The 55,503-nt window shown below is 33.2% G+C and carries 67 protein-coding genes and 2 tRNA genes (2 of these 69 cut by a window edge); 40 read left to right on the plus strand and 29 right to left on the minus strand.

Annotation, left to right across the window (positions count from 1 at the left end; genetic code table 11):
• On the plus strand, positions 1 to 16 hold the 3' portion of the coding sequence (locus NADRNF5_RS11205; RefSeq protein WP_182126214.1) for a hypothetical protein. 140 nt of this gene lie to the left of the window's left edge; 16 of the gene's 156 nt are visible here — the last part of the coding sequence; the start codon falls outside the window, past its left edge; it ends in the stop codon at positions 14 to 16.
• On the opposite strand, the gene NADRNF5_RS00650 is transcribed toward NADRNF5_RS11205, so the two are convergent.
• Entirely contained in the window at positions 3 to 899 is an 897-nt protein-coding gene (locus tag NADRNF5_RS00650) for a hypothetical protein (RefSeq protein ID WP_048114652.1), read from the minus strand. The genes NADRNF5_RS11205 and NADRNF5_RS00650 overlap by 14 nt on opposite strands.
• A complete protein-coding gene (locus tag NADRNF5_RS00655) occupies positions 900 to 1,376 on the minus strand; it encodes a peptidylprolyl isomerase (RefSeq protein WP_048114655.1) in 477 nt (158 codons plus the stop codon).
• Between the two features lie 245 nt (positions 1,377 to 1,621).
• Here NADRNF5_RS00655 and NADRNF5_RS00660 point away from each other — a divergent pair, with 245 nt between their 5' ends.
• Both NADRNF5_RS00660 and NADRNF5_RS00665 read left to right on the plus strand, forming a co-directional pair.
• Complete coding sequence (locus NADRNF5_RS00660) at positions 1,622 to 1,852, plus strand: hypothetical protein (RefSeq protein WP_048114657.1); 231 nt, start codon at positions 1,622 to 1,624, stop codon at positions 1,850 to 1,852.
• Between the two features lie 85 nt (positions 1,853 to 1,937).
• Positions 1,938 to 2,405, plus strand: a complete 468-nt coding sequence (locus tag NADRNF5_RS00665) for a hypothetical protein (RefSeq protein WP_048114659.1) — start codon at positions 1,938 to 1,940, stop codon at positions 2,403 to 2,405.
• 520 nt (positions 2,406 to 2,925) lie between these two features.
• Here the strand turns inward: NADRNF5_RS00665 and NADRNF5_RS00670 are convergent.
• The 3 genes from NADRNF5_RS00670 to bluB all read right to left on the minus strand — a co-directional run bounded on the left by NADRNF5_RS00670 (position 2,926) and on the right by bluB (position 4,336).
• On the minus strand, positions 2,926 to 3,456 hold the full coding sequence (locus NADRNF5_RS00670) for an NADPH-dependent FMN reductase (protein ID WP_048114663.1): 531 nt from the start codon (positions 3,454 to 3,456) through the stop codon (positions 2,926 to 2,928).
• Positions 3,457 to 3,508: 52 nt separating this feature from the next.
• Positions 3,509 to 3,601: transfer RNA gene (locus tag NADRNF5_RS10990), tRNA-Arg, on the minus strand.
• A gap of 24 nt (positions 3,602 to 3,625) precedes the next feature.
• A complete protein-coding gene (bluB, locus tag NADRNF5_RS00675) occupies positions 3,626 to 4,336 on the minus strand; it encodes a 5,6-dimethylbenzimidazole synthase (protein ID WP_048114670.1) in 711 nt (236 codons plus the stop codon).
• Positions 4,337 to 4,403: 67 nt separating this feature from the next.
• Here bluB and NADRNF5_RS00680 point away from each other — a divergent pair.
• A tRNA-Val gene (locus NADRNF5_RS00680) sits at positions 4,404 to 4,477 on the plus strand.
• A gap of 3 nt (positions 4,478 to 4,480) precedes the next feature.
• Here NADRNF5_RS00680 and NADRNF5_RS00685 read toward each other — a convergent pair.
• Positions 4,481 to 4,975, minus strand: a complete 495-nt coding sequence (locus NADRNF5_RS00685; protein WP_237089290.1) for a hypothetical protein — start codon at positions 4,973 to 4,975, stop codon at positions 4,481 to 4,483.
• An 81-nt stretch (positions 4,976 to 5,056) separates the two neighbouring features.
• Here NADRNF5_RS00685 and NADRNF5_RS00690 point away from each other — a divergent pair, with 81 nt between their 5' ends.
• Positions 5,057 to 5,554, plus strand: a complete 498-nt coding sequence (locus NADRNF5_RS00690; RefSeq protein ID WP_048114674.1) for a CopD family protein — start codon at positions 5,057 to 5,059, stop codon at positions 5,552 to 5,554.
• On the opposite strand, the gene rtcA is transcribed toward NADRNF5_RS00690, so the two are convergent.
• Complete coding sequence (rtcA, locus tag NADRNF5_RS00695; RefSeq protein WP_048114676.1) at positions 5,519 to 6,559, minus strand: RNA 3'-terminal phosphate cyclase; 1,041 nt, start codon at positions 6,557 to 6,559, stop codon at positions 5,519 to 5,521. The genes NADRNF5_RS00690 and rtcA overlap by 36 nt on opposite strands.
• A gap of 63 nt (positions 6,560 to 6,622) precedes the next feature.
• Between rtcA and NADRNF5_RS00700 the strand changes: the two genes are divergently transcribed.
• Genes NADRNF5_RS00700 through NADRNF5_RS00710 form a run of 3 tightly spaced genes read left to right on the plus strand, consistent with a single transcriptional unit; the run spans position 6,623 to position 9,109 of the window.
• On the plus strand, positions 6,623 to 7,117 hold the full coding sequence (locus NADRNF5_RS00700) for a nicotinamide-nucleotide adenylyltransferase (RefSeq protein WP_048114678.1): 495 nt from the start codon (positions 6,623 to 6,625) through the stop codon (positions 7,115 to 7,117).
• A gap of 41 nt (positions 7,118 to 7,158) precedes the next feature.
• Complete coding sequence (locus NADRNF5_RS00705; RefSeq protein WP_048114680.1) at positions 7,159 to 8,316, plus strand: pyridoxal-phosphate-dependent aminotransferase family protein; 1,158 nt, start codon at positions 7,159 to 7,161, stop codon at positions 8,314 to 8,316.
• Positions 8,317 to 8,347: 31 nt separating this feature from the next.
• The gene (locus NADRNF5_RS00710) at positions 8,348 to 9,109 is read left to right on the plus strand and encodes a peptidylprolyl isomerase (protein WP_048114682.1); all 762 of its coding nucleotides are present in this window, start codon (positions 8,348 to 8,350) and stop codon (positions 9,107 to 9,109) included.
• Here the strand turns inward: NADRNF5_RS00710 and NADRNF5_RS00715 are convergent.
• Positions 9,106 to 10,170, minus strand: coding sequence for a sn-glycerol-1-phosphate dehydrogenase (locus NADRNF5_RS00715; protein ID WP_048114689.1), 1,065 nt, complete (start codon positions 10,168 to 10,170; stop codon positions 9,106 to 9,108). The two genes, NADRNF5_RS00710 and NADRNF5_RS00715, sit on opposite strands and share 4 nt — an antisense overlap.
• A 76-nt stretch (positions 10,171 to 10,246) precedes the next feature.
• Here NADRNF5_RS00715 and psmB point away from each other — a divergent pair, with 76 nt between their 5' ends.
• A complete protein-coding gene (gene psmB / locus NADRNF5_RS00720; protein WP_048114691.1) occupies positions 10,247 to 10,879 on the plus strand; it encodes an archaeal proteasome endopeptidase complex subunit beta in 633 nt (210 codons plus the stop codon).
• 7 nt (positions 10,880 to 10,886) lie between these two features.
• Positions 10,887 to 12,827, plus strand: coding sequence for a beta-CASP ribonuclease aCPSF1 (locus tag NADRNF5_RS00725; protein WP_048114694.1), 1,941 nt, complete (start codon positions 10,887 to 10,889; stop codon positions 12,825 to 12,827).
• Here NADRNF5_RS00725 and sepF read toward each other — a convergent pair.
• Positions 12,819 to 13,097: a cell division protein SepF gene (gene sepF / locus NADRNF5_RS00730; protein ID WP_048114696.1), complete on the minus strand. Its 279-nt coding sequence runs from the start codon at positions 13,095 to 13,097 to the stop codon at positions 12,819 to 12,821. The genes NADRNF5_RS00725 and sepF overlap by 9 nt on opposite strands.
• Positions 13,098 to 13,169: 72 nt before the next feature.
• On the minus strand, positions 13,170 to 14,183 hold the full coding sequence (locus NADRNF5_RS00735) for a DUF814 domain-containing protein (RefSeq protein WP_048118628.1): 1,014 nt from the start codon (positions 14,181 to 14,183) through the stop codon (positions 13,170 to 13,172).
• Positions 14,184 to 14,256: 73 nt separating this feature from the next.
• Here NADRNF5_RS00735 and NADRNF5_RS00740 point away from each other — a divergent pair, with 73 nt between their 5' ends.
• Positions 14,257 to 15,321: a M24 family metallopeptidase gene (locus NADRNF5_RS00740; RefSeq protein ID WP_048114698.1), complete on the plus strand. Its 1,065-nt coding sequence runs from the start codon at positions 14,257 to 14,259 to the stop codon at positions 15,319 to 15,321.
• Positions 15,322 to 15,323: 2 nt separating this feature from the next.
• Here NADRNF5_RS00740 and NADRNF5_RS00745 read toward each other — a convergent pair whose 3' ends face one another.
• Genes NADRNF5_RS00745 through NADRNF5_RS00770 form a run of 7 tightly spaced genes read right to left on the minus strand, consistent with a single transcriptional unit; the run spans position 15,324 to position 20,579 of the window.
• The gene (locus NADRNF5_RS00745; protein ID WP_048114700.1) at positions 15,324 to 15,806 is read right to left on the minus strand and encodes a hypothetical protein; all 483 of its coding nucleotides are present in this window, start codon (positions 15,804 to 15,806) and stop codon (positions 15,324 to 15,326) included.
• A 10-nt stretch (positions 15,807 to 15,816) separates the two neighbouring features.
• Positions 15,817 to 16,662: a methyltransferase domain-containing protein gene (locus tag NADRNF5_RS00750; protein WP_237089291.1), complete on the minus strand. Its 846-nt coding sequence runs from the start codon at positions 16,660 to 16,662 to the stop codon at positions 15,817 to 15,819.
• 6 nt (positions 16,663 to 16,668) lie between these two features.
• Positions 16,669 to 16,836, minus strand: a complete 168-nt coding sequence (locus tag NADRNF5_RS11210) for a hypothetical protein (protein WP_192828334.1) — start codon at positions 16,834 to 16,836, stop codon at positions 16,669 to 16,671.
• Positions 16,833 to 18,071, minus strand: a complete 1,239-nt coding sequence (gene coaBC, locus NADRNF5_RS00755; protein ID WP_192828365.1) for a bifunctional phosphopantothenoylcysteine decarboxylase/phosphopantothenate--cysteine ligase CoaBC — start codon at positions 18,069 to 18,071, stop codon at positions 16,833 to 16,835. The genes NADRNF5_RS11210 and coaBC overlap by 4 nt, the downstream gene beginning before the upstream one ends.
• The gene (panB, locus tag NADRNF5_RS00760) at positions 18,061 to 18,900 is read right to left on the minus strand and encodes a 3-methyl-2-oxobutanoate hydroxymethyltransferase (RefSeq protein WP_048114704.1); all 840 of its coding nucleotides are present in this window, start codon (positions 18,898 to 18,900) and stop codon (positions 18,061 to 18,063) included. The genes coaBC and panB overlap by 11 nt, the downstream gene beginning before the upstream one ends.
• Entirely contained in the window at positions 18,893 to 19,657 is a 765-nt protein-coding gene (locus tag NADRNF5_RS00765) for a 4-phosphopantoate--beta-alanine ligase (protein ID WP_048114706.1), read from the minus strand. The genes panB and NADRNF5_RS00765 overlap by 8 nt, the downstream gene beginning before the upstream one ends.
• A 10-nt stretch (positions 19,658 to 19,667) precedes the next feature.
• Entirely contained in the window at positions 19,668 to 20,579 is a 912-nt protein-coding gene (locus NADRNF5_RS00770) for a pantoate kinase (protein WP_048114708.1), read from the minus strand.
• Between the two features lie 65 nt (positions 20,580 to 20,644).
• Here NADRNF5_RS00770 and NADRNF5_RS00775 point away from each other — a divergent pair, with 65 nt between their 5' ends.
• Positions 20,645 to 21,625 carry an AbrB/MazE/SpoVT family DNA-binding domain-containing protein gene (locus NADRNF5_RS00775; RefSeq protein ID WP_048114710.1) on the plus strand — a complete coding sequence of 327 codons (981 nt, stop codon included), beginning with the start codon at positions 20,645 to 20,647 and terminating at the stop codon, positions 21,623 to 21,625.
• Here NADRNF5_RS00775 and NADRNF5_RS00780 read toward each other — a convergent pair whose 3' ends face one another.
• Together NADRNF5_RS00780 and NADRNF5_RS00785 are read right to left on the minus strand one after the other, a co-directional pair.
• Complete coding sequence (locus NADRNF5_RS00780; RefSeq protein WP_048114712.1) at positions 21,626 to 22,141, minus strand: NUDIX hydrolase; 516 nt, start codon at positions 22,139 to 22,141, stop codon at positions 21,626 to 21,628.
• Between the two features lie 25 nt (positions 22,142 to 22,166).
• On the minus strand, positions 22,167 to 23,069 hold the full coding sequence (locus NADRNF5_RS00785; protein ID WP_048114714.1) for an AsnC family transcriptional regulator: 903 nt from the start codon (positions 23,067 to 23,069) through the stop codon (positions 22,167 to 22,169).
• Between the two features lie 146 nt (positions 23,070 to 23,215).
• On the opposite strand from NADRNF5_RS00785, the gene NADRNF5_RS00790 reads away from it, so the two are divergent.
• The 7 genes from NADRNF5_RS00790 (at position 23,216) to NADRNF5_RS00820 (ending at position 29,295) form a co-directional block, all read left to right on the plus strand.
• Entirely contained in the window at positions 23,216 to 24,373 is a 1,158-nt protein-coding gene (locus NADRNF5_RS00790; protein WP_048114716.1) for an FtsX-like permease family protein, read from the plus strand.
• A gap of 106 nt (positions 24,374 to 24,479) precedes the next feature.
• Positions 24,480 to 25,070 carry an ABC transporter ATP-binding protein gene (locus NADRNF5_RS00795; RefSeq protein WP_237089372.1) on the plus strand — a complete coding sequence of 197 codons (591 nt, stop codon included), beginning with the start codon at positions 24,480 to 24,482 and terminating at the stop codon, positions 25,068 to 25,070.
• A complete protein-coding gene (locus NADRNF5_RS00800) occupies positions 25,070 to 26,371 on the plus strand; it encodes a COG1361 S-layer family protein (protein ID WP_048114725.1) in 1,302 nt (433 codons plus the stop codon). The genes NADRNF5_RS00795 and NADRNF5_RS00800 overlap by 1 nt, the downstream gene beginning before the upstream one ends.
• 44 nt (positions 26,372 to 26,415) lie before the next feature.
• On the plus strand, positions 26,416 to 26,736 hold the full coding sequence (locus NADRNF5_RS00805) for a hypothetical protein (protein ID WP_048114727.1): 321 nt from the start codon (positions 26,416 to 26,418) through the stop codon (positions 26,734 to 26,736).
• Between the two features lie 188 nt (positions 26,737 to 26,924).
• Complete coding sequence (locus NADRNF5_RS00810; protein ID WP_048114730.1) at positions 26,925 to 27,113, plus strand: hypothetical protein; 189 nt, start codon at positions 26,925 to 26,927, stop codon at positions 27,111 to 27,113.
• Between the two features lie 244 nt (positions 27,114 to 27,357).
• Complete coding sequence (locus NADRNF5_RS00815; RefSeq protein WP_048114732.1) at positions 27,358 to 27,738, plus strand: hypothetical protein; 381 nt, start codon at positions 27,358 to 27,360, stop codon at positions 27,736 to 27,738.
• A gap of 3 nt (positions 27,739 to 27,741) precedes the next feature.
• Complete coding sequence (locus tag NADRNF5_RS00820) at positions 27,742 to 29,295, plus strand: ABC1 kinase family protein (RefSeq protein ID WP_048114734.1); 1,554 nt, start codon at positions 27,742 to 27,744, stop codon at positions 29,293 to 29,295.
• On the opposite strand, the gene hsp14 is transcribed toward NADRNF5_RS00820, so the two are convergent.
• The gene (gene hsp14 / locus NADRNF5_RS00825; RefSeq protein WP_048118634.1) at positions 29,296 to 29,688 is read right to left on the minus strand and encodes an archaeal heat shock protein Hsp14; all 393 of its coding nucleotides are present in this window, start codon (positions 29,686 to 29,688) and stop codon (positions 29,296 to 29,298) included.
• 371 nt (positions 29,689 to 30,059) lie between these two features.
• Between hsp14 and NADRNF5_RS11215 the strand changes: the two genes are divergently transcribed.
• Positions 30,060 to 30,206 (plus strand): hypothetical protein, encoded by a 147-nt coding sequence (locus tag NADRNF5_RS11215; RefSeq protein ID WP_192828335.1) that lies wholly within the window; start codon positions 30,060 to 30,062, stop codon positions 30,204 to 30,206.
• A 77-nt stretch (positions 30,207 to 30,283) separates the two neighbouring features.
• On the opposite strand, the gene NADRNF5_RS00830 is transcribed toward NADRNF5_RS11215, so the two are convergent.
• The gene (locus NADRNF5_RS00830) at positions 30,284 to 30,469 is read right to left on the minus strand and encodes a hypothetical protein (protein ID WP_048114736.1); all 186 of its coding nucleotides are present in this window, start codon (positions 30,467 to 30,469) and stop codon (positions 30,284 to 30,286) included.
• 88 nt (positions 30,470 to 30,557) lie between these two features.
• Complete coding sequence (locus NADRNF5_RS00835; RefSeq protein WP_048114738.1) at positions 30,558 to 30,899, minus strand: winged helix-turn-helix domain-containing protein; 342 nt, start codon at positions 30,897 to 30,899, stop codon at positions 30,558 to 30,560.
• 432 nt (positions 30,900 to 31,331) lie between these two features.
• Between NADRNF5_RS00835 and NADRNF5_RS00840 the strand changes: the two genes are divergently transcribed.
• The 4 genes from NADRNF5_RS00840 to pyrH all read left to right on the plus strand — a co-directional run bounded on the left by NADRNF5_RS00840 (position 31,332) and on the right by pyrH (position 34,289).
• Positions 31,332 to 31,634, plus strand: a complete 303-nt coding sequence (locus tag NADRNF5_RS00840; RefSeq protein WP_048114739.1) for a hypothetical protein — start codon at positions 31,332 to 31,334, stop codon at positions 31,632 to 31,634.
• Positions 31,635 to 31,795: 161 nt separating this feature from the next.
• Entirely contained in the window at positions 31,796 to 32,377 is a 582-nt protein-coding gene (tmk, locus tag NADRNF5_RS00845; RefSeq protein WP_048114740.1) for a dTMP kinase, read from the plus strand.
• Positions 32,374 to 33,609, plus strand: a complete 1,236-nt coding sequence (locus NADRNF5_RS00850; protein WP_048114742.1) for an HD domain-containing protein — start codon at positions 32,374 to 32,376, stop codon at positions 33,607 to 33,609. The genes tmk and NADRNF5_RS00850 overlap by 4 nt, the downstream gene beginning before the upstream one ends.
• Positions 33,606 to 34,289 (plus strand): UMP kinase, encoded by a 684-nt coding sequence (pyrH, locus tag NADRNF5_RS00855; protein WP_048114744.1) that lies wholly within the window; start codon positions 33,606 to 33,608, stop codon positions 34,287 to 34,289. The genes NADRNF5_RS00850 and pyrH overlap by 4 nt, the downstream gene beginning before the upstream one ends.
• Here the strand turns inward: pyrH and NADRNF5_RS00860 are convergent, their stop codons facing one another.
• Entirely contained in the window at positions 34,290 to 34,646 is a 357-nt protein-coding gene (locus NADRNF5_RS00860; RefSeq protein WP_048114747.1) for a hypothetical protein, read from the minus strand.
• Positions 34,647 to 34,717: 71 nt separating this feature from the next.
• Between NADRNF5_RS00860 and NADRNF5_RS00865 the strand changes: the two genes are divergently transcribed.
• Positions 34,718 to 35,272, plus strand: a complete 555-nt coding sequence (locus NADRNF5_RS00865) for a hypothetical protein (RefSeq protein ID WP_048114749.1) — start codon at positions 34,718 to 34,720, stop codon at positions 35,270 to 35,272.
• A 252-nt stretch (positions 35,273 to 35,524) separates the two neighbouring features.
• Here NADRNF5_RS00865 and NADRNF5_RS00870 read toward each other — a convergent pair whose 3' ends face one another.
• The 4 genes from NADRNF5_RS00870 to NADRNF5_RS00885 all read right to left on the minus strand — a co-directional run bounded on the left by NADRNF5_RS00870 (position 35,525) and on the right by NADRNF5_RS00885 (position 38,220).
• Positions 35,525 to 36,172, minus strand: a complete 648-nt coding sequence (locus NADRNF5_RS00870; protein ID WP_048114751.1) for a hypothetical protein — start codon at positions 36,170 to 36,172, stop codon at positions 35,525 to 35,527.
• A gap of 33 nt (positions 36,173 to 36,205) precedes the next feature.
• Positions 36,206 to 36,442 (minus strand): hypothetical protein, encoded by a 237-nt coding sequence (locus NADRNF5_RS00875; protein ID WP_048114752.1) that lies wholly within the window; start codon positions 36,440 to 36,442, stop codon positions 36,206 to 36,208.
• Between the two features lie 10 nt (positions 36,443 to 36,452).
• On the minus strand, positions 36,453 to 37,490 hold the full coding sequence (locus NADRNF5_RS00880) for a V0D/AC39 family V-type ATPase subunit (protein WP_048114755.1): 1,038 nt from the start codon (positions 37,488 to 37,490) through the stop codon (positions 36,453 to 36,455).
• Positions 37,491 to 37,551: 61 nt separating this feature from the next.
• Positions 37,552 to 38,220, minus strand: a complete 669-nt coding sequence (locus NADRNF5_RS00885) for a hypothetical protein (RefSeq protein ID WP_048114757.1) — start codon at positions 38,218 to 38,220, stop codon at positions 37,552 to 37,554.
• 127 nt (positions 38,221 to 38,347) lie between these two features.
• Between NADRNF5_RS00885 and NADRNF5_RS00890 the strand changes: the two genes are divergently transcribed.
• The 3 genes from NADRNF5_RS00890 (at position 38,348) to NADRNF5_RS00900 (ending at position 41,638) form a co-directional block, all read left to right on the plus strand.
• A complete protein-coding gene (locus tag NADRNF5_RS00890) occupies positions 38,348 to 39,907 on the plus strand; it encodes an ammonium transporter (protein WP_048114759.1) in 1,560 nt (519 codons plus the stop codon).
• A 73-nt stretch (positions 39,908 to 39,980) separates the two neighbouring features.
• Positions 39,981 to 40,757 (plus strand): sulfurtransferase, encoded by a 777-nt coding sequence (locus NADRNF5_RS00895; protein WP_048114760.1) that lies wholly within the window; start codon positions 39,981 to 39,983, stop codon positions 40,755 to 40,757.
• An 86-nt stretch (positions 40,758 to 40,843) separates the two neighbouring features.
• Positions 40,844 to 41,638 carry a hypothetical protein gene (locus NADRNF5_RS00900; protein ID WP_048114762.1) on the plus strand — a complete coding sequence of 265 codons (795 nt, stop codon included), beginning with the start codon at positions 40,844 to 40,846 and terminating at the stop codon, positions 41,636 to 41,638.
• A gap of 13 nt (positions 41,639 to 41,651) precedes the next feature.
• Here NADRNF5_RS00900 and NADRNF5_RS00905 read toward each other — a convergent pair whose 3' ends face one another.
• Entirely contained in the window at positions 41,652 to 43,751 is a 2,100-nt protein-coding gene (locus NADRNF5_RS00905) for a V-type ATP synthase subunit I (RefSeq protein ID WP_048114764.1), read from the minus strand.
• Positions 43,752 to 43,820: 69 nt separating this feature from the next.
• On the opposite strand from NADRNF5_RS00905, the gene NADRNF5_RS00910 reads away from it, so the two are divergent.
• From NADRNF5_RS00910 to NADRNF5_RS00930, 6 genes are all read left to right on the plus strand, one after another.
• On the plus strand, positions 43,821 to 44,438 hold the full coding sequence (locus tag NADRNF5_RS00910; RefSeq protein WP_048114766.1) for a V-type ATP synthase subunit E: 618 nt from the start codon (positions 43,821 to 43,823) through the stop codon (positions 44,436 to 44,438).
• Complete coding sequence (locus NADRNF5_RS00915) at positions 44,439 to 46,217, plus strand: V-type ATP synthase subunit A (RefSeq protein ID WP_048114768.1); 1,779 nt, start codon at positions 44,439 to 44,441, stop codon at positions 46,215 to 46,217.
• The gene (locus NADRNF5_RS00920; RefSeq protein ID WP_048114770.1) at positions 46,214 to 47,599 is read left to right on the plus strand and encodes a V-type ATP synthase subunit B; all 1,386 of its coding nucleotides are present in this window, start codon (positions 46,214 to 46,216) and stop codon (positions 47,597 to 47,599) included. Before NADRNF5_RS00915 ends, NADRNF5_RS00920 begins: the two co-directional genes overlap by 4 nt.
• Positions 47,600 to 47,603: 4 nt before the next feature.
• Positions 47,604 to 48,236, plus strand: a complete 633-nt coding sequence (locus NADRNF5_RS00925) for a V-type ATP synthase subunit D (RefSeq protein ID WP_048114772.1) — start codon at positions 47,604 to 47,606, stop codon at positions 48,234 to 48,236.
• A complete protein-coding gene (locus tag NADRNF5_RS11735) occupies positions 48,236 to 48,367 on the plus strand; it encodes a hypothetical protein (protein ID WP_257719702.1) in 132 nt (43 codons plus the stop codon). The genes NADRNF5_RS00925 and NADRNF5_RS11735 overlap by 1 nt, the downstream gene beginning before the upstream one ends.
• 67 nt (positions 48,368 to 48,434) lie before the next feature.
• Positions 48,435 to 48,725, plus strand: a complete 291-nt coding sequence (locus tag NADRNF5_RS00930) for an ATP synthase subunit C (RefSeq protein ID WP_048114774.1) — start codon at positions 48,435 to 48,437, stop codon at positions 48,723 to 48,725.
• Between the two features lie 37 nt (positions 48,726 to 48,762).
• On the opposite strand, the gene pyrI is transcribed toward NADRNF5_RS00930, so the two are convergent.
• Positions 48,763 to 49,224 carry an aspartate carbamoyltransferase regulatory subunit gene (gene pyrI / locus NADRNF5_RS00935; protein ID WP_048114776.1) on the minus strand — a complete coding sequence of 154 codons (462 nt, stop codon included), beginning with the start codon at positions 49,222 to 49,224 and terminating at the stop codon, positions 48,763 to 48,765.
• Between the two features lie 41 nt (positions 49,225 to 49,265).
• Between pyrI and pyrB the strand changes: the two genes are divergently transcribed.
• The 6 genes from pyrB to NADRNF5_RS00965 form a co-directional block, all read left to right on the plus strand.
• The gene (gene pyrB / locus NADRNF5_RS00940; RefSeq protein ID WP_048114778.1) at positions 49,266 to 50,195 is read left to right on the plus strand and encodes an aspartate carbamoyltransferase; all 930 of its coding nucleotides are present in this window, start codon (positions 49,266 to 49,268) and stop codon (positions 50,193 to 50,195) included.
• Between the two features lie 51 nt (positions 50,196 to 50,246).
• Positions 50,247 to 50,957 (plus strand): LON peptidase substrate-binding domain-containing protein, encoded by a 711-nt coding sequence (locus NADRNF5_RS00945; RefSeq protein ID WP_048114780.1) that lies wholly within the window; start codon positions 50,247 to 50,249, stop codon positions 50,955 to 50,957.
• 19 nt (positions 50,958 to 50,976) lie between these two features.
• Positions 50,977 to 52,341 carry a PEFG-CTERM sorting domain-containing protein gene (locus tag NADRNF5_RS00950; protein WP_048114782.1) on the plus strand — a complete coding sequence of 455 codons (1,365 nt, stop codon included), beginning with the start codon at positions 50,977 to 50,979 and terminating at the stop codon, positions 52,339 to 52,341.
• A gap of 90 nt (positions 52,342 to 52,431) precedes the next feature.
• A complete protein-coding gene (locus tag NADRNF5_RS00955; RefSeq protein WP_048114784.1) occupies positions 52,432 to 53,739 on the plus strand; it encodes a Cdc6/Cdc18 family protein in 1,308 nt (435 codons plus the stop codon).
• Between the two features lie 103 nt (positions 53,740 to 53,842).
• Positions 53,843 to 54,463 (plus strand): cation efflux transmembrane domain-containing protein, encoded by a 621-nt coding sequence (locus tag NADRNF5_RS00960; protein ID WP_048114790.1) that lies wholly within the window; start codon positions 53,843 to 53,845, stop codon positions 54,461 to 54,463.
• Between the two features lie 86 nt (positions 54,464 to 54,549).
• Positions 54,550 to 55,503, plus strand: the 5' portion of a protein-coding gene (locus NADRNF5_RS00965) for a hypothetical protein (RefSeq protein WP_048114792.1). 360 nt of this gene lie beyond the right edge of the window; only the first 954 of its 1,314 coding nucleotides appear in the window; the start codon lies at positions 54,550 to 54,552; its stop codon lies off the right edge, out of view.

Genomic DNA, 55,503 nt, shown 5'->3' on the forward strand with positions numbered 1-55,503 from the left:
TTCTAGTGGAGATTAACTTTTCTAATTAAAGGAGCAATTACAATTACTAAAAACCCAATTGCCAATGGCGCTAAAATTGAAAATTCCGGCACTACAGTAGTACCAATGATTGTAACTTCTCCGGTTGTTTCAGGTCTTATGTTAAGCCATACATGAGTTCCATTGTTGATGTATTCATGAAAGTAAATTTTTTCATCATCAAGAAATACAGCGTATGGTCCCCATAACAATTCTAAAGGAATTATTGTTGTAACAAATCTATTTTTTTCAGATACATCAAATGTAATACTTTTTGTTGGTTGATCAAATGTAAAATCGTTTATTTTTGTATAAGTTCTAATTTCGACTAGAAATTCTTTATCTTCCCATTTTATGTTTTGATAAATTTTTGGTTCATCAAGAGAATATTCTAGAATCATTTGACAACCATGACATGTAATTCCTTTCTTTTCATCCAAATACACTGGCCTTTCATTTGCAAAGATCAAATCTGCTTCTTCAGGTAAAATAAAAGAAGTTGTCTCAAGATATCTGAAACTCCAAGTCCATACATTATCTATTTGAGTAATTGCATGCTCTAGATCATACTCTACAATGGATCTGTTTTGAGAAGGAAAAATTAGCAATCCTGTATTATCTCCAATTACTGAGAATTGCTTTTCTTCTCCTTCTTCATCTGTTACTGTGATATTTGAAGCAGTTCCATAAATTAACTCAATTTGCTTTGGCAAATTTGCTGGATTAACCACATGTTTGACATGAACATCTCCAAATGAATTTATGACTATTTCAACTGATTTTTGTGAAGCCTTTTCACCAAATGAAATCTGTGCATCAACTGTGGGAATTACTGATATTATTAGAAGAATTACTAAAAATCCACAAATCTTACTATTCATTTATCCCACTGTTACATGAAGCATTTGTGCTTTTTCCAAAGGACAATCATTGCCATCTCTTTGTAGATTAACAATTTTATCTGCAACATCCATGCCTTCAGTTACTTCACCAAACACAGTATATTGTTTATCTAAAAATGCACTATCTGAAGTAACTATGAAAAATTGTGAACCTGCACTATCTGGATCCTGTGATCTAGCCATAGAAACTATGCCTCTTAAATGGGATCTTGAATTAAATTCAGCCTTGATATTGTATCCAGGCCCTCCCATTCCCCAGGAACCTTTGTTGTCCGTTTTTGTATTTGGATCTCCTCCCTGAATCATAAAACCAGGGATAACTCTATGAAATAAAGTACCATCATAAAATCCATCTTTGGCCAATTTTTCAAAATTTCTAACTGTTTCCGGAGCTAACTCAGGCAGAAGTTTAAATGTAATATTCCCAAAATTGGTTTCAATATTCACATTGCTCAATAGGACTCTTTTATCGTCTTATCATAAGAGTCTTTTGTGAAATTTATTTTAAAAATTATAATTGTTATTTTAACTATGTTGAAAATTTCATATCTATCTGTACGTTTTTCGTTGATGAATTAATTTTGTTGAGGACTTTGAAAAAATAATAATTTGTTGAAAACCAAATCCAAATTTTTTATAAGATGTTTTTTAGATTTCAAAAAGTTATAGTCTTATATAGAACAATTAAAGTTTAGAATCTGTTGAATCGTACAAACCAAAGCACGATAATTAAAGAAGCAATTAATTCTTATCTTGACAAAGGGGTAACGGACAAACAGGATATCTACACCAAAGTAGTTGATGAACTTGGTGTTCCAAGACCAACTGTAAGAAGAGTTGCAAGAGATCTGAGAACTGAACTATTGCAAAAAATCCAAATCTTACAATCAGATATGCCTAAAGTATCTAGTACCACTGAAGAAGACGAATAAATTCGGCTCCTTTTTCTTTTTAATTCTTATATTATTTTCTGGAATTCATCATTACTGTTATAAATAATGAATTTTTTAAATTATTATGGGATATTTGGGAAACCATTTGGCCACTGTTTGCACAGGAATATTTGCAGCCGTACTAACAGGACTCTGGGCATTTTGGGATTTATCACCAGTACTAGATTTTGTATTTCTCATGGCAGTTCCAATAACATGGTTCATGACTTTTACATGTTGGATTTCTCAAAAAAGTACTGATTACGCCCACAATCATGGTTCATCTCATGCTCAAATAGAAAAAAAAAGCTTGAGTAGTACACAAACCATTCAAACAACAACTAGTGGTAATCAAATTGGTCTTTCAGAAATAAAACAAGTACAATCTGAATTATCTGCAGAACTAAACACTCTCAAGGAGTCTGTTAAACTCAAAGATGGTGAAATTGAAAGATTGAATCAAGAAATTTCAAATTTACAAACACTTGTTCAAATTGAATCATTAAAAACAGAATTAGCTAATCTAAAAATGCTAGCCTCAAAAAGAAAATAATTCGTTTTAATCTAATTTTTGCAATGAGAGCACTCTATCCCGTGATTTTCCTTACAACCAGGACAACTAACTGCACCACCAAAATGACATTTACAAGAACATAATTCAGTTGGATCTTTATTTGCAGTCAATAATTATGAAAAGTAACATTACTATTTGATTCTTACAATTTTAAGCAAATTAACTAAATAAATCATAATAATCTACTATCATAAATTTTAGAATAATAGATCTTATTCCTTGGAATTTGTCAAGATTTAATTTTTTTAACCAACTGATTACTATTGAAAATATAATTAATTTCTAATTTAAAACAATCTTTTATTCGATTTAATTACTAAATTTTTTCCAAAAGAGATCAATTAAAGAATAATTAATTTGCCATAATTCAAATTACAATAATACTTAATTTAGAATCTAAGCCATTTTTTAGAAATCTATTCTAAAAAAATCTAAATTATTATGTTCATATGATAATTCAACACTGTTATCTTTTGGAAAAAACTGCTCTGTAAAAAATTTAACCTTGATGTAATTTAGAAGCAATTTCTAAAGTTTCATCTACCATTTCTTTTAGTCTATTTTGTGCATCTACATCTGATATAATATTGTCATTTATCGATTCTGTGGTCAAAAATACTGCCTTTGGATTTGTTATTACTCTAAAATAGGATAATAACTGAGTGATTAATGTCTGCACATTAACAAAACCAATATTTCCAGAAGCCAAAATTGTAATCCCTGCAACCTTTCCAACAGTTTTTTTATAATTAATGTACTCAAACAAATTTTTCAATGATGAACTAAAAAATGAATTATAGATTGGTGAACCAATCAACCACACATCTGCATCCATTATATCATTTGCTGCAGTCTTTGTAGGTTCATTATACTGTTCATCTGGTCCTCTATAGCATTCTATTTGGCCTTCTGATAGATTAATTAATTTTGTATCTTGATTTTTTGATTTTGCATACTCGTAAACATATTTCATAATAATTTGCGTATTGGCATTTTTTCTTGGGCTACCTGATATTACTACAACTTTCATGTATCAAGCAATTTGTTTTTCTATTTAAGTTTCAAAGAATTTTTGAAATTAACGGGCTTGGAGGGCTTCGATCCCTCGACCTGTAACTTAGGAGGCTACTGCGCTATCCATGTTGCGCGTCAAAATGACTCTGCGCCACAAGCCCAGCAAAAAAAATACTCTTAATTATTTAAGCGTAATCGAGATTTTCATTGATCATTTTCTGAATACTCAACCAGTCTTTGTTTTCTTTATCTTCCCATTTTTCAAAATATACAACATCTTTCAATTCAAGTCTTGGTAGCCATCCAGCAGTTTCAAGATCTGGTTTTTCAGCAAATTCATCAACATATCCTAAACACAAGTATGCAACAGGAATTACATGTTCAGGCAATTCTAGAACTTCTTTTAATGCTTCATTTGATAGTATACTCACCCATCCAAGACCTACTCCTTCTGTTCTTGCTGATAACCATAAATTTTGAATTGCACAACACACACTGTAAAGACCTGCTTCAGGAATACTTGATCTACCTATTACAAATGGACCAAATTTTGTAGGATCATACGTCACACATACATTTACAGGCGATTCTGAAATCCCTTCCAACTTGAATGAAAGATACTTTGATCTTTTTGGTTCTTCAATTAATTGTGATGAGCGTTTTTTCTCTTCCTGAAAAGATTCTTTAATCTTCTTTTTTGTTTGATCATTTTTAATTAAAATAAAATTCCATGGCTGAGAAAATCCAACAGATGGTGCATGATGTGCAGCATGAAGAATTTTTGATAAAATCTCATCTTCAATGGGCTTGGAGGTAAAGTGAGATCTAACATCTCTTCTTGAATAAATTGCCTTATAGAAGCCTAGTTTTTCCTCTTCAGTAAAATCATCTGTCAATGTATTTCTCCTTCATTCTTCTTTTGTTAAACGTTAATAATGTCAATCTTTAGTTTTGTACTTCAATGGGCCGGTAGTCTAGCTGGTTAGGATACCGCCTCGACACGGCGGTGATCGTGAGTTCGAATCTCACTCGGCCCACTTTTAATAACCAGTTTTAAATTCATTTTCTGCTTCACTCCATGAAGATTGTGTAATGATGGTACCTTCAGCACTAAAACTTGTTATTTTATTATCTATCATTGCTTGATAGATTTCAGAATTAACATCTCCATTACTTAAAAGAAATATGTTTTTCAAAGGAATTTCAGCACCAGAACTAAACAAAGCCCTTCCAGGTAATGTAATATCTGCTGTTGAATATAATCCTGAACCCAACAAAGTTCCATCTCCATAAAGCTTGTAGTCTATTACTGAAACAGTGAAAGTCTTATCACTAGGATTTTTTACTAGAAAAGTGACATTAAATTTTGCTTGATTATTAATTTCATTTACATCTATTAATTCCACATTTGTTAATTCTATCTCAACTTGATTAAGTTCATCATTATCAAGGCTAGCATAGAAAACAATTCCACCCATTAATGCAAAAACACCAGCTATTGCTGCATAAACTGTCATCTTGCTTTGAAGATCCATTCCAACGTATCAGATTATGTACAACTAAAAAACGTTGTCAAGATCCAAATACATAATATTTAATCTAAAATATCATTATCTATGACAGCACTTGAACAAGCAATTCTAACATGGATTCATCTTGTTTCAGCTGCAATATGGGTGGGAGGATCTCTTTTCATTGGAATTGTTTTCTCTCCACTTTTAAAAACAATGACAAATTCAATTGAAGAGCGAATGCAAATTATGATTCGTGTTGGAAGACGTTTCAACAAAGTAGCTGTTCCATCACTAATCATTTTGATGGCAACGGGGTTATACAGCTCACATATGTTGCTTGGTAAACCTGAACTACTTGTAGCCACAAGCTATGGAACTTTCCTTATAATCAAAATTATTCTTGTCATTGGATTAATTATTACATATGCAATACATGTAAGGGTAATTCGTAAAGATATTGAAGAAAAAATTATGTCAAACCAATTATCAGAACCTCAAATTCAAAAATTAAGAAAAAAGATCATTATTCTCGGAGAAATTACAGTAGTTTTGTCAATTGCAATTTTATTTTTTGCATCTTTGCTTGATGCCGGAGTCTGAAATTCCCTCAATTATCACTTCAAATCCATCAGTCAATTTACCTATTCCATATTTACAGCCTGTAATTTTAGATGTAACAAACAAATTTGTTTCTAGATGTTTTGTTATTTCTTTTACCAAAAATGTTGTTCTTCCAGGGGATAAACTTGCAGGAACTACAAGCATATCAGCCAAATTCACATCTACTCCTTGTGCTTTTTCAATAAATTTTTCAAAATTCAAATCAAAACTTTGTGTTTTTTTATCAAATAAAGAATCTACTCCAATTATAGAATTCTCATCAATGCTGTAAATTAATAAAGATGCTCCAGAATCAATTGCTTCTTGATTTTTAATTTCTACTTCAACCTTATAATCCTCATTAGTTAATTTCTTTTTTATTTGTTGAATTTCTCTTTCGATTATCTCAATTGCAATTTTTGAAAATGTACAAATTATTTTTAGGTCTTTTGATTTTCTATTTGAAAATAAAATTGATTTTAATTTAGAAGGAAAAACTTGTAATTTTATTTCTCCACCTCCCTTTGGATAGTAACCACGTTTAATTAATTCAAGAGAAAATTTTATTCCCATTCTAGAGTATGCTTCTTTTAGTACATGTTGTGTATAATCAATGCAAGGACTCCAAAGAACATCTGTGCCACCCTTTATTGTTAAACTTAATTTTTTTTGAGAAATTGCAACCACAGGAATTAAAACCTGTAAAATTAAAGATATACTTCCAGCAGTTCCAACATCTTCACTTAATTCTAAACTATCAATATCTCCTGGAATAAATTTTAATTCTGTAGAACCAACTTCTGCACCAATCACTTTTGCATTTGAAATTTTTTGAAGAATTCTTATGGATGTCACATGTTGTGGCCTTAATCCGGAAACTTTTCTGTTCTTTCTTATGTTTTCTATATGGATTGATTGTTTTGTGATACATGCAAGTGCAATTGCTGAACGAATGATTTGACCTCCACCTTCACCATATCCACCATTAATTTTTAAAAATTCCACAGTATTTTCTATTTGCTACTCTTTATGATACTTTTTTTACACTGGTATTTTCTATATTTTTGTATGAATGGATTGTTAATAGGGAGATTTCAACCATTTCATTTGGGTCATCTTGAAGCATTGCAGTTTGCATTATCCAAAGTTGATAAATTGTGGTTAGGATTGGGAAGTTCTAACAAATCTCCAGAAAAAAATAATCCATTTTCTGCTGAGGAACGTAAAGAAATGATCTTATCCTCAATTGATGACTCTATGAAAAACAGAATTGAAATTTATTTTATTCCAGATTTGGATAATCATGTTAAATGGATTGAAAAAATAGATACTATTGTACCTAAATTTGATATAATTTTCTCAAATGATGAATTAACAAAACATCTGTATTCAAAAAGGACCGTTCAAGTAATTTCTATTCCATTTTTGAAGAGGGATGAATTATCTGGTACTCATATAAGAGATCTAATTATTAGCGATCAAAAATGGCAGCATCTTGTACCTTTAGGAACTAGAAATTTTTTAGAAAACAATCATGGAAAAGATCGATTAAAAATTCTTTAATTATAAATAACACCCAACAAAACCCACTTCGGAGATAATAATTGGAATATTTAGTAATGTTACCGGGACCCACAAACGTTCCTGAACGTGTAACTAGATCAATGTTTACGCCATCAATTAATCACAGAAGCGATGATTTTGTTGAACTTTATGAAGAATGTGTAAACAACACAAAGAAAATTTTTGACACCCAAGGGGATGCAGTTTGTTTATCTGCTTCTGGTACTGGTGCAGTCGAATGTTCTGTTGTAAATTTAATTAAAAAAGGTGATAAAGTTATCATCCCAGTTAATGGAGAATTTAGTACTCGTTTAGCCCAACAAATAGAATGGGCAGGTGGTGAAACAATCAGAATAGAAACTGAACCTGGTATTACTCCTACATATGATCAAGTCAAAGAGGCTTTTGATAATAATAAAGATGTTAAAGCATTCTATTGTGTTTGGAATGAAACTTCTACTGGAACGATGATTAATTATCTTGATAGAATTAAAGACCTCACTTCAAGAAATGATTCGTACTATGTTTTAGATGGTGTTTCTATTGTTGGTGGCGAAGAACTTCATATGGATAAATGGGGAATTGATATTGCAATGACTGGTGCACAAAAAACATTTGCATGTCCACCAGGTATTTCACCAATTTGTGTTAATCAAAGAACTAGGAAATACATGGAAGCCAATCCTCCAAATACAATGTATTTCAATTTACCAAGATATTTCAAATATTATGATGAATCAAAACACACTCCATTTACTCCTGCATTACCTGTTCTTTATGCATATAGAGAAGCAATGAGAATTATGCTTGAAGAAGGAATAGAACAAAGAATTCAGCGTCATAGAATCTGTTCTGAAGCACTATATTCAGGATTATCTGCAATTGGATTAACTCCATTTGCAAAAGAAGATTCACGCTCAACTGTAGTTATTGCATTAAATTATCTAGATGGATTAGAAGATAAAATATTCCGTGATACTTTAGCTAAAAAATTCAGAATTTTAGTTGCAGGCGGATTTGGAAATCTAAAAGGTAAAGTTTTCCGAGTTGGATGCATGGGTGAAGTCAATGGATATCATGTTATGAGATGCATTTCTGGAATCGCATCAACACTATCTATGATGGGCTATGACACTGATGCACAAGCAGGTCTAAAGATAGCAGAAGACAAACTAAAAGCTCTTCCTAAATCTTGTTAACTTAATATAAGGAAATTCGAGAACGATCCCATTGACTTTCGATAAAGGTTCATTAATTCTAGTCGATTATACTGCTAAAGTAAAAGATACTGAAGAGATTTTTGATACCACTATCGAGGAAGATGCAAAAAAACATTCTATTCATGAACAAAATGTAAAGTATCAACCAAAACTAGTTTCGATTGGTGAAGTTTCTTATCCAGTTCTAAAAGGATTGGATGAAGCACTTGCAAAAACTTCCGTTGGAGATAAACTCACAGTTGAAGTAACACCCGACAAAGGTTTTGGTGAAAGAGATTCTGGGAAGGTGAGAATGATTCCACTTAGAAAACTAGGCGAAGATGCAGAGAAAGTTTCTGTTGGAGATACAATTGAAGTTGATAATAAAAGAGGAATAATTCGTTTTATTGGTTCTGGTAGAGTCCAAATAGATTACAATCATCGGTATGCCGGAAAAACTATCTTGTTTGATGTTAATGTAATTAAATCTCTTGATTCTCCAAATGACAAAATTGATGGAATTCTAAAAAATAGATTACCAGTAGAGGATACAAAAATTTCATTTGAATTAAAAGATAAAGAAGCAAGTATTACAATTCCTGAAGAAATTTTACGTGCTGATGGTTTACAAATAATGAAACATTTTATACAATTGGATGTTTTTAAATTTGTTCCAACATTAGAAAAAGTGAATTTCATTGAAACACATGTTAACAAACAAACTCAAGAAAAGAAAGTAGAAAAAACACCTGAAAAAACCACTGAAAAAACACCCGAACAAAAAACCGCTTAAATTACTTTAGTACTCTTTGCAAGATTCATTGCTTTTCGTTCTGTCATTTCTACCTCTTTAAGAATAGTGTATCTCTCAGGTCTCAAGTCTTGTGCGATTACAAGTGCATCTATAATTTGATCTTCTGTTAAACCAATCTGTTTTGCAGTAGTTGGGGCACCAAGGTCTTTGAGAGTCTTTACAATTTTTTTCCAATCTTGACCTTGAAGTTTTGAAATCAAAATAGATCCTAATCCACATTTTTCACCATGCAATCCTTTTCCTGGGGCAATCTTATCTAGTGCATGAGAAAAAAGATGTTCTGCTCCAGAACATGGTCTACTACTTCCTGCAATACATGATGCAACTCCTGCACTAATTAGAGCCTCTACAATCACTCTTGCATCAAGTCCTTTTTTGGCATATTTACTTGAATTCTCCATTACAATATTTGCACTCATTAGAGCCAGATCTGCTGAATATCTACCATAATACTCTCCCGTTTTTTCATGACCTAATTGCCAATCTTTTACAGCAATAATATTTGCAATTAAATCTCCACATCCACTTGAAAGTAATCTGGTAGGGGCTTTTTTTATAATATCAATATCTACAAAAACTCCCAAGGGAGCACTTGCTACAATTGAATGTGGCTTGTCTGTTTTAACTGAAACAAATGGACTTGCCATTCCATCATGTGATGCTGCAGTTGGCACACTTACAAATGGTATATCCAAATTAAAAGAAACCATTTTAGCAGTATCAACTGAACGACCTCCTCCAATTCCTGCTACGATATCACTATGATCTTTTTTGACGTCTTTTTCAATTTTATTTAGGCTAGTAATCAGATTATCTTTTGATAAATGCCAAACGAACTGAATTTTTTTTGATTTTAATGATTTTTCAATTTTTTCTTTAAGAATTTTTTTTACATGAATTCCTGAAATCAGAGATACTTTCTTAGGTTTCGTAAGATTATGAAGAAAATCACCGAATTCCGAGATGTTTTTTTCACCTACTACAATTTGTCTAGGCAATTCCATGGTATGTGATTTCATGCGATCCTGACTTTTTGTCATTATTTATGATTTCAAGTGATCAAAAAGTTATTTAAAAGGGTCAGATGCCATTCACTTTATCTTAAAAGGTGTATTTTTGTCAAACAATGTTGAAGAAAAAATTCTGCACGGGACTACCACTGTAGGTATCAAGGCTAAAGATGGTGTTGTCTTATGTGCAGATATGAGGGCCAGTGCAGGCTATTTTATCGCAAATAACAACACTATGAAAATCCAGAAAATTGATTTACACGCAGGATTGACTTTGGCTGGTGGTGTTGCAGACGCCCAAAATATTGTTGATATTTTACGTTATCATTCAAATCTTCATAGAGTTGAAAAACAAGGACCAATTTCTATTCATTCACTTTCAAGACTTTGCTCATTGATATTCCATCAAAACCGAGGTTATCCGTTCATGGCTGATATTCTAGTTGGTGGTTATGATGCAAATGGTCCTGCTTTATTTAATATTGATATGTTTGGCTCAGTTGAAGAAAAATCATATGTTACCACTGGTAGTGGCTCACCAGTAGCTTATGGTTTACTTGAAGAAGAATATAGAGAAGATCTTACCATAGAAGATGCAAAAAAAATAGCTCTCAGAGCTGTAAAAGCTGCAATTGTTAGAAACATTGGAACAGGCGATGGAATTAACATCGCAATAATGGATAAAGATGGATTCCGTCTTTTGACAGATGAACAAAAGAAAGCAGTTATCGAACTTTAGTGATTTAATGCAAAGAAAACAACAACAAAAAGAATTACCTCCTAGTAGCCAGAATATAATGGCAACCATACTGCAAAGTATTCCAAAAGAGGCAAGCGTTACAAAAATAGAATACGAAGGCCCAAGAATTGCACTTTATACAAACTCTCCTAGATATCTTATGGAAAACAATGAAACAATTTCAAATCTAGTAAATATTATCAAAAAAAGAATTGTTGTAAGAACTGATGAATCAATTAGAAAACCCGAAGATGAAGCTAGAAGAATTATTGCAGAATGTGTTCCAGAAGAAGCAAAGCTACAAGGAACAATATTTGATACAGCTACTGGCGAAGTTTCAGTTGAAGCAAAAAGGCCATGGTTGTTACAAAGAAATGCAAAAGAGTTCAATCATGCTGAAGTAACAGAAAAAATGGGCTGGAAATTGCGTATTAGAAAAGCTACCACCATACCCTCAAGAACTATTCAAACCATCAATGCAACCCTCAAACAATCATCTGCTGAGAGAAGCAAACAACTCAAACAAGTAGGTGATGAAATATTTCGACCTCGATTAACCCAAAGAACTGAAGTTTCTCTTTATACCCTTGGTGGCTTTGGTCAAGTTGGAAGATCTTCATTATTACTATCTACGCCTGAAAGCAAGATCTTAATTGATTGTGGAATTAATCCTGGCGCCCGTTCTCCAATGGATGCATATCCTAGATTAGATTCTCTAGATATCACACTAGATGAACTTGATGCAATAGTCATTGGCCATGCACACTTGGATCATACAGGATTTTTGCCGGCTTTGTGCAAATATGGTTACAAAGGTCCAATCTATTGTACTGAACCAACTCTCCCTATGATGAATCTGATTCAATTAGATGCAATCAAAGTGGCTGCTGCTCAAGGTAGAACTCCAATTTATTCTGAAAGAGATGTAAAACAAATCATGAGACAGACTATTACGTTACCATATGGTACTGTAACTGATATTTCCCCTGACATTAAACTGGTTCTTGCAAATGCAGGTCACATACTTGGTTCTGCATTATGTCATTTTCATATTGGAAATGGAGATCACAATTTTGTTTATTCAGGAGATATCAAATTTGGAAAAAGTATTTTGTTTGAAGCAGCAAGCTGGAATTTCCCTAGAGTAGAAACATTGTTGATAGAAAGTACATACGGCCTAAAAGAAGATATTCAGCCAACAAGACAAGAGGTAGAATCTGCTTTCATTAATGCAGTAAACAATACTTTAGCAGATGGAGGTAAAGTTTTGATTCCAATTCCCGCAGTTGGTCGTGCACAAGAAATTATGATGGTAATTGATCACTATATGAAATCAGGAGAAATGATTGAAGCTCCGGTATTTACAGAAGGAATGATATCTGAGGCATCTGCAATTCATGAATCATATCCTGAATATCTTGCAAGAGAACTAAAACAAAAAATCTTAGAGACTGATGACAATCCATTTGATTCAGAGTATTTCACAAACATTGAACATGGTGACGCTAGAGAAGAACCAATGAGAGAAAACTCACCATGTATTATTTTGGCAACATCAGGAATGCTAGAAGGTGGACCTGTTTTAGAATATTTCAAAAATATTGCACCTGATAAAAAAAGTAAAGTGTTATTTGTTTCATATCAAGTCAATGGGACTTTAGGAAGACGAGTTCTTGATGGTTCTAAACAAGCAACAATGTTAGGAAAAGAAGGTAAAGTCGAAGTTGTTACAATCAATTGTGGTGTTGAAAAATTAGATGGATTTAGTGGTCACAGTGATTATAACCAATTAATGTCATTTGTACAAAGATTAAGACCGAAACTTCGAAGAGTACTTGTTAATCACGGTGAACGCAAAAAATCAGAAAATCTTGCAATGAATATTAGACGAATGTATAGAGTACCTGCTCATTATCCTCAAATCCAAGAAGCAATAAAATTATTTTAGATCGTACTCGGGTTTCCAAATTTTTATGTTAGATGGAGCAACAATTATTCTTTCTTCACCTAATCTTGCAATATCTGCATCAGCAGCTTTTGCAATAGAATACAATTCTTCAACAACTTTTCTTAATTGATCCACATCCTTCTGAGCTAATGGTGTAACCCTCAAAATCAAAATCATCTCTTTTTTGATATCCTCCTTAATGGAATGAACATCGCTAATGTCTCTAATCGTTATAGCCTTGAGATATGTTGGACTTTCTTGTTTTTGCATCCTATTGAAAATCCGATCTACTCCTTCAAAAACTCTTCTTTAGTTCTGACTAATTTTTAAAAAAATTCACGCCTACATTCTAAATTTAATGTAAGATTCCTCTTCAGCACACTGAGAACTAACTTCTTCAACAATATCATTATTTTTTACTGTGACAATCCAATCCTGATTTTTTGGAGCATCTGAATATCTTAGTGTTACAGATGCTGCAAATTCTACATGAGATTTTGCGTTCTTACCACGTAAAATTGAAACTGGTCCTAGATGATCTTTTGCTTCAAGCAAAATGTCTTCATGTAATGCAATGGCTTTGATCATTTCATTTTCATCTTTATTTCTTCCAACAACAAATTTTGTTTCTTCATCTAATCTGAAATGTCTTCCAATTTTTAACAAATCAATATCATTTATCGTTGGAGTTTCAACATGTTCAAACAAATCTTTTGCTTTAACTCCAAATTGTGGTTCTGTTAATAGACAACCACCTCCTGCATTAGGTGGATTTTCAATTCCATATTTCTTTGCCATTTCTAATTGATTTCGCCTTGTTCTGCCTCTTATCATTCCAAGATTTTCTCTCTTGATCAATCCTTCTTTTTCTGGATCAGTTTCTGGAAGTAATCCAGCTGATAATGGTCTTACTATTTTTCCAACAAGACCTGATTCTTTTTCAATAATACTTAATGAAGGTGCATGTTGACTCATAGGACGTTGCCCTAATACTTCACCTGAAATGATAAACTCAGCACCGATTTCTTCCATGTGTTTTTTTGCTGCATCAAACATCATAGTTCTACAATCAACACATGGATTGAAACCTGCACCAATTCCATGTTTTGGATGCTTTAACATCTCAATGTATTCATCTCCAAGATAAACAGTTTTCAAATTAACATTTAGATCATCAGCTCGTTCTCTAATTTCAAATCCACATCCTCTTCCACAATCAAAATCACAAAATGGTGTTTTTATTGCAACAGCCGAAACATCAAATCCTTGCTCTTGCATCATACGAACTGCAAGCTGACTATCTAGACCCCCAGATAGTAGTGCAACAACTTTTTTCTTTTCTTTTTCTTCTGTCACAGCGATCAAAATTAATTTTCCATATACAAACTTTACATCATACATAAATTGAGAATGTGGGCGTAATTCTTGTATGAAAGAAAGAAGAAAGAATCTTCTAAAATTTGCTCAAAAGATCGATTGTGATACACTAGTAACATTTGAGCCTGAAAATTTGTTTTACATGACTGGATTTTGGGGTGAAGCAATTGGATTACTAGAAAAAAATGGTAAAACCACAATTATTGCTCCAGAATTAGAAATTGGGAGAGCAAGAGAAGAATCTGAAGATTGTGATGTGATTACAGCAGAACGAGGAACAGGCTTGATTTCTTCTTTAATTCATAAAATCAAAAAAAATCAAGTTTGTACTGATTGTCAAAATTATTCTGTGATGATGTCTCTGAAAAAATCAATCCCAAAAATCAAACCAACATTAGAACCATTTTACAATTCACGTATTATTAAGGATGAAAAAGAAATCAAAATTCTCAAAAAAGCATCTAAAATAATAGATGAAATGTTCAATATTTGCTCGAAAAAGATGAAAGTTGGTCAAAAAGAATCTGAATTACAAACAATACTGATGACATATGCGATGGAACAGGAAATGTTTGATACTGGATACAAATCTACTCTTAACCCACTGATAATTGCTGGTGGCCCAAATGGTGCACTTCCTCATGCACAAGTGACACAAAGAAAATTCAAAAAAGGTGACTTGGTTGTAACCGATCTAACACTACGATACAAAGGATATGTCTCTGATGCAACTAGAACTTTTGCACTAGGAAAAATTTCACAACAGGCTAATGAGGCATATGAGATTGTTAAAGAATCACAAAAACTTGGTCTAAAAGCTGTAAGACCAAATGTAGATTGTAAAGACGTAGATCTTGCTTGTAGAAAATACATTGAGAATAAAAATTATGGAAAATACTTTATTCATTCTACTGGTCATGGAATTGGATTAGAAGTGCATGAGCTACCAACTATTTCATACAGAAGTGAAACAAAATTAGAAAAGAATATGGCAATTACTGTTGAACCGGGAATTTACATTGAAAATAAATTTGGAATTCGTATCGAGGATTCTTTGATTGTAAAAGAAAAACCTCTTGTTATGCACAAATTTACTAAAGATTTAGTTCAAATTTAAGCCTAATCATAAAAATCTACTACATCAATAATGTATTTTGAATCTTGATTGTTTGATGTGATTTTTCCTAAACTTTTTTCTACATTCCAATCATAATTTAATTCACCTTTGTATGATTTGAAATTTAATAAAATATTGTATTCCTCATCATTTATTTTTGATATAGTTAAATCAACAATAGTTTTTTTATGATCAAAAATTTTCTCATCAGGATACTCTTCACTAATTTTATTTGTTATTGCATCCATTACAGTCAATCCAGAATCATTTGGTCCATTGTAATTCATTAGAATATCTAATACTTGTTCTTCTTCAGATGTCAGTTCTGGAAAACTACTTTCAAGATCTCCTTTTGTTAATTCCGGAATTACAAATACAATTAGCATTGCAATTAATGCAAGATAAATTGGAGCTCTTTTCTTAAGAAATGATTTAAAATCATTCTTTTTTGGCTTTCCTTCTTTTTTCTTATTCTCCTTTACCATTTCCTGAATCCTAGTATTTTGCAGTTAAAATTAAAACTTGCCAAGGAAATACAATATTTCCGTTTTTTATTGTATATTGAGATGTTTTCTCCTTTACCATCTGTTTCAATTCTTTTCTTTTAGAATATTCCAATTGATTTAGTTTCACTTTTAGTGGTTTTGCTATGTATTTCATATAATTATTCCAGTAATTCTCAAATTTTCCAGGACTATAATCAAAAACAAATTCTTTTACTGAAATTTTTGAGAATCCTGCTTTACTGATTTCTTTTCTTAACGCAGATTTTGTACCAAATCTGTCTAGATCTGGAGAACCTGGTGGTATGTAATCCGGAATGAATTTAATTACGGAATCTAAAATATTGCTAAAAAATGGAACTTTTTCTCTTTTACCATGAACTGAGATTCCAATTTTACCTGATTTTTTGAGGCTATTTTTCATATTTTTTAGTGCTTTACTGGCATTTGGAAAGAAAAACAATCCATATTGACATGTAATGATGTCAAATTTTTTTGAAAAGCTGAAATTTTCAGCATCAATGTTTAAAAAATCTAAATTATGTTTTTTATCATTCCATTTTCTTGCAATATTGATTGCAGTAGTAGATGTGTCAGCACCTACAACATATCCTAAACTTCCCACTTTTTTCCTTATTTCTTTTGTAACAACTCCCGTCCCACATGCAACATCTAACACAGAATCCCCTTTGCAAATATTTACTAATTCTACCAACTTGGAAGTACTTTGAAAAGGGCCTTCACTCACACTTGCCCATCTTTTATGATAACGCGGTGCTACCTCATTCCATATAGTCATGTTTCTTTTTTTGTATTCGAGAGCCTTTTGATTTAGCAACTTTGACTATTCTATTAAATCTGATTTTAATGTTCTTCCTGTTTCATGGAAATATTTATGTTCAATTTCTTTTAATGCTTCTTCAATTTTAAAACTATCTACATGTTTCTTTTTCTTTTTTTCTCTAAGTTCTTTGTATTGTGATATTAATTTTTTTAGCTCAGAGTTTTTCATTTCAATTTTTTTTCAATTTCTTTTCTGATTAATTTTACAATCTTTTCTTTTTTCTTTAATCCTGAAGACACAATTTTTTTATTATCAATTATTAAAATCTGATTATAATCAGGATTTTTTTGATATTTAGTTCCAATATCATTTGCAATCATAATATTTGCACCAACATCTTTTAGTCTTTTTTGAGCAGATTTGATTAAAGCACTTTTTGAAATATTTGATTCTGCTTTGAACCCAACCAGTAATGCATCTTTTTGAAATTTTCTTACCAGATCTATGATTTTTGGGGCCTTTTTGAGCCTAATTATTAGAGATTTTTTATCACTTTTTATCTTGGATTTGGAAACATTTTCTGGTGTATAATCTGATGCAGCTGCTGCCATAATTACAACATCAAATTTTTTCTTTAACTCATTTTTAGTTGCATCAAACATTTCTTTACTTGTTTTTACATTGATTATTTTGGCTCCCTTTGGTGGCTTTTCATTTCCTGGTCCATAAACAATAGTAACTTTAGAGCCTGCAGAAATTAATTCTGATGCTAAAAGAACTCCAGTTTTTCCCGAACTAAGATTTGTTATTACTCTTACTGGATCTATGTATTCTAATGTAGGGCCTGCAGTCATTAACACTTTTTTATTTTTTAATATAGATGTGAATCCAAATTTCCTTAAAACAACATCTAAAACATCTTCTGGTTCTGGAGCTTTTGCTTTTCCTTCAACCATTTGTGGACTAAGAAACTGAATTTTATTTTTTAGAAATTTGATATTTTTTTTAACTGCTAAATTATCGTACATTGATTCATGCATAGCAAGACACATTAGAATTGGAATCTTTGATCCAAATCCTACTGTAAGTACTGTTGATACAGGTGTATCGTCTATTCCATTTGCAAGTTTTCCAAGTGTATTTGCTGTTGCAGGATATACAATTACTAGATCTGATTGCTTATAATCAGCTAATTTGATATGTTCTAATTCACCAGTGAGTTTTGTGATGACTTCATTGCCAGTAGCCCATTTAAAATAATCAGGCTGTATCAATTTTGTAACTGCATTACTTGCAACACATTTAACATCAGCACCATGTCTCATCAATAGTCTTGCTAACTCTATTGCTTTGTAAGCTGCAACACTTCCTGCAACACATAGAACTATCTTTTTTCCTGAAAGCTCCACACCTTTTGATGAAACGATATCAAGAGATGGGTGATCTTTTTTCTTAACCACCAATTTGCTCACGTAATTTTTTCAACTCTTCTTCTTCCATTGAAAACCAATGTTCTTCTGCAGGAAACTTGCCTGAAATTACATCATTTTTGTAATCTTCAAGTGATTTTATGATATCTTCAGATAAATTCATGTATCTTTTAGCAAATTTGGGTTTGATTTTCTCGTACATCCCAAGTAAATCTTGAATGACTAGTACTTGCCCATCACATCCTACACCTGAACCAATTCCAATAATTGGCACACTAACTGTTTGAGAAATTATTTCTGCAACTTCATGACTGACCATTTCTAGTGCAATGCTAAATACACCTGCATCTTCAAGCTCTTTTGCATCTTCAATCAACTTCATTGCAGTATCTTTTGTTTTTCCTTGAACTTTGTATCCTTGTGAAAGTGTTGTTGTTTGTGGTTGAAATCCAATATGTCCCATTACTGGAATTCCAATATCTACAATGGCTCTAATTGTCTCAGCCATTATAGAACCACCTTCAAGCTTTACAGCATCTGCTCCTGCTTTGATTAATCTGCCAGAATTATTGATAGCATCTTCAATGCTTGCTTGATATGACATAAATGGTAAATCAGATACTAACAAAGAATTTTTTCTTGCCCTGCTTACTGCTTCAGTAAACATACACATTTGCTCCATTGAAACATTGAGCGTATTCTCATATCCAAGCATCACCATACCAGCACTATCACCAACTAACAGTACATCTATTCCTGCCTTATCACAAAGAGAGGCTAAACTATAATCATAACTAGTAATAACTGAAATTTTCTTCTTTTCTTTTTTCATATTGATAATATCTTGAACTGATTTATGCAATTCTTGCTCTCCTTGTTAAATTATTTTTTATTTGAATAACATTTTCAGCCAAGTTCTTTTTATTATCAAAATTATAAATAATTTTTTGAAGGCTATCTTTATTTCTCTTTGAGAGTTTTTTACATTCTTCAATTAGCAAATCTATTCCACGTGTTACATTATCTACAATTGTAATATTTGCAGTATGCGAGGTTCTAGAAAGTGGATTTAGATCAAAAGTAATTACAATCTTCCCTGCATTTCTTAGTGCCATCGTTCTATCCCCATCTTCTAGAGGTACAACAACTACGTCGGCTGCAAAAATTCCATTTTTATCGACTATTCTTCTTGCAGAATCTATTCCATCTAATTTTGTAGATGTCTTGGGATTTGAACCCAAAACCTCTTTTGCACCCGATTTTTTGAGCATCTTGATGATGGCCTGTTTCCTTGTTTTATTTGCATAAAACAAATTTACCTCAAGTTTAGCCTTGATTTGCTTTGATAGTTTGACAATTTCTTTAGGGCATAGTGCTGCAATGTTTCCATTAACTGAGATGACAGGTCTTTCAGCAAGTAGAAGTTGTGCTGCTGCAGCCCTAATTGCATTTTTTGCAAGCCTACTTGTTTTCTCTCCTAAAAGATAATCAAAGGCCTCACCTCTACCTTGAGCAAGTAATCCTTCTTTTGCAACTAATCCATTTTCAAATCCTTTTACAAGTTTCTCTCGAATAAATAATGATTTAGCTCTTGGATGTGATTTTGGAATTAAGGACATACAATTTCCATTAATTAAAAAGAACTCGTGCTCCTTGATTATCTAACTCTGATTTAATAATCAATCCCTCTGGATATTTTTGTAAAATCTCCAAAACATCATTTTCTTTTCCTTTAGGAATCATTGAAAAAACTGTTTCACCAAATAATGCTATTCCACATTTTATATTCTTCTGAGATAACTCATCAACTAATTTTTGCATTCTTGGAGTCATAACATCCACATATTTTGCAAATTCTAAAGACATATCTTGAAAATGTTCATAGTTTTTTGATTCTAGTAATCTGTTTACCATTTTTCCACCAAGACCATTGATTTGAGATAAGCGCTCTTTGATGAATTTATTTGTAGAAATTGGAGAGAAACATATCATCATAATTACAATTTTATCTGTAATAATTTTTTCAACACTTCCAATTCCGGGTGCTCCAGGTTTAACACGAATTTCAAAACCACCATGATATGATGCTAAAACATCTCCTAATCCAGTTTTACAATTTACTTCAGCATTATGTGCTATTTGTCCAATTCGTATTTTATCTAATTTAGTATTAAGGGCTTGATCCAATGCATACGATAGCGATAAAGCAACAGCGCTACTAGAACCTAAACCATATCCTACAGGAATCAATATTTCATGTTCAATATCAAAAAATTTATCAGAAAAGTCTCCAAGCTTTAGGAATTCATTTAACACATACTCTGACACATCTGTTTTGTCAGATTGATGTCCTTTAGTTGAAATAGAAAAATGTGATTGCTGATTATTTTTTGTATCAATTTTTACTCTGGTAGTTACTCCCTGTTTAATTGAAAATCCTGCACCCATAGACCCTAGATTCTCTAAATCCTGATGAGGATCCTCTAAGTGTGCTGTAAAAAAACCTGTAATATGAGCGGGACAAAATGCCTTAGCCTCCATTGATCTAAGTTTAAATTTTGCACAAAATATAAGAATATGCTTTAAATTAATTAAATTAATATAAATTGACTAAATTCATTCGACGCCTACAAAAGATTGGAAGTACAATTCTAGTATCACTACCAAAAGAATGGGTAGATGAAAATAATCTAGACAAAACCAGTCAAGTTGAACTCGAAACAGGCCATGATAGTATATCAATTTCTCTTAACAAAGAATCACGTCGAACAAAAGAACTAGTAATTTCATATCCCTTACCAAAAGAAGAAAACATTGTAGCAGACATCACAGGAGCTTACCTTTTAGGATATGATGTATTCAAGATTGTTTCTAAATCTAGTATACCCGGAGAAGATAGAGAAAAGATACGAAATTCAATGAGAAGATTAGTAGGGATGGAAATTATTGAAGAAGATGCATCTCATATAGATATGCAATTTCTTTTGGATGCAACTACTCTTGATCCTCAAAAAATTCTAAAAAGAATGAGCTCAATTGCACTTGGGATGTATGATGATGCATCAAAAGGATTAATTTTAGAAGATAAATCTAATTTGGAAACACTATCAAAACGTGATGTTGAGGTAAATCGCCAATATTTTTTACTGGTTCGCTTAATTCGCAGTGCACTTGTTGATAAAAAATTAGCTAATATATTTAATTTAGAAAATATTGATGTTCTTGATTATAGAGTCGCAGCTAATCTTCTTGAAAATGCAGGAGATTCTATTGTTGAGCTTTCAAATTTTATATACAATTCATCTTTATCAGAAGAACACTCAAAAAAGATTTTTGATATTGTAAAAGATTTTGGTATATTTGCAGAAAAATCAATTGATGCATTTACAAAGCCTGATAGACTCTTAGCCATCGAAGCAATATCATTACACAAAAAGTACGAAGAAAATCTTAGTAGATTAAGAACTACATTAGGAAATAAAAAGCAAATTCCAATTGAATTTCTTGATTTAGTATACATGTATGAAAAGATTGCACAATCTTGGGCCGATGTTGCAGATCTAGTAAAACCAATTTACAATAAATAATTAGTAAAGTTTCTTTTTAGCAGCATATGTCAAGACAGCACATATTGTTTTTGAATCTTGAATTTTTCCAGTTTTGATTAATTTTAATAATTTCTTTAAATCCATTTTTACAACAGATAAAATCTCGTCATCATCTAGCTTCAAATCTGCAATTTTCTTCAATCCTGAGGCTACAAAACAGTGAATTACCTCCGTATTATAGCCAATTGAAGGATAGTATGTTAAAAGAGGAGTCATCTTTTTTGCTCTATACCCTGTCTCTTCTTCTAATTCTCTGAAGGCACATTTTATTGGCTCTTCTCTTTTTTCTAATGTTCCTGCAGGAATTTCTAGAACATATCCATGGGGAAATCTGTGTTGTTTGACAAGAATTACATTTTTTTCTTCATCAAATGCAAGCATTGCTGCAGCACCTCGATGCTCTATCATTTCACGTTTGACTTTTCTACCTTCTATTTTTCCATCATAAACACTTAGACCTAAAATTTTTCCTTCATAGATCTTCTTTTTCTTCATTCTGAATCTTAGAATTTATTATTATTTAATTTGTTTGATAAGCTAGATGTAATTTAGTTGATTTCTTAAAATCTTTAATAGCTTTTTCTAACCATTGAATATGAAATGAAATTCTTTTTGGAATGAATAAATCTGCTGATTTTACATTTTGTACTGATCTGACCTTTTGTGTTATTTCATCCATTTTGAAAATATTATCACTATACATAAACAAAACAATTTGATTTTTAGCAATAAATGGAATTTGTAAATATGATTTGGAAAATACTTTATTCATTTTCTGTAATGTTTGTTTAAGATCTCCATTTATCCATGTAAGTATTGCATGAGGAATATAATTTTCAATTTTTGTAGGGTCATAAATTATTGTAAATTGAACACCCTCATTTTCTTGTAATTTATCAATGCATCTTGTAATTGTTTTTGTTGATAAATTTGTGTTTTCTGCAATTTTTTCAATTCTTGATCTAGGATCTTTGATTAATTCTTCTAGAATTTCTAAATCTGTCTTTGTAAGATTTGCATTAAAACCTGGATTCTCAGCTTCAAAAATTGATAAAACTCTGACATCTTTCATCAATTTATTTGCAAGCTGAATTTTTTGTTTCATATTCTCTTTTACTACAATACTACAAACAGTGATTCCACCTACACATGGTACAACAAAAAACGGTTCACCTACAAGACTGATCTGCCCTAAAATTTCATCAATGTCCTCCCCTGACACAACAACGTACAAAACCCCATATCCCAATACTGGAGGTTCAACTTTAATGAAAAATTCTTCTATGATCTTCTTTTCCTCCATTTTTTTAATTCTAGCACGCACTGCTCCCCCAGAAATACCCAGATCAATTCCAATTTGCCTATCTGATTCTCTGCAATTATTGAGTAAACTGCTTAGAATTTTCATATCTAAATTGTCCATTATATCACCTAGACTCTCTCAATAAAACATGTAACCAACTAATATGATATAAAACTGTCTATAATGTTAGCACTATACATCATATATATTAAATATTAGACTATTCCATTGGTTTTGTGGAATATAGGCTACGATTAGCAAAAAGAATGCTTTTCAACAAAAAGGGCAGTCTGATAGGGGCTGTATTGGCAGTAACCATTGGAATTTTAGTAATTCATGTAAACTTTGTAATTTTTCAGGGACTCTTTGATGCTATAGTTAGGGATATCAGCGATTATCGAAATGGTGATATTCTTGTTACAGATGATGCAGATTTTATAGATAAATCTGATCTATCTCTTGTAAATTGGTTTGAGCGAATTCCATATGTTGAGGCTGCAACTCCGCGGCTTTCATCGACGGCAGAAATGAATATGACAAAAAATGGAAAATTAATTGAAGAAACTAGAGTTCCTATTGTTGGAGTTGATCCATTTAGAGATATTCTTGCATCTACAGTTGCTCAAACTGTAAAAGATGGTTCCTATGTTTTCTCTAGAAATTCTATTGTGTTAGGTTCAAATGTTGCAAGAGATCTTGGTGGAGCTCAAGTTGGAGATAGTGTTAAAGTTCTTGTAGTTGATAGATACGGCCAAGATCAAATTAGAAGATTTACTGTTTCTGGAATTGCAGAGTCACCTGGAGGTCAGGGATTTGATTATACTGCTGTTGTGCATATTGATACTTTACGTGATATGATGAATAGACAGGGTGATTCAGGATCATTAATAGTAAAACTAAATGATCCATCAAAGGCATTTGAAGTGAAAGAATTCTTTTTACGATCATTTCCAAACGACGATTTCATTGCAGAAACAATTGAAGAATCAGCAGAACAACAACTAGCTGGTTTTAGATCAGGTATTGCAATGATTAACATGATTGGGTATTTTGGAATGATGTCATCAGCGTTTGCAATCGTTACAATTCAGATGATGCTAGTAAATGGTAAAACAAGAGAAATTGGTGTTATGAGAGCAATTGGAGCAAAAAGAAAAGACATCCTCATAATTTTTATTTTTCAAGGAATGATAATTGGAGCAATAGGTGCTGGAGTTGGAACTGCAGCAGGATTGGGATATACATTTTATGCAAAGGAAACAAAAATGTCATTTAACAACAGTCTACCACTCGAAGTATCATATAATTGGGAAAAAATCATTCAAACAGCCTTAACTTCATTTATTTTGGCAATTATTGCATCACTGTATCCATCGTATAGAGCGACTAAATTGTTACCAGTGGAGGCGATGAGAACTGTCTAAGGTATTAGAAATTACTAATCTATCCAAAATTTATGGTGAGGGCGATAATAAAGTCAAAGCACTAGATAATGTTTCATTTTCAATAGAACAAGGAGAAATTGTCCTCATTGTTGGAAGTTCTGGATCAGGTAAATCTACACTGCTTAACATGATTGGATTATTAGATCGTCCTACAAATGGAAAAATTTTCATTGATGGAGTTGATACTACAACACTTGATGACAACAACATTTCATCATTTAGAAATAAAAAATTGGGATTTATTTTTCAATTTTCAAATTTGTTAACTGATCTTTCTGTCTTAGAAAATATTTTACTGCCAAGACAAATTGCAGGAACAAATCACACCGCAGAAAATGATGCAAGAGATTTACTAAAAGCAGTAGGATTAGAAGATCAAACTAATAAACGGGCAAATAAAATTTCTGGTGGACAAGCTCAAAGAGTAGCAATAGCCAGAGGATTAATCAACAAACCTTCAATAGTTTTAGCTGATGAACCAACTGGCAATCTTGACTCTGTCACTTCAGAAACTATTGTTCAATTAATGAAATCAATGGCAAAAAAACTCAATCAAACATTCATTATAGTTACTCACGACAGACAACATTTTGGTGATGTTGACAAGGTAATTACTATCAAAGATGGTAGAGCATTTGAAGGTGATCAACCATCAGAAATGAAGGTTATTGCATAATGATTCCAAAAATATTGTTTATCTTATTTGTAATCGGATTGATGCCATTTGTTTTTGAAAACTCTTTTGCTCAAATAAAATCCGGAGGATTTGGTGATTCTCCATTTGAGCGAGACTATGGTGATGTCAAATTTTTAGATGCTTATTTTGGTACAATTAACGAAAAAATCGAAATTGATGGAGGTGACAGTAATGTGCCATTTACAGTAGTGTTTGCAAATGTCGGGACACAAGATATTACAGGCATTCGTGGGCAATTATCACTACCATTAGGATTCTCAGCATCTGATGGTCCAGGCTCAATTATTTTTGCTGACAGTGATTCTAATTCTTTAGCTGGCGAAAACTTTCATCTTACATTTTTTGTAAATATTGATAAAAATGTAAAAATTCAGCAGTACCCTGGAACTGCTAAAGTTGATTACTCTAGATTACGTGAGTCGGGAGTAAGAACTGCTTTTGCTGATTTTAATTTTAAAATCACAGGTGATAGTGTAATCAATGTTAAGGCACAAGAACCATTTCTTACTTCTCTAAAAACTAACAATGTTTCAATTGAAATTTCTAATGATGGAAGCGCTCCAATCTCTGGTGTTGATATTGTTGCAACTAATACACAAACTGAGCTTGCATCAACATCATCATCTACTACAAATGTAGAAAACGTAGTTATTCTTGAATCAAACTGGGATGTTGGACAAATTAATCCAAAGACCTCAAAATATCTTACTGCAACTGTGTATGTTCCTGAGGGACTAAAAGGCGATACCTTAAGAATTCCTTTGTCAATTTCATACTATAATCCACATGGGGATTTAAAACAGATCTCAAAAATTGTTGATTTTTACATTAAAGGATTAATTGATCTTACAGTTTTCAATGTAGAAGTAATTGAATTATCTGGAACCCAAATGGTAGTTGGAGAAATAATTAATGAAGGAAATCAGGATGGACTGTTTGGATTTGTAACTGTTGAACCTCGTGGTGATTCAAATATAGTTTCTAATACTCAATTTATTGATGAAATTGAGGTTGATGCACCTGTCCCATTTAATGTTCCAATAGAATTTGATGGTGAACCAAAATATGGTGAACATGACATTACAATTACTGTAAGATACAAAGACAGTACAAGAGATGAGATCTTTCTAACACATGATGCAACCATCTTTGTAAAAGAACCAACAAATGATGAAGATGGTCCTGACTTTACAATGATAATTATTCCAATCGCTTTAGTAATTGGTGCTGGAATCTATGTGATTCGTAGGCGTAAAAAGGCCAAAATTGAGGCTAGTTAGAGATTAATTTTTAATTATACTGGGAGAATTAAGGTCAGTTCAAAATGAGATTAAGTATTGCTGTTTTAATTGCAGCTGTTGCAATAGGTAGTATCGTAATTCTTGTAGGTTTGACAAACCAGGAATATGTTGAAATCTCTGATCAATATAAGAAATTAGAAAATTACAAAATCGAATTGGAAAAAATTAATCAAAACAATCAACAAATTCTAGAAGATTTAGAAAAACAGATTAAAAGTTCCGATGATTCTTCTCTAGATCAGATTCGTAAAGAAATTGATGTAGCAAAGCGTGTAATTGAAGAAAATAAAGCAGAACTTGAAAGAGTTATTGAAAGATTGTCTCAAATAGAGCCTACAACCTAAAATATTGATTCCATTTTTGGGAAATATACATCATAATTATATCAAATCTAAAGAAAACTCATTTGGGTATGGCAAGGGGCATTTTTCTATTTCTAGTAGGTAGTGTGGTTGGATTTATCACAACACCTCTTCTTTGATTAATAATGAAATTTTCTTAATTCATATAGTTACAAAGAATATTTTTCTTAATGGAGACTCATCAAAAATTATCAATAATTGGGGCCGTTTTACTTGTAATTACTTTTTTAATAAATAATTATCATCAAGAAGTTCATCCTGATGAAGTGCTAAACTATGCATATGTTACAGGCATTGCGATGTTAGTATTTTTCTCAATTAGTTTTATTATGTTTACGAAAGATAGATTAAACTCTTAAGATTACATTATCAAAAATCAATAGATGGTGTAAGGTCTCTTTTCGGGAAAAAGCCTCCATCCTATCTATTTGATACAAATCAATTTAATTTGAATATAAGACCCTCGTAGAAATTATCAGTGATCCCTAAATACAATTTTACAAAATTTAATCTAACCGTCACCAAAGTACAATTCGTTTTTGGTCTTAGGTTGAAGCACTTTCAAGACCGTAAGATTATAAGCAATTACTAGATCTTGCGAATATGCCTGGGGATGAGATTGAAGTCCCAAAGGAATTGCGAGAATTCATGCTAGAAGGAGCAGAAGAGACATTCCTTGGACAAAAAAATGGTGCCAACAAACAATATCGTTATGGTAATTTACACATTAGAGAATATGATGAAAAATTTTTAGTTCATACTGATAAAATTGATCCAAGAAAAGATCCAGTAGGACACTTAATTCATGATGCACCAGAAATCTTAATCGGGTTAGCATGTGCAATTTATGGCGGCTCACAAATTACAAAAAAACTAAACACAAATTCAAAAAAGAAATCAATTACAACAGGATTGCTTTCATCAATAATTACTGGATATCTGGGATATGCAGCAACTAAAAAAATTAAAAAATATGTGGAGTAAATAATGACCGCTGCAAGAACAATCCAAGTCTTAATCAAACTTTTACCATCAATACTTGCATTACGTAAAGATCGAAAAAAATGGATTCATCATGAAGGCAATGAAATAGATTTAGAACAATTTAGAAAGAATGCACGAAAGGTACTTGCAACATTTATCTCATTAGGACCTGTCTACATAAAATTAGGACAGTGGCTTTCTTCTAGAGCAGATATTTTACCTCAGCCATATTTAGAAGAATTATCGAAACTTCAGGACAGTGTTCCATCTGCTCCATTTGATCAGGCAAAATCAATTATTGAAAAAGATCTTGGTCCAATTGAAAAGAAATTTGATCAAATAGATCCTAATTCAATTTCTGGTGCATCATTAGGGCAGGTATATCGAGGTTCAATTTCTGGTAAACAAATTGTAATTAAAGTAAAAAGACCTGGAATTGAAAAAATTGTCGCAGAAGATATCAAAGTATTAAAAAAAATTCTTCCATTAGCAATGAGATTTGTTGATCCCAATTTGCGTTATTCTGCAAAAGCTATGCTTTCTCAGTTTATTGAGACAATTCATGAAGAAATGGATTATACCAATGAATCAGCAAATCTCAAAAAAATTAAACGTGATTTAGGAGATAACAGCAAAGTTGTAGTTCCTTCAGTATATGATGACTATTCATCAAAAAATATCCTTACAATGGAATATCTTCCAGGAATCAAAATTACTAATATTGAAGCCCTAAATGAGAAGGGAATTGATAGGCAAAAACTCGTAATTGATGTACATAAGGTATTCTTTACTATGCTTCTTAAGCACTCCATATTTCACGCTGATCCTCATCCAGGAAACATTTCAGTCACTGATGATGGTAAATTGATTTTGTATGACTATGGAATGGTAGGCAGGCTAGATAATGAAACTAGATTAAGATTGATTCGACTATATCTTGCATTAGTTGAGAAAGACCCCCCTAGAACTGTAAATGCAATGAATGATCTTGGAATGCTCACTCCCGATTTTAATCGGTCAGTCATTGAAAAAGGAATAGAACTTACTGTTCGTGCAATGCATGGAAAAAAACCTGATGAAATGGAAGTGGAAAGTCTAATGGAGCTTGCAAACAAAACTATGAGTAAATTCCCTTTCATTCTTCCAAAAAATTTGGCTTTGTACATGAGAATGGCATCAATTATTGAAGGAATTTACAAAACACACAAAGTTAATTTCAGATTTGTAAAAATTGTAAGAGAAATTTTAGAAGAAGAGAGTCTAATTAAAGATGCATACATTGAAGAAATCAAACGTTCGTTTGACAGATTCGCAAAATCAATTGATGCCACAATTTCTATAGCTCCTGAGCTCAAAAAATTCCTCGATGAAAATAGATCCTTGAATCTCCTAAATGCAAAACCTAAATCAAATGTTTTACTCTCTGGAAGTATTCTTTCGGCGGCAATTTTTATTGGCTCTTCTTTTTTGTATACCACAAATGAATCAATTGGAATTACTGGAATGATTGGATCACTAATTATAATGAGTTTATTTACAATTTTTAGAAAGCGATAACTATTCTATTTTGATATCTTTTCCATGTTTTTGAACAGGGATAATGATTGTCAAAACTCCTTGTTCGTATTTTGCAGAATTGACTGACTCTTCTCCTTTTTTTAATTCAATTGGTAATCTTATTTTTTTATCAATTATGTTTGGTCTTTGATTACAAATAATGCTGTGCTTATTTTGTTCAGGAATTTCTTTGCATGCCTGAATTGACAGAATATTTGCATTAATAGATAATTTGATATCCTTTTTTTCGAATCCTGGAATATCTATTACCACTGTTAATTTATCGTCATCAAGATGCATATCTACAGGAGGTAAAACAAATTCATAAAATTCTCTTGATTTGTTTCCAATTTCCTTCATCATTTCATTTGCCATAGATTTTACTAATCCCATTTTGAGATATATGCTCAATTTTTGGTTATAAACCTTGTAATTTATCGAGTGTTTTCATAAACAATTAGGTAGAATTTTGATTAATTCTAATAAATCGTTTAGCCTTGATGGATTTAGATAATAAAAGATTGGGCCAAACTTGCCCAATCCTTGGACGACGGTAAACTTGTAAATGACTTTTGTAAGAATACCATTATTCATTTTAGAAATTTGGCTTAAAAGAAAATAGTAGAAATGCTCAGTATGATCTAAATACTATTTTTTCAAAATAAATTCAATCGGAACTGTCACCAAACAACTAATCGTTGCTGGTCTTAAGTTCCAATCTAGAAAACACCGACGGTATAAAAGACCAAAATACAATTTTCATTATGGGGAAAAGAGTTACTGTTGTTCTTGAAGATGATATCTTAAAAAAACTTCGAATCATACAGGCAAAACAAATCAAAGATTCTTCTGCGTCTGTAAGTTTTTCTAAAGTAATCAATGAAACTTTGAAAAAATCCCTCAAAAATTAAACTACTTTGTCTCTGAGCAATAAAAATAGTATCTCTTGATTATTTTTTAATAAATTCAATTTAATAAAATCCAAAAATTATTTGCTCTTTCTCTTTGCACGCAGATGTGTTCTACAACAAGGACATTGTATTCCACCATATTCTAAATATGCATCACAAGAGGTACATCTTTTTACTCCGTAACCATATCTTTTATTTTCTGATCTATATCTTTCACAAATTCCTCTACAAGCCAATTCTATGGAACCAAGAGTCCTTTGCATTTAGGGCAGCAATTTTTTGATTTTGTTAATGGGTATGTGGTATAAACACCTGCACACAAAACACAGATTTTCAGAGATGCTTGTTTGCTCATTTTCTTGTAATCTCGTTTTTTGTAAATGAAATTGAAGGCTCAAATTTTGTAATACTGATTTTAACATCTTTGATTAAACTCTGATAAAATGTTGTAATGTGTCCCGATTCTGTAAAGTCCTTTTTTTCTGTAATTAAAGAGCAGTCTTTGAGACTTTGGATTTGTTTGTATGCTGAACTGAGTGGGATTTTCATTTCTTTAGAAATTTCTAAAATTGATTTTGGCTCTTTAATTATTGAAAATAGGATGTGTCTTGATTCTAAATGAGCAAGCTCATTTAACATTTTATGAGAAATATCGTATTTTTCTATGAGTGATGGTTTGAGTTTTGTAGTCATGTGAGAATTATTGTGTAATCTATAATTTAAGAAATCTACTGATTATAAAAGTCTGGAATATGAAATTAAAACAATTTTTGATGTACCATACGTATCAAATATTTTTTTATTTTGATAGAAAACATTGGAAAATTGGTTGTTGAACCAATAATGCCAATAGAAATACTTCCTGGTCGGTCAGGATGAATAACTATAATGTACCAATTCTTCCAATGCTTTTTGAACTTGTAATGCCTTGTAAAGGAATGACAGACCAAACATTCAAGATCACTATGATTTGTTATTGTCAAATTATTATAGATGCCTAATATTATACAAAAATATTCTATAATCATAAACTATGTAATAATTTTTAGATTTTTATTTCACACCATTGTTTTAGAATAATAAATTCATCATTATGTTTAAAACAAAATTTTTAAGATATTGGTTATGAGTCAAGAAGAAACAAAACCTTGGGTACTTGTAAGCAATGTCAAAAAAGATACAACGTCTCTAGACTTGCAAATGATTGCACCACAAATCACAGCACTTGTGGATGAATGGCAATCAAAGGGAAGAATAATGTGGTCTGGTGCATTTGATAATGAACAATCATCAATGGCAGTATTTGAGGCAACAGAAAATGAAGCAAAGGAATTTTTCAAAAAATATGAGAACATTTGTTCCGGTGTATTGAATTATTACTTGCACCAATGGGATGCGATGCCAATTTTATCAGTATTGTCTCATTGATACAATCATTTTTCTAATTTCACATCTAACTACTCCCATTTTCATCCCCAAAATGATGGCTAAATCCCCATGAAATAGGATCTAATGATCATTTACACACATGAACGTAGTCTATATCTTGATAGATTTTTAATCAATTAATTTCTCTGTTTTGATAACTTATGATTATTGTAATAGAAGGTGGAGATCAGGCAGGAAAGCTAACTCAATCAACACTATTAGAGAAAGCGCTAAAAAAAAGAAAGATCAAAACTAAACTATTTCATTTTCCAGATTATAAAACACCAATAGGACAAGAAATAAGAAAATATTTGGATGGAAAAAGAAAATTTCCTCCGCAAGTAATTCATTGTCTGTTAGCAGCAAATAGATGGGAAAAACTCAATAAAATCATAGCAGCACAAGAAAAAAATTCTATTTTAATCATGAATCGCTATTATCATTCTAATTTGATTTATGGTATAGCAAATGGTTTGAAACCAAAATGGCTTGAGAAACTTGATGCAGGTCTGCCAAAAGCTGATCTAGTAATTTTGCTTGATGTATCTCAAAAAGAATCATTTCATAGGCAAAAAACCAACCGTGACAAATTTGAAAAAAATGAAGAATTCTTGCAAAAAATTTCTAAAATCTATAGAACTACCGCAAAGAAAAAAAAATGGAAAATAATAGACGCTTCAAAATCTAAACAAGAAGTACATGAAGAAATTATGAAAACATTTTCAAAGAAAATAGGATTATGAAAAAAAATTATTCAGACATAATTGATCCTATTCATGATTTTATTCGTGTATATGATCATGAATTATCAATAATTGACAATCCAATTTTTCAAAGATTAAGACGAATAAGGCAACTATCAGGTGCTCATTTGACATACCCTGCAGCTCAGCACACAAGATTTGAGCACTCATTGGGTGTAATGCATATTGCAAGTCAAGCAGGCAATGCACTAAATGAAAAAGAGATTTTGAAATCAGATGACATTGAAATTCTTAGATTATCTGGACTATTGCATGATATAGGACATGGTCCATTCTCTCATCTTTTTGAGGAAATTATTCAGGAAAGAAAAATTTCTCATGAAGATTTTGGCAAAGAAATAATTCTAAAATCTGAAATTGGTGATATCTTATCAAAAAACGGTTATGACAAAAAACTTGTCACTAAAATTGCATTTGGAGATTCTAAATTTCAATATTTAAACGAAATTGTATCAGGTGCACTTAGTGCAGACATGATGGATTATTTACTTCGGGATGGTTATTTTACTGGGGCAGAACATGCAAAAATTGATCATAAAAGAATTACACAATCCCTTGATGTACATAAAAAAAAATTAGCTCTAGAACGTTCAGCGCTATATTCCTTTGAATCTATGATGCACTCAAGATATCAAATGTTCAAGGCTGTATATTTTCATAAAACTGTAAGAGCAGCAGAAGTAATGTTGCTTGAAGCCTTAAGATTATCTGATGATGAATATGGTTTTACAACTTTTAATCTAGATGAATTTGTTAACCTTACAGATGAGTATGTCTTATCTACTCTAATTTCATCAAAATCTACAAAATTAAGACGTGCTAGACAATTTGCTCAAGACTATCAAGATCGAAAATTGCTAAAATGTGTGTTTGAGAGAATTTTGACCAGTCAAACAAATCTCAAAAAAACAAGAACTGATGAACTTAGAACTGAAATTTCTAAAAAATCCAAAGTCCAGGAAAATGAAATTTTTGTTGATAGTTCCGTAACTCCGTCAATTCCTCTTGCACCATCCAAAAATGAGTCAAAATCTATAATTCTGATTTCAAATGAGAATGGAAAATCGTCTGCTAATGTGATGCCAATTTCTAAAATTCCAGTTGTTTCTGCGATTTCAGGCTTTATGAATATCCTTAGAATTTATACTCATGACAAGAACAGAAAGAAAGTTGAAATTGCCGCAAAATCAATTCTTGGTGATCTAAAATGAAAAAAAGAATTGTAATCAAATTGTCTGGAAAGATTTTTGGCATAGATAATGCCAAAGTGCTAAAGGATTATGCAGAATTTCTAGTAAAAATTAGCAAGACTTGTCAGCCTATAGTAATTGCTGGAGGGGGAAATATTGCACGACACTATATTTCTCATGCAAGATCTTCAGGTGCTGATGAATCAACTCTTGATGAACTAGGAATCGAAATTTCAAGGCTTAATGCAAAGTTGTTGATTTATGCTCTGAAAAATAAAGCATATTCTCATCCCCCAACCACTTTACAAGAAGTCAGACATGCTGTAGATGATGGATTAATTGTAGTTGCTGGTGGCTTACATCCTGGTCAAAGTACTAATGGTACTGCAGCTTTGATTGCCGAAAAAGTACAGGCAGAGCAATTTCTCAATGCAACTGATGTTGATGGTGTATATGACAAGGATCCAAATAAATTCAAAAATGCAAAAAAATTCCGACGTATTGATCTCAAGAATTTGAAAAATATGCTTGTTCATGAGGATTCAGTTGCTGGAGGATATGATTTGATGGATATTGTAGCTCTGAAAATTATAGAGCGCTCCAAAATTAAAACAAGAATACTAAAAGCAACTCCAAAAAATATTGAAAATGCCATTAAAGGTGGAAATATAGGCACAGAAATTATTCTTAGTTCAAAATAATTACTCAGTTATCTGGTTTTGAATGGTTGGTCTTGTTTCAGACCAAATCTGAATCTCTTTTTCCGGATATTCTTCAATTCCAGTATCTCGAAGTTTTTTGTAGATTGATAATGCTTCTTCTTTTTCTACAGCCTTTGATTGAGCCTTTGTAAATCCATCCTTGTCTACGATTACTGCTACATGTCCATCTGGAGAATTGATTACTGCTGTAAATTCCTCCTCCCCTACAGGATGAAATTTTCCATCAATTTTTTTGGTAGTTAATGTTAGCATTGCAAATCCAGCTACATCAAACATCTTCATTTGTGATTTACTTGCCCTTAGTTTTCCTTGTTGAACTGCTTGAAAATACTGCATTATTTTTTTCTGTCTCCAATGGTATAATAACTATCTCAACATTTAAGATATGAAGAGGAAATAGAAAAATAATGAATCCTAAAATCTTTGTTGGTATTGCTGTTGCAGCACTTGCAGCGATATTAGGTAGCATTCTTTTAGTAGGACCCACAATGCAAGTTTCATCTTCAGAGAACTCTTCTACTAATACCCAAATCCAGCTGGTAAAACCTCTAGAAGTAGAATTAGAAGATATTTCAGTTTTAAAAATTTCAGAGCGTACTGCAACAATTGAAATTGAATTTAAAATTTCAAATCCCAATCCCCGATCTGTAATAGTTCAAACCATGGATTATCAATTATTTGAAACAGGATATTCTGAAAATGAGCAAATTTCAGGTGGTGAAATTGGTAGCAGGCCAGAGGGAATGGTAGAATTTGGTTCAAATTATTATACTCTTCTTGGAGAAAATTCTATTGTACTTAGAGATAAAATAACTCTGAAAAACACTGGCAACACTCCGGAACTATGGAAAGACTTTGAGGATGGCACAAATACGTGGAAAGTTTCTGGTACTGTCTATTACAATCTTAGCTCAATGACTAGCGGTCAAGAGAATCAACTTAATTTTGAATTTACAAAATAAACCTGTATTGTATCATAAAATTCAAAAATTATGATATTTTGTTTTTAGAGAAAAATTATTGGCAAAGTTATAAAAGCTCGTAGAGTGGTTTTTTATCAAATGGCAGAAGCAGGTATGGCCGCATTTGGCGCAGCAGCAGGAGTCGCAATTGCACTAGCAGTAGTGTGTTTCGCTCTTCGTGGTAAAGGACATCCAGAACCACTCGATTAACCAAAAGGAATTTTTCCTTTACAATATTTTTAATTTAAGTAACTAATCTTTGTCGCCCATTCCTAACATCTCAGCTAGAGATACCTGTTTGGAATTCTTCTTTTTCATGTAGCATCTTTCATAATATTGGCATTCAGAGCATTCAGTAGATGGCTCTAGGATGGGCAATTTCTGCTCTTTTAGAAGATCATTTAGAACTCTGACTCTTCTAATTATTTCCTCAAACATTTTTTTATTTCGTGTAAGAGAGAATGTTGTTTCTTTTCTATCGCCTGAAATATACACCACGATTCCATCGTCTTTGTCATATATCCACATACATGCATTAAGATACAAAACATCATTTGCTAGAGGATTTTCTAATTCAGTTGAGGCTGGTCTAAACAAAAGAATAGTGTCATCAACTACCATGTCGACTTGACCTTTCAATTTTATATCATCAACTGCAAATTCTTTAGGCTCACTTCCGTACTCAAGTTTTCTGAGTAATCCTGATAGAAGCTCATTGAATCCTCGTCTTTCAATCTCTTGAGGATCTACTCTGTCATAATAGGAACGTCTGAGACATTGAACTACCTCGTGAAGATGAATGGTTTGAATATCTTTTGAATCAATTTGAATCTCTAATTCTTTGCCTATGGATCCTACGGCACTTTGGATAATTTTTCTATAATCTCGATCTCCCATCATGATGATTGACTCTCCCTGATGTTCCCTTTTACTTTAACTAATGATCTTAGTAATGAACTTTGAAATTCTTCCTGAAAATGCCAAAATCACAAAATGAATACCAAAACCGATTACTGCGCCTATGATTAATTCTCCTGTAAAATGGTAAATTCCCAAGAAAAGTGCTAGTGGTGGAATGGCAAAAATTATGGCTAAAAGTAAACTAACCCAGATGAATCTAATTAAAACCTCAATAGATACTTCGTTTTTTTTCTTTGGAAACTTAAACATACTAAATTTCCTATTCTTCTTTTAGGATTAATTTTGACATTGTAGTTTCAGTTGGTATTTTTTGTTCAACAGCAAAAGCGATAGCTGCTAGGTTCCTAATCTCAAATGCAGTCAATTTGGTAATTCCGACTATAGTACCAAAACTAAACATCTTTGTAAAAGATCTAAGTGATGAATTGTAGATTGCCATCTCAAAAGCTCTTTCAAATTCTGCAATAGCATCTAATTCATTTTCTACTTGAGGTACCAAATCTTTGTACTTTGTAGCAGACAATTCATTAAATGAATCTCTTACAGTTGCAGCTGACATCATTCTTCCCAATAATTCTCTTACAGATGGACTATTACCAATAATTAGATCTTGGATTTGTTCTTCTTGTAATCCCCAAAATTTTCCTCTAATCACACTCAAAATATTGTAAAAATCAATATCCATTGAAATGATTTTGGTTGCTTCTTTATCAGAAGAATTTTTCATTGAACTAGCAAGGTGTTGATATAAAATTTTATCAAAATATGTATCAAAGATTTGTACATTCTTTTTTTCATTGTATAATGCTGCGGCCTTTGCAATTTCTTCACCAAACTGAACTGAATTCAAGCTTGCTACTGCCTCCTCCAAATCTTTTGCAACTAAAGCTTTGATTACAATGTCTCTCTGTTTGATTAGTTCTTCAGCATGTAGATTTACATGTGCTTCAAGCTCTTCCTGAGATTTTCCAAGAACTTTTCCTTTTAGAATTAATTTGAGATTTGATATTATGAATTTCATGTAATATGCTTCTAAAACATCTGATTTTCCTGATGTCACTGCTATGGAATAGTGAATATCTGCTAATTTGCTTCTGAGAGCAGATTCAATTTTTTGCGAAGTGTATGGTTTTTGAATATCAGCTACCGAATCTGCATAAACTGTATTTTTAATTCTGGTGACTAATTCTTCTAAATCCCTTGATTCAGCCAGTGTTTGAAAATCTGATTTTGAAAGTAATTTTCCTCTTTTACTGTATGCTTTAACAGAGGCATAGACATTCTTTGAACCGCCCATTTCGATCAATCTCAATAGGCAACTGATTTTAATGTTTGGCGATCTATTCCTAGACCAAACCCTAGGTAATTTTATCTAGAAATAATATTGCATCATTTCTCTCTTGTTTTGAGAGTTTTGAAAAAGCCAAAAGAATCTCTTTTTGAATTAGTAATGATTCATCTGAAATATTCCTTAATTTTGAGAGATCAAAAGGGAGTAATTCTTCAATTTTATTATCACAAAATGCCTTGACATATTTCTGAAAAATAGAGTATGTAAAATTGGGACTGGTCAGTAAAAGATTCGTTAAAATTTTCTCAAATTCCTTTTCAGAAGATTCGGACTTGGAAAAAAACTGTTTTAGTAATTCCTCTCTATTCTTATTTTCACTAATTGATAGTGCTATCAAAATTCCTTTTTTTGTTAAATGATAGTAAGGAATTCCTTTTTCTTGGAGTGCCTTAGGGCCTCTTTTTAGAGGCAGTCGACCGTCTTCTTCTGCAATACCCATAGGGAGTAAAATTTCATCCAGATCTCGAAATATCCCTGAATAGATATTCTTCCAAGCAATCCCATGCTTTTTTGCAATTCTTTGAGAAATTCCTGTTCGAGTTCTTTCTGCAGGGTTTACATTACTTCCAAGAATTGTGATGATCGCTCTTTGTCTATTAGCCTCCCCCGTTAAATCGTCGCCCTTTGTCTTGAAAGTGTCAAAAATTGCTAGTTTTGTGTTCGATTTAATCTTCATTTACTTCCCCTTATCATGATTTTCATATTTTATGTTAGTATCAGAATATACTAAAATATAATAATTTACTTTTTTGAAGGCTTTCGAGTCTCCAATGCTTAAATAATTTTCAATTTCGATAAATTTAATGAATTCTAGGAACTACAAGTATGCTCTATTACTTGTAGCCGCAGTATCTATCACAGCAGCAGGTGCTATGTCACAGGCATATGCACAAAGTGTTGAAGATGGTATGGACGGATATGTAAAGGGAACCAGTGGAATTTACACTGGTAACCCAAACGAATGTTGGTATGAAGAAGATGGCAGCATGTTGCCCTGTAAAATAGATACAGGTGATACAGCATGGATGCTAACTGCAACTTCATTAGTACTCTTCATGTCCCCAGGTGTCGGTTTCTTTTATGGCGGATTAGCCAGATCAAAGAACATCGTCAACGTACTTGGTATGACCTTAATCGTAATGGGTCTAATGTCAGTACAATGGGTTCTATGGGGTTACTCACTAGCATTTGGCGGAATTGATTCAGATGCAAACTTGTTTATGGGAAATCTCGATTATGTCGGATTTAACATGGTTTCACCATACGCACCATTAGGTGAAGTAGGTCCTTGTGGAGACACATGGTCAGCCGCTTACCAGATGAATGCAATGGTGGAAGGCGAGTATTGTAGTCAAGGTTGGCCAGGTACAGTACCTCACCAACTATTTGCAATGTTCCAAGCAACATTTGCAATAATTACACCAGTTCTAATCATTGGTGGATTAATTGACAGAATCAAATTCAGCGCATTAGTCATATTCGTACTCTTATGGGGAACCTTCGTTTATGATCCAATAGCACATTGGGTCTGGGGAGGCGGATACATAGGAGGAGGTTCACTAGACCTTGATCCAGACTTATCACCTTCGTATGCATTAGACTTTGCTGGTGGTACTGTAGTACACATATCTTCAGGATTCGCTGCATTGGCAGGAGCCTTAGTCCTTGGTAGACGACTTGGATATGGCAAAGTTCCAATGGAGCCACACAACATCCCAATGGTAGTCCTCGGCGCAGGAATTCTATGGTTCGGATGGTTTGGCTTCAACGCAGGAAGTGAAGTTATGGTAGACGGCATTACCGTCAGCGCATGGACTGTTACAAATACAGCAACTGGTATGGCTGCAGTCACTTGGGTGCTCATGTCTTGGGCACATACAGGAAAACCAAGTGTCGTAGGAGCTGCATCAGGAGCAGTAGCAGGATTGGTAGCAATCACACCAGCCTCTGGTTGGGTAGGTCCAATGGCTGCGATTATAATCGGTATTGCAGCTGGTACAATTTGTTATGCAGCAATTGCATTCAAGAGTGCACGCAAATGGGACGACGCATTAGATGTATGGGGAGTACACGGAATGGGTGGTCTTACAGGTGCAATTTTGACTGGTACATTGGCTAGTCCACACATTTGGGATACTGGAGACGGTATCGGTGCATGGACCGGAACTGCAGAAGGAATGGAACAGCAAGCAATCAGCATCATCGGTGCTGCAATATCAATAGGCTATGCCTTTGGTGTTACTATTGTAATCCTCAAAGTAATGGATGCCGTATGGCCTGGCGGAATCAGAGTCACTCCAAAAGAAGAGGAGATTGGTCTCGATTTGGCACAGCATGGCGAAAGAGCATACGTAAACGAATAAGAAAAACCCTTTTCTTTTCTTCTTTTTATTATCCAATCCAAATCAATTTAGATTTGATCATTTTACCCAAATCATGTTAATCTCTACAACTGATCTTAATTCGATTCTTGATGATCCAAATCTCATCATAGCTGACACTCGTTCTTTCAAGGAATATTCAGAAGGTCATATTCCGGGAGCAGTTCATTTGGATTTATTTGCATTTCATTGGATTGATACTACAAAACAAGGAATAGAAAATTTTAACAATCAAACTCAAAACCTTCTTTCATTTCTTGGAGTTACTCGAGAAAAAAAAGTCATTTTTTATGATTCTATTTCTGGAATGCTTGCAGCAAGAGGAGTTTGGATGCTGATGTATTTTTCTCATGAAAACACATCCATGTTAGATGGGGGGATAACAAAATGGAAAAAAGAAAATCTCCCACTTGAAACAAAACCTAATGGTTTCAAACCATCTGACTTTTCAGGAAAAATTAATCCAGAAATAATTTCAGGATTTGAGCACATCAGAGACAATCTTGATAAAATAAAAATTCTTGATTCCCGCTCAACTGGCGAATATGATGGAAGTATTATGCGAGCTGCTCAATCAGGACATATTCCAAATGCAATCAATATTGATTGGAATCAAAATATCAATGATGATGGGACTTTCAAAAATGATGAACAATTATCCAAAATGTATGATTTTCCAAAAGACACTGAAATTGTTACTTATTGTCAAGGCGCATATAGGGCTGCCAATTCCTTTCTGGCTTTGAAGAAACTAGGTTTTCAAAATGTCAAAGTCTATCTTGGCTCTTGGGGAGAATGGGGAAATAAACTTGAACTACCAGTTGAAAAATAACTCTCTACTTAACTAGAAATCGTATGAATTGAATGTCTCAAAATTTTACATATACATAATCCAAAAATCTAATTTGAAGAAAAGACATGAAAAAAATTCTCTATGTGGTGATTCCAGTTATTGTATTTTCAATAATATTTGTAAATGCATTTTTTGGTCACTTAATTTTCTTATCAGAAACCCAGCAGGTTATGAACAAATATTCTGTATATGTTCATCTGCTATCCGATTGGCAAAGTGATTCAAAGAATATTGTTTTTGAGGTATCAAACTCTTGGCACAAATCAGACAAAAGAAATGATGTAAATCATGTGTTTGATGCAGAATCCAAAGAATACAATACAAATCAACTTCAAGAAATCAACGGTAAATCTTTTGTTGAATTAAAACATGAATTTAGTGAATGTCAAGAAGAATGGCAACCCATGCTCTATAGAAAAGCAGTGGATACTGTTAGACATGAAATTGAATATGTGCAAGGAAAACAGCTAAGTACAGATCCTGATATCTCGGTATATCCAAATATTGAAAATAGAAATTATGACAATTTAGAACAACAATCAAAAATTAAAAATGGCTATGCACAATTTTTCCCTATTTGCACATCTAAAGAAACTACATCATATGATTATAGTGTAAAAACAGACAACAAAGATTTGGGCTTTGATGTGTATTTTGTTTCATCATCTACACAACGTGAAAACTTTACTTCTTCTGAGTTTGACTATTACATCGATTCAGGCTGCTTTGGACAAAACAAACAAAGCTATAGCGGCTCATGCAAAAATATCCAAAAAGATAGTGGATTATTAATTATATTCCCTGATGAACTCAAACCATGGATTACAAAAGTTACAGTAAATCTTTATGAAGTCAACTAGGTGATTTTTTAATTTATTTTCTTTTCCAGATAAATTGATTGTAAATTAATTCTGGTCTGATCTGTCTGAATGGCTCAGAACCTCCAACATACCATTTTGTAAAGAATTCGTACAGGTGCAATCTGAGTGACTGAATATACACAATTAATCCTTCAATCATCATAATTCCCAAGTTACCTCCAATAATCATTGCCATTGCTGCACCTGAACTTGCACCACCTAAGGATGCAAATGCATTATTTACTGTCAGCAGTAAAGCGGCATGTACCAGTAGCATAATTCCAAGTCGTGCATAACTAATTGTATGTGCTAAACTTTCAACTGTTTTTCCTAAGAGTACTTCCATTATCACACTTGCAGGATCTGCCCCGTCTTCTGGATGCTTCTTTGCATGCATTACTCCGCCAACCATCATCATTACCATTGATGCGATAACAATTACAACTGCGATTCTTGTCACAACCCAAACCTGTGCCCAATCACCAAGAAATACTGTTACCCAAGGGACTGCTTCTGTGTGCACTTTGGAATACATGTTCATTACATCATATTGTGATCCAATTGCACACATCATAATGACTACAATTCCTCCATAGAGTGTGATGTTTGGAATTGCTTCAGTAAATGCTACTAATTTATGACCTTCTTTAATTGATCTGATTACTCTCAAAACCATTGCCCAAACTAAATGAACGATTCCGATGAATAATGAAACTTTGAGAATATTGATTACTTGTTCAAATGTTAACTCTGCAACACTAAGAATACCTACTATCCAACTAAGTGGATATAAAATTCCCCCCTCTTTTAATAAATCTCCTATAGGACTGAATACTTGAATATGATAACCAAACACCTCTCCTGCACCTATTCCGGCAATTGCAGATGCAGCACCAGAGATTGCAATTAGCATACCCCATCTTGATACCTCTCCTTGTCCCTTTAACTTGAACAATAATCCTAATGCCATTAGCAATAACCCGTGACCAGTATCTGCAAACATAATTCCATAGAAAATTGGCCACATTAGGGCAATCATTGGGGTAGGATCTGGCTCCCCTGCCTTTGGAATGCCTTGACTTTTTGTAATAACTTCAAAAGTTTTAACGAATTTTTTATTATCAAATAGTGTGGGGATCTCTTCTTTTAATTTAGGATCTGTAATGTCTTCTACTATAGACATCCATTGCTTTGTTGACTTTGTAAACTCCGCTTCCATTTTTTGTGGGATGAATCCTTGAATTACTGCAAAGTTTTTAGTTCCACCTGGTTTTCTCAAAGTCTCAAGAACATCTTTTGCAACCAGTGCTTTTTCATGTAATGATAGAATGTCCCTTCTTGATTTCTTTGCAATTTTTCCCAATTCTTTTTTAATTGATGAAAGTTTTTCTGTTAGTTCCTTTACTTTTGATTCTGCAAGATTATATGCCTCACTGGGAATCTGTGGAAATCCTTCTGGAATTTTAAATGTAGTAGAGTTGAAACTTCTTAAAACTTTTAGAACTTTATCGTAATCTTGATTATCTGAGATAACTAAAATTGCAGATTTTTCTTTATTTTCTAAATCATACTTGTAAATTGTAACACCTTCAAGGGAACGACTAATCTCATCAAAATCTGCAGAATTTATGACAAACAAGTTAGTGAAAAAGTATTTCATCAAACCAAATCCGGAAAGATCAATGTTCATCTTTCTGATAATTTCTAAAGTATCTTTGAGTGCATTATATTCCTCAATGGAGCGTCGAGTGCTTGCAGCATCTTCTAATAATTTGGCAGGTTTTTCAATAACTGAAGGAGCCTCTTTTTTTATCTGCTCTATCATCTCTTCAATTTCATCAATCTCAAAATCTTTTTTCTTGATTACAGTGCCTTTGAATAATATCTCCATAATTCCCACAGTCAGCGGAATTCCCATGTTTTTTACCACATCATCAATTGATTGAAAAATCTGCTGTGCTTTTAGTAACAAATCGTCAATTTCAGGAGTTACCAAATCACTAGGAGAATCAATTTTGTGATACCATTCAAACTCGGTTAATCTTGAAATTGCTTTTGGGGATTCATTTCTCGGTAAAATTATAGTTCCAAGTTTTAGATCGGCTGTTCCCAAGACAAAATTTGGGTACTTTCATTGAGTTTAATATCTTTCTGATTTGCTTCCCAAACATTAAAATCCATTATGGGTAAACTGCATCCATTGACGTCTAATTTTGCATTAGAAACTACTATTGACAAAATTCTCACTAATACTGAAAAAGATATACTTTCTAACATTAAATCATCTCTGGCTGAATCCCAACAAAAATTAGAAGATTCACTCCCAAAATTAGAGACAGAATATGACAAAATTATTTCAGATGGCAAAAAAGAGGCAGATAAGATAGAAAAACAGATCCTTGGAAGTGCCGATATTGAGGTCAGAAATAAACAACTTTTAGCACTTGAAGAGGCAGTAGATAGAGTCTTTGGTAAAGCCCTTGAGCAAATTACAAATGCAGATAGAAGTGGTGATTACTCTAATTTGATCAAGTCTCTAATTGAGGAATCTACTCAAATATTGGGTACTTCTGAAGTTATGGTTTTCACAAACGCTAAGGACAAGGATATAGTACAATCAACATTATCTCAATTCCCAGGATCTCAATTATCTCCTGATGTAATAGATTGTATTGGCGGAATAATAGTAAAATCAAAAGATGGTGCTATGACATTTGATAGCACAATTGATGCTAGAATTGATCGTTTGAAGCCTTTAATAAGGAAAGATGTCGCAGCGAAGTTCGGAGTAGGAAATTAGATGGCAGCTCAAGGTAGAATTGTATGGGTAAGTGGTCCTGCTGTAAGAGCAGATGGTATGTCTGATGCAAAAATGTATGAGACTGTTACTGTTGGTAATTCAAAATTAGTAGGCGAAGTAATTCGTTTAACTGGTGATGTTGCATTTATTCAAGTTTATGAGTCAACAAGTGGATTAAAACCAGGTGAACCTGTAATTGGTACTGGAAACCCACTTAGTGTATTATTAGGTCCGGGAATTATTGGACAACTCTATGATGGAATTCAAAGACCTCTAAGAGAATTATCAAAAGCTTCTGGTTCCTTCATCGGAAGAGGTATTACAACTACTCCAGTAGACATGACCAAAAAATATCACTTTGTTCCAACTGTATCTAATGGCGATGTAGTTCATCCAGGATTTATCATCGGCACTGTTCAGGAAACTGATCTTATTGAACACTCTATCATGGTTCCTCCAGATCATCCAGGTGGTGTTATCTCAAATTTAGTATCTGAAGGAGATTATGATTTAGAAACCGTTTTGGCATCTACTGAGAAAGACGGTGAATCCATTCAACTCAAAATGTATCACAAATGGCCAGTACGAAAACCACGTCCTTACAATAAGAGATATGATCCTACTGTTCCATTACTTACCGGTCAACGAGTAATTGATACATTCTTCCCAATCGCAAAAGGAGGAACTGGTTCAATCCCTGGAGCATTTGGAACTGGAAAGACAGTTACATTGCATCAGATTGCAAAATGGGCAGATTCTCAAGTTGTAGTCTACATTGGTTGCGGTGAAAGAGGAAACGAAATGACCGAAGTATTAGTTGAATTTCCACATCTTAAAGATCCACGTAGTGGAAAACCACTTATGGATAGAACCGTTCTTGTTGCAAATACTAGTAACATGCCAGTAGCAGCAAGAGAGGCTAGTATCTACACTGGTGTAACAATTGCCGAATATTATAGAGATATGGGAAAAGACGTTGTACTTGTAGCAGATTCAACAAGTAGATGGGCCGAAGCACTCAGAGAAATGAGTGGTAGATTAGAAGAGATGCCTGCAGAAGAAGGTTATCCATCATATCTTGCATCAAGGTTAGCAGAATTTTATGAAAGAGCAGGTCGTGTTCAAGCTTCTGGAAGTCCAGAACGTGATGGTTCAGTTACTTTGATTGGTGCAGTATCACCATCTGGTGGTGACTTTACAGAACCAGTTACAACTCACACAATGAGATTTATCAAAACTTTCTGGGCTTTGGATGCAAAACTTGCATACTCTAGACACTACCCATCAATTAACTGGATGAACAGCTATTCTGGTTATCTTGCAGATATTGCTAAGTGGTGGAGTAAGAACATCAGTGAGGATTGGTTTAAGATTAGAAGTGAAACTTATGGTATCTTACAAAGAGAAGACACGCTAAAAGAAATTGTCAGACTCTTAGGACCTGAAGCACTACCTGATGAAGAAAAATTAATTCTTGAAGTTGCAAGAATGGTAAAGATTGCTTTGTTACAACAAAACTCATTTGATGATGTTGATACTTATTGTAGTCCTGAAAAACAATTCAAATTAATGAAATTACTAGTAGACTTTTACAACAAAGGACAGCAAGCACTCAAAGAAGGAGCAGCACTATCTGACATACGCGAACTTGGTGTAGTTTCAAGTATACTCAAAGCAAGAATGGATATCAAAGATGATGAGATGCCAAAACTTGATCAATTAGATAAAGATATGCAAGAACAATTCAAATCAATTACAGGAGTTAAAGTTTCAAATTGACAACAGAAGGCGGAGTCCAATACAGCAAGATTGCAGAAATCAAAGGTCCGCTAGTTGTAGTTGACGATGTTGAAAATGCAGCATTTGATGAACTAGTTGAAATTGAAACTTCTGATGGTGAGAGACGATTAGGAAAAGTTCTCGAAGTAGGAAACGGTAAAGCCATTGTCCAGGTCTTTGAGGGAACAACAGGATTATCAATTTCTGGAACTAATGCAAAATTTGTAGGTAAGGTCATGGAAATGCCAGTATCAAAAGAGGTACTAGGTAGAGTATTTGATGGATTAGGTAGACCAAAAGATGGACTACCAGATCCAATCGCTGATCAATTTATTGACATTAATGGTGAACCAATGAATCCAGAACAACGTGAATATCCAAAAGATTTCATCCAAACTGGTGTATCTGTAATCGATGGATTGATGACTCTGGTTAGAGGACAAAAACTTCCAATCTTTTCAGGTTCTGGAATGTCTCACAATCTTTTGGCAGCACAAATCGCAAGACAAGCAAGTGTTGTTGGTACAAGTGATGACTTTGCCGTAGTCTTTGCAGCAATTGGTGTGCAGTACAGTGAGGCAGAATATTTTAGACGAAGTCTTGAAGAATCTGGTGCATTAAAGAGAAGTGTTCTATTTCTAAATACAGCAGATGATCCTGCAATTGAGAGAATCATTACTCCTCGTGTAGCATTAACTGTCGCTGAATATTTGGCATTTGAATTGGGAATGCACGTTTTAGTTGTAATTACAGATATGACAAACTATGCAGAAGCACTAAGAGAGATTAGTGCAGCAAGAGAGGAAGTTCCTGGAAGAAAAGGATATCCTGGTTATCTTTACACTGACCTTTCAACACTTTATGAAAGAGCAGGAAAACTTAATGGCAAAAAAGGAAGTGTTACACAAGTTCCAATTTTATCAATGCCATCTGATGATATCACTCATCCAATTCCTGACCTTACAGGTTACATTACTGAAGGACAAATAGTAGTTGGTAGAGATTTGTTCAGACAAGGAGTTTATCCACCAATCAATATTTTGATGAGTCTTAGTAGACTGATGAAAGACGGTATTGGTGAAGGAAGTACAAGAGCTGATCACAGTGAAGTTGCTAACCAAGTTTATGATGCATATTCAAGAGCACAAGAAGTTAGAGCATTAGCTGGAATTGTAGGTAAAGCAGGACTAACTGAAATTGATCTGAAATACATGGATGTAGGTGATACTTTTGAAAAAGAATTCCTTACACAAGCAACTGATGAGAACAGAACCATCGAAGAAACGCTTACTCTAATGTGGAAGATTGTGTCAAAATTACCAAAGAATGAGATTACTAAAATCAAAGATAAATTCGTAGATCAATATTACAAGGAAGAGTAACTAAATGTCATTTGGACAAAACGTTGCAGCAACAAAAATTGAGCTTTTCAAATACAAAAAATCAACTCAAATTGCTGCGATGGTTCAGCAAATTTTAGATGATAAACGTAAAGTTCTCTTAAAAAATATTGAAGAGATGATTCAAGAAGCATCAAAAGCTAGAGGTGGAATCTGGGATCCATTACAAGATATTTACAAATCAGTTAACGAAGCATATCTTGCACTAGGCACAAACACTGTTGACTCTGTTGCAGAATCAACTCCACCAGTAATGGAGGTAGAACTTCACGTTAGAAGAGTAGTTGATGTAAAAATTCCTGCACTTACAGTTACTGAAAAAGATACAAAATCAATGCCCTATGGATTTGCAGATACAAATTCCTCAATTGATAGAGCTTCAAAACAAATCAAAGAGTTAATGCCAAAAATTTGCAAAGCTGCAGAATATGAAAATTCCATTTTTAGTCTTGCAAAGGCATTAGAAAAGACTCAAAAATTGCTAAATGCTCTTGAAAATGTCATTATTCCACAATACAAAGAAAATATTCGATTTATTCTATCTACTCTTGAGGAAAGAGAAAGAGAAGAATTCGCAAAGTTAAAAAAAGTGAAAGAAAAGATGGAAAGTGGAAAATAATGGGAAAAGAAGAAATTAAAAAATTACTTGAGAATTCAAAAAAGGAATTAGATGCAGATTTTGATAAATTTGAGACATCTGTCAAAGATGAATTGAACTCTTTCAAAAAGAAAGCACTAGATCGAATTTGAGACAAATATCTCATCATGATTTAAATATGGACCTAAAGGAGCCACAACATAAATGAAAACTTTCGTCATGTTACTTTTGGCAGCATCAGCAATTTCAATTCTAGGTTCAACTGGGGTTGCATTTGCAGCAGAAGATGGTGCATCTAGTGGCGACTCTATGAAAATCCTTGGTGCTGGTCTTGCATTTGGTTTGGCAGCACTTGGAGCAGGATTGGGTCTTGGTCAAGTAGGTGCAGCAGGTCTTGCAGTCATTAGTGAGAACCCAGCTTTACAATCTAAGGTGTTCATCTTCGTAGGTATGGTAGAATCAATTGCTATCTACGGTATAGTTATGATGTTTATCATCTTAGGACAATAGTCCTACAACATCTTTTTCAAATTTTTAAATTTTTTAATTAATTATATTTTAGCTTATTAACATCTAGAACTCTGGCACAATATCTGCATTTGAGCACTCTTCCTTCTTTGTCAATTACATCCATTATCGATTCGATGTGTTCTGTACTGTTTGTAATACAATCAGGATTTGAGCAGCGAAATATTCTATCAATCTCATTTGGAAGTGATACTCTTCTCTTCTCTACAAGCTTGAAATCCTTTATCATGTTGATTGTTGCCTTTGGTGCAATAACTGCAAGCTTGTTTGTGTCATCATCTTTTAGAAACTTGTTTTCAATTTTTATGATGTCTTTTTTCTTAAATTTACCACTTGGGACATTTAGCGCTATGGTGATTAATTCGCCATCTCCCCCATCAATTCTTAATGCACTAAGAACCTGAAGGCCCTTACCTCCATCAATATGGTCAATTACAGTGCCTTCTTTGATTCGTCGAACCATAAGTTCGGACTGTTCCATCAGAATACTTTGTATAGTCACCTGTATATATTATTGAAAGAATGAACCAGTTCTACCATAAAGATATCATCTCAATTAAGGACTTTGACAAGGAATCACTAGAATCAATATTTTCTGCAACCAATAAAATAATGCAATTAGATCCTGCTGAAAGAAGGGAGATCTGCAAAGGCAAAACTTTGGGATATTTGTTTTATGAACCAAGTACTAGAACACGACTAAGTTTTGATGCTGCAATGGCATCTATTGGAGGAAATTCGTTAGGAATCTCAAGTGTGTCTTCATCTTCAACTCAAAAAGGTGAGAGTCTTGCTGATACTGTAAGAATAATGTCGATTTATTCTGATGTCCTTGTATTGAGACATACCTTGGATGGCTCTAGCAGATTTGCAGCTGAAGTTTCTGATAAACCAGTAATCAATGCAGGAAGTGGTACTGAAGAGCATCCAACTCAAGCAATTCAAGATTTATTCACAATCAAAAAAGAAAAGAAAAAGATTGATGGTCTAAAGATTGGAATCGTAGGAGATCTCAAATATGGACGAACAGTTTACTCTCTACTTTATGGACTAGGAAATTATGATGTTGATGTTCACTTAATTTCTCCTGAATCACTAAAAATTAGATCTGATTCAGTTTATGAAATTAAAAAGAGATTAGATTTTGCAGAATCAACTGACATTACAGAAACAATAGATGAACTTGATGTGCTCTATGTTACAAGAATTCAAAAGGAGAGATTTCCCGATGAAGAAGAATATCTCAAGGTCAAAGGAAGTTATGTAGTAGGATTAGATTTGATTAAACAGATGAAAGATGATGCAATTGTTATGCATCCGCTTCCAAGAATTGATGAAATCTCACCAGATGTTGATAAGACAAAAAATGCAAAATACTTTGAGCAAGCTGAATATGGAAAATATACCCGTGCTGCAATTTTGGGCTTGACACTTAATGAAAATGGATTTTAATTTTTTTAAGAATCCGTATTCCATATATCTAGAGAGATTTCAATAGAACTGTTGACACAAACTAAAGTAATTCCAATTTTTCCATTAGACTTAGTTCTATTCCCTAGACAAGAACTCCCCCTTAGAATTTTTGAGCCACGATACAAGCAATTAGTTGATGATTGCATGATAGGTGATGGTCAATTTGGTGTCTGTCTTCTTGATGAAAATAATACTGTAAATGGTTGGAACTCACCTAAATTAGTTGGAACTATTGCTAAAATTACTAAATGTGAAGACGTTGAGATGGATGGCTTACAACTCCACATTGAAACTATAGGAAGAAATTCATTTAAGATAAAAAAAATCATTCCTCCATCTATACCCCAACCTGAAAACTATGATCCATTATCAGTTGAAGGACATCAAGAAATTTCTAACATTCATGAAAAAATTGGAACAGAAGAAAAAATGTACATTCAGGCAGAAGTTGAAATGATTCCAGAAATTGATGAAAATATTTCTCTAGAAAAATGGGAGAAATTAGTTGAATTGTGGAAAAAGAAAATTGTAAGACAAGCATTACCTCAAGTTGTGGAACCTCATGCTTTAGATCATGTATTGGAGCAATACTATCTAACTACTGATACACCTACTGTTGATTACATTTACTCATTATCTGCACTTGGTGCAAAAGATCCTAATGAACTTCAACCGATTTTGGAGGCCACAACTATGGATGAATTAATTTTAAGCGTAGAAGAATTACTGACAGTAAAATAACCCTTGAATCTCTAAAATTATGTTGTCTCTAAAAAAATTTTCAGTCATTGTTCTTGTGATGTGTTTGGTATTTCCTGCAAGTAATGTCTATGGACATGGATTTGGGATTGAAACAATATCTGCAATTGATGTTCAAGGCAAAAATTTGTCAATTTCAGTAGAGATGCCAATGTATTTTGAAAATGCCCAAGAACAAATCACAATTACAGCAACTGAAGATAAAACAAAGGAGAACGCAAAAAATGTTACATTCCTCATTGGATTATTCCATGAAAATGAAATGATATTTAGAAATTATTTTTTTGCCGATGATGGAGTGTTGAAAATTAAAGTAAACCCAACACAAGATGAAAAAATTACAATTCATGGCGAGCAAGACTCGTTACTTGGAGCATGGCATGGAACAGAATCAAATCCAATTGAAATTACAGGTCCATTATTTACTTCATCTGGTATGTATAATTTTGAGATTGAGATTAGAACTATTGATGAGCCTACCAACATTATAGAGAATGCTGGTGTCTATAATGCTGATTTGAGCCTCATTGAGACTGTCTCTTTTATGCAAAAGGATTCAGAAAACAATGATGTAGAGTTTAGATCAAAGTCCTACTTTGATTCAATTTCTAATTTCAAGTATGATTATGAGGCTAAACAGGTTACATTTGAAATGCCATTTGATTGGAGTGAAAAGCAATTATCACACGTATCAGTAGTTCATGTCGAAACTCATTTTCCAAAAGATTTTGTAGAGTTTCTGTCTCCTAGCTATTCTGCATATGTAAATGACATTGAATTATTCAAATCTTCAGTATCTGTTGATGATTATACTGAAGACCATGAAAGAATCGTTCACCTTGTAATGTTGGAAGATCATTTGCGATTTTTGAAAAATGAAATGAAAAAAAATGATGAACCGCTACCAGACAATATGAGTTTTAGAATATCTGCTAGTACAGATACGGCATTTCCATTAGAAGCCTATACAAAAAGTGAGGACTTTAAAGTAAATCTGTCATGGGATCCTGTAGAAGTTGAGCCAGGAGTTGATACTAATTTTATTTTTACAATTAGAGACGGAAGAACAAATGATCCATTAAGAAATTCTGATTATACATTTGTATTAATACAAAATGGAAAAGAAATTCATCGTGTATCTGGTTCAGCTCAAGTTGGAGGAGAGTTTGAGAAATTTACCTTTGCTGAAGATCAAACTGGTCCTACAATAATTAAATTTGAAAACATTAGAAATACAGGACAAGAAACAGAGTTTGCCCTAGTTGTTGTACCTGAGTTTGGTACAGTTGCGATGATAATTCTAGCAGTTGCCATGATTGGGACTATTGCATTAAGAGGAAAATATCCTACTTTATCCCTATCTTGAGTGAATTTCTTAGTAAATCTATATATTTCTAGGCTCAAAAACCACTTTTATAATTATATATGAGTTTCTAGTGGAACTAATGGTCGTATCTTGGATAAGAAGGAACTGCGTAAAATTGTCGGTGATGTAAGAAAACAAAATTCCATATTTTCTAACAAATCATTTCTTGATAATCTAATGGTTCCAAATTCAATAGTTGGACGAGAATCAGAATCAAAAAAATTAGTAGACTATTTGCTCTCATATGAAAAGGGCCTGGTTGTTCCGCTAGTTTCAATTTATGGTAGAAGCGGATCTGGAAAATCAACCATTGTCCAATTTGTTTGTGAAAATTTAGATTTGGATTTTTGTTATGTAAATTTCAGAAAAGCAAAGACCGTCTTTGGCTGTGTCAACCTAATCCTATCTGAGATGGGACATCCAAACCTAAAAAATGCTCAGGGAATAAACTCTGCATTTTTAATTTTGGAGAGATTGATAAAAGAGACACTTGAGAAATCTGGAAACTCTCTATTTGTTTTATGTCTTGACGAATTTGATACACTATTTTATGACAAACGAGGCAAGCCTTCAGACTTTGTTTACAAACTTGTCGTCCTTGTAGAAAAACTTCGAGCATTAAAAAAACACATGTGTATTGTAACAATATCAAACAAAGTGTTATCTGAATTTAATTTAGATGACAGAGTCATATCTAGAATTGGAGCTTCGGAGATTTACTTTGATTCTTATTCTCAAAGCGATGTGCTAAAGATAATTCGCAATAGAGCAAAAAAATCATTTTTAAAAAAAATAGATGATGACGTTTTGCAGCATTGCGCCAATATTAGCTCAGAAGAACACGGTGATGCAAGACGTGCAATTGATCTTCTTAGGACCAGTGGCGAAATAGCTGGAATTGAAAACAAGAAAATCTCAAAGAGGCATATAGATGAGGCAGTTTCCCAGCTACAAAAAAATCAGATAACTACTATAATTTCTGGCGGCTCGTATCATTTCAGGCTTGCGTGTGCTGCACTATCCAGGCTCACATATGTCAATGATGAAGGATGGCACAGCACATCTGATCTATTCAAGCAGTATCAGCAAATTATCTCCTCTGATACTAGGCAGATATCTTACAGACGATTCTCAGAGATGCTAGTTGAATTGGTAAACTCTGGCATTGCAGTATCAAAAACGGAATCTAGGGGACGACATGGGTATGGTAGCCAATTCAAGCTTTCAGTTGATCCTGATTTGATTGGTAACTCTTGTTTTCCTGACTGGTGGCCCAGTGTTGTAGAATCAAAAAAGAGAAAAGACGACGCAATTAGAAGTATGAAAGCCCTCAAGTCGCTTTCTTTTGGAAGACGTCGTTCACGATTTGGTAACCTATATGGTGATCTTGGATTGTGAAAAATACAACATGGTTTCTGGTTGACTAAACTCGTAAAACAAAGATTGGTCTATGATAAATAAATTGTAATGTTTACATTGTAATGAATAAAATCAAGGATTAATGCCAGATGATGATGATCTGCCAAAAGATCTTGCTCATATCACACCTGCATACAAACGCGCATTATGGGTTGTTGTTTTAATCAATGTAGGTTACGGACTTGCAGAAATGATTGGGGGATTCTTGGCAGATTCTCAAGCACTAAAAGCTGACGCACTTGATTTTCTAGGTGACGGTTCAATCACATTCTTGGGATTACTTGCAATAGGATGGGGTTTGAAATTACGTGCTCGCTCAGCTCTTCTACAAGGAATCTTTCTTGGCGTAATGGGAATAGCAGTACTTGGTTATACGATATATCGCACACAAGTTCTGCATGTTCCAGAAGCTGGAATGATGGGAGTCTTTGGCTTTGGTGCACTTTTGATAAATGTACTTGCTGTTATCATATTGCTTCCACATAGAAAGGGTGACGCTAACGTACGTGCAGTATGGCTCTTTAGCCGAAATGACGCACTAGGTAATATTTTGGTAATAGTTGGTGCAGGTTTTGTCTTTTTGACAGGAACCTCATACCCTGACCTTATAGTAGCTGGAATAATTGCAAGTCTCTTTTTACAATCATCATTCTCAATAATTAAAGACGCTAGAAATGATCTAAAACAATCTAAATCAACGTAATCTGAGGATTCCCACTCTATCATTTGAGAATCATCTATGAAATTTGGTATATGCTTTAAATTTAACAAAAACACTATCAAAAAAGTATGAAAAATGTATTATTTTCTGGAATCTTAATTTTTGCTATTGCTACAATTTCACTATCATTAATTTCTGAACAAGTCATGGCACAAACCATGATGAGTCCAAGACAACAAATGATGATGGGAACAAACCCAAATCAAGTAACATGTGCTGATGGTCTAGTACTAATGATGAAAAATATGGGGATGACTGCATGTGTTAATCCTGATAGTTATCTGCGATTGGCAGATAGAGGATGGGGCAATTGGGATATGAATATGATGACAAATGATCCTCAACAAATGCAACGTGTAATGAATAGTATGCTAAGCAATCAGCAAACTGGAAAACTTTGGTATGATGTAATGAAAAATGATCCTCAGCATTTACAGACAATGACTGATCAAATGAAAACAACCATGATGAACAATCCTCAGATGATGAGTCCTATGATAAATACAATGATGGATAATCCAGAACTACGCCAACAAATGATGGACATGATGACACAACACCAACCAATGATACAGACAATGCGAGGAAATAGCACTATGATGAATATGATGAATGGAGGTTCAATGAATCATGGAATGATGGGAATGATGAATGATCCAGAATTACGTCAACAAATGATGGATATGATGATGAACAATCCTCAGATGATGCAAGACATGATGAACAATGGAATGATGATGAATATGATGAATGGTAAAATGATGACTGGAAATATGATGGGAAATAATATGATGATGAACAATAACATGATGGGAAATAATATGATGAATGGTAACATGATGGGTTCTGGAATGAACCAAGGTATGATGGGTAAGAACATGATGGGTAATTCTATGATGGGCAAAGGAATGATGATGGGCAACATGATGGGAATGAATCATGGAATGATGTCAAATATGAATAACATGAGTGCTATGGGAACTGCAATGAATGATCCTGAACTAAGACAACAGATGATGTAT

This window comes from Nitrosopumilus adriaticus, assembly GCF_000956175.1.
Taxonomy (GTDB): domain Archaea; phylum Thermoproteota; class Nitrososphaeria; order Nitrososphaerales; family Nitrosopumilaceae; genus Nitrosopumilus; species Nitrosopumilus adriaticus.

What these genes read in the sequence shown, in the direction of transcription:
- NADRNF5_RS00835 (WP_048114738.1), bottom strand. Translation starts at nt 30,899, where the DNA reads ATGACTACAAAACTCAAACCATCACTCATAGAAAAATACGATATTTCT.
- NADRNF5_RS00910 (WP_048114766.1), top strand. Translation starts at nt 43,821, where the DNA reads ATGGGTAAACTGCATCCATTGACGTCTAATTTTGCATTAGAAACTACT.
- NADRNF5_RS00770 (WP_048114708.1), bottom strand. Translation starts at nt 20,579, where the DNA reads ATGGAGGCTAAGGCATTTTGTCCCGCTCATATTACAGGTTTTTTTACA.
- NADRNF5_RS00890 (WP_048114759.1), top strand. Translation starts at nt 38,348, where the DNA reads ATGAATTCTAGGAACTACAAGTATGCTCTATTACTTGTAGCCGCAGTA.
- NADRNF5_RS11210 (WP_192828334.1), bottom strand. Translation starts at nt 16,836, where the DNA reads ATGAAAAACTCTGAGCTAAAAAAATTAATATCACAATACAAAGAACTT.
- NADRNF5_RS00900 (WP_048114762.1), top strand. Translation starts at nt 40,844, where the DNA reads ATGAAAAAAATTCTCTATGTGGTGATTCCAGTTATTGTATTTTCAATA.
- NADRNF5_RS00870 (WP_048114751.1), bottom strand. Translation starts at nt 36,172, where the DNA reads ATGATGGGAGATCGAGATTATAGAAAAATTATCCAAAGTGCCGTAGGA.
- NADRNF5_RS00700 (WP_048114678.1), top strand. Translation starts at nt 6,623, where the DNA reads ATGAATGGATTGTTAATAGGGAGATTTCAACCATTTCATTTGGGTCAT.
- NADRNF5_RS00885 (WP_048114757.1), bottom strand. Translation starts at nt 38,220, where the DNA reads ATGAAGATTAAATCGAACACAAAACTAGCAATTTTTGACACTTTCAAG.
- NADRNF5_RS00780 (WP_048114712.1), bottom strand. Translation starts at nt 22,141, where the DNA reads ATGAAGAAAAAGAAGATCTATGAAGGAAAAATTTTAGGTCTAAGTGTT.
- NADRNF5_RS00725 (WP_048114694.1), top strand. Translation starts at nt 10,887, where the DNA reads ATGCAAAGAAAACAACAACAAAAAGAATTACCTCCTAGTAGCCAGAAT.
- NADRNF5_RS00915 (WP_048114768.1), top strand. Translation starts at nt 44,439, where the DNA reads ATGGCAGCTCAAGGTAGAATTGTATGGGTAAGTGGTCCTGCTGTAAGA.
- NADRNF5_RS00685 (WP_237089290.1), bottom strand. Translation starts at nt 4,975, where the DNA reads ATGGATCTTCAAAGCAAGATGACAGTTTATGCAGCAATAGCTGGTGTT.
- pyrI (WP_048114776.1), bottom strand. Translation starts at nt 49,224, where the DNA reads ATGGAACAGTCCGAACTTATGGTTCGACGAATCAAAGAAGGCACTGTA.
- pyrH (WP_048114744.1), top strand. Translation starts at nt 33,606, where the DNA reads ATGAAAAAAAGAATTGTAATCAAATTGTCTGGAAAGATTTTTGGCATA.
- NADRNF5_RS11215 (WP_192828335.1), top strand. Translation starts at nt 30,060, where the DNA reads ATGGGGAAAAGAGTTACTGTTGTTCTTGAAGATGATATCTTAAAAAAA.
- NADRNF5_RS00850 (WP_048114742.1), top strand. Translation starts at nt 32,374, where the DNA reads ATGAAAAAAAATTATTCAGACATAATTGATCCTATTCATGATTTTATT.
- NADRNF5_RS00860 (WP_048114747.1), bottom strand. Translation starts at nt 34,646, where the DNA reads ATGCAGTATTTTCAAGCAGTTCAACAAGGAAAACTAAGGGCAAGTAAA.
- NADRNF5_RS00880 (WP_048114755.1), bottom strand. Translation starts at nt 37,490, where the DNA reads ATGGGCGGTTCAAAGAATGTCTATGCCTCTGTTAAAGCATACAGTAAA.
- NADRNF5_RS00740 (WP_048114698.1), top strand. Translation starts at nt 14,257, where the DNA reads ATGAAAGAAAGAAGAAAGAATCTTCTAAAATTTGCTCAAAAGATCGAT.
- NADRNF5_RS00950 (WP_048114782.1), top strand. Translation starts at nt 50,977, where the DNA reads ATGTTGTCTCTAAAAAAATTTTCAGTCATTGTTCTTGTGATGTGTTTG.
- NADRNF5_RS00745 (WP_048114700.1), bottom strand. Translation starts at nt 15,806, where the DNA reads ATGGTAAAGGAGAATAAGAAAAAAGAAGGAAAGCCAAAAAAGAATGAT.
- NADRNF5_RS00895 (WP_048114760.1), top strand. Translation starts at nt 39,981, where the DNA reads ATGTTAATCTCTACAACTGATCTTAATTCGATTCTTGATGATCCAAAT.
- NADRNF5_RS00930 (WP_048114774.1), top strand. Translation starts at nt 48,435, where the DNA reads ATGTTACTTTTGGCAGCATCAGCAATTTCAATTCTAGGTTCAACTGGG.
- NADRNF5_RS00830 (WP_048114736.1), bottom strand. Translation starts at nt 30,469, where the DNA reads ATGCAAAGGACTCTTGGTTCCATAGAATTGGCTTGTAGAGGAATTTGT.
- NADRNF5_RS00805 (WP_048114727.1), top strand. Translation starts at nt 26,416, where the DNA reads ATGAGATTAAGTATTGCTGTTTTAATTGCAGCTGTTGCAATAGGTAGT.
- NADRNF5_RS00715 (WP_048114689.1), bottom strand. Translation starts at nt 10,170, where the DNA reads ATGACAAAAAGTCAGGATCGCATGAAATCACATACCATGGAATTGCCT.
- NADRNF5_RS00765 (WP_048114706.1), bottom strand. Translation starts at nt 19,657, where the DNA reads ATGTCCTTAATTCCAAAATCACATCCAAGAGCTAAATCATTATTTATT.
- NADRNF5_RS11735 (WP_257719702.1), top strand. Translation starts at nt 48,236, where the DNA reads ATGGGAAAAGAAGAAATTAAAAAATTACTTGAGAATTCAAAAAAGGAA.
- NADRNF5_RS00670 (WP_048114663.1), bottom strand. Translation starts at nt 3,456, where the DNA reads ATGAAAGTTGTAGTAATATCAGGTAGCCCAAGAAAAAATGCCAATACG.
- NADRNF5_RS00840 (WP_048114739.1), top strand. Translation starts at nt 31,332, where the DNA reads ATGAGTCAAGAAGAAACAAAACCTTGGGTACTTGTAAGCAATGTCAAA.
- NADRNF5_RS00785 (WP_048114714.1), bottom strand. Translation starts at nt 23,069, where the DNA reads ATGGACAATTTAGATATGAAAATTCTAAGCAGTTTACTCAATAATTGC.
- NADRNF5_RS00960 (WP_048114790.1), top strand. Translation starts at nt 53,843, where the DNA reads ATGCCAGATGATGATGATCTGCCAAAAGATCTTGCTCATATCACACCT.
- pyrB (WP_048114778.1), top strand. Translation starts at nt 49,266, where the DNA reads ATGAACCAGTTCTACCATAAAGATATCATCTCAATTAAGGACTTTGAC.
- NADRNF5_RS00800 (WP_048114725.1), top strand. Translation starts at nt 25,070, where the DNA reads ATGATTCCAAAAATATTGTTTATCTTATTTGTAATCGGATTGATGCCA.
- NADRNF5_RS00820 (WP_048114734.1), top strand. Translation starts at nt 27,742, where the DNA reads ATGACCGCTGCAAGAACAATCCAAGTCTTAATCAAACTTTTACCATCA.
- NADRNF5_RS00690 (WP_048114674.1), top strand. Translation starts at nt 5,057, where the DNA reads ATGACAGCACTTGAACAAGCAATTCTAACATGGATTCATCTTGTTTCA.
- hsp14 (WP_048118634.1), bottom strand. Translation starts at nt 29,688, where the DNA reads ATGGGATTAGTAAAATCTATGGCAAATGAAATGATGAAGGAAATTGGA.
- sepF (WP_048114696.1), bottom strand. Translation starts at nt 13,097, where the DNA reads ATGCAAAAACAAGAAAGTCCAACATATCTCAAGGCTATAACGATTAGA.
- NADRNF5_RS00925 (WP_048114772.1), top strand. Translation starts at nt 47,604, where the DNA reads ATGTCATTTGGACAAAACGTTGCAGCAACAAAAATTGAGCTTTTCAAA.
- NADRNF5_RS00790 (WP_048114716.1), top strand. Translation starts at nt 23,216, where the DNA reads ATGCTTTTCAACAAAAAGGGCAGTCTGATAGGGGCTGTATTGGCAGTA.
- NADRNF5_RS00665 (WP_048114659.1), top strand. Translation starts at nt 1,938, where the DNA reads ATGGGATATTTGGGAAACCATTTGGCCACTGTTTGCACAGGAATATTT.
- NADRNF5_RS00650 (WP_048114652.1), bottom strand. Translation starts at nt 899, where the DNA reads ATGAATAGTAAGATTTGTGGATTTTTAGTAATTCTTCTAATAATATCA.
- NADRNF5_RS00815 (WP_048114732.1), top strand. Translation starts at nt 27,358, where the DNA reads ATGCCTGGGGATGAGATTGAAGTCCCAAAGGAATTGCGAGAATTCATG.
- NADRNF5_RS00810 (WP_048114730.1), top strand. Translation starts at nt 26,925, where the DNA reads ATGGAGACTCATCAAAAATTATCAATAATTGGGGCCGTTTTACTTGTA.
- NADRNF5_RS00875 (WP_048114752.1), bottom strand. Translation starts at nt 36,442, where the DNA reads ATGTTTAAGTTTCCAAAGAAAAAAAACGAAGTATCTATTGAGGTTTTA.
- tmk (WP_048114740.1), top strand. Translation starts at nt 31,796, where the DNA reads ATGATTATTGTAATAGAAGGTGGAGATCAGGCAGGAAAGCTAACTCAA.
- NADRNF5_RS00865 (WP_048114749.1), top strand. Translation starts at nt 34,718, where the DNA reads ATGAATCCTAAAATCTTTGTTGGTATTGCTGTTGCAGCACTTGCAGCG.